This is a genomic window from Pseudomonas sp. C321, from assembly GCF_055407105.1.
The window spans coordinates 346,030-402,549 of the sequence record NZ_JBUZRB010000006.1 but is presented as its reverse complement, the minus strand read 5'-3'; the positions used below and the strand labels follow the sequence as shown (position 1 = coordinate 402,549).

Sequence of the window (56,520 nt, the reverse complement as noted above, 5' to 3'; positions counted from 1 at the left end):
CCGCAAGAGGTACCCGCACCAATCTTCAACGCCTTGATCTGCGGCACCAGCTTGGCGATCAACGCATCAGCCACCTGATCGCCCACGCAGACAGCCACCGAGATTGCCATGCAGCGCTCACCACAGGAACCATAAGCCGCGCCCATCAGAGCACTGACCGCATTGTCCAAGTCCGCATCCGGCATTAGCACTGCATGGTTCTTCGCCCCGCCCAAAGCCTGTACACGCTTGCCGCGCTTGGTGGCTTCGGAATAGATGTACTCGGCAATCGGCGTCGAACCGACAAAACTCAGCGCTTTAACTTCCGGCGCCTCGATCAATGCATCCACCGCGCCCTTGTCACCATGCACCACGCTCATCACGCCTTTAGGCAAGCCGGCTTCCTGCAGCAGTTGAGCAATCAGCAATGTTGAGCTTGGATCACGCTCCGAAGGCTTAAGAATGAAGCAGTTACCGCAAACGATCGCCAATGGATACATCCACAGCGGCACCATCGCCGGGAAGTTGAACGGCGTAATACCGGCGACCACACCCAGCGGCTGGAAATCGGACCACGCATCAATGTTCGGACCAACGTTACGACTGTATTCACCCTTGAGGATTTCCGGCGCCGAGCACGCGTATTCGACGTTCTCGATACCGCGCTTCAACTCACCTGCCGCATCTTCCAGAGTCTTGCCATGCTCTTCGCTGATCAATTGCGAGATACGCGCTTCGTTCTGTTCCAGCAATTGCTTGAAACGAAACATCACCTGGGCACGCTTGGCCGGCGGTGTGTTGCGCCATGCCGGGAATGCCGCCTTTGCCGAGTCGATAGCGCTTTGGATGGTTTCCCGGCTGGCCAGTGGTACTTGATGAATCACTTTGCCGGTGGACGGGTTGTAAACATCAGCACTGCGACCGTTCTCGGTCACCAGTTCGCCGTTGATCAAATGCTGGATAAGGCTCATGCAGGGCTCCTGAAAATTTGTCCACAGGCGCGACTCTCGCCGCACCTGGTAGTTGTTCTATATAGAAGGAGAAATCAGTCGATCTTGTTCAGCACTTCGCCGACCGCATCGAACAAGCGATCCAAGTCCTGCGCCTTGCTGTTGAAGGTTGGCCCGAATTGCAGAGTGTCGCCGCCGAAGCGCACGTAGAAGCCCGCTTTCCACAACGCCATACCTGCTTCGAATGGCCGCACGATGGCATCACCATCACGCGGGGCGATCTGAATCGCACCGGCCAGCCCGTAGTTACGAATGTCGATGACATTCTTGCTGCCCTTCAGACCGTGCAGCGCATTTTCAAAGTGCGGGGCGATTTCGGCCACGCTCTGCACCAGGTTTTCCTTTTGCAGCAGGTCCAGTGCCGCCAGGCCCGCAGCGCAAGCCACCGGGTGCGCCGAGTAGGTGTAACCGTGGGGAAATTCCACCGCGTACTCAGGCGTCGCCTGGTTCATGAAGGTCTGGTAGATCTCCGTGCTGGCAATCACTGCGCCCATCGGGATCGCGCCGTTGGTGACTTGCTTGGCGATGCACATCAGGTCCGGTGTCACGCCAAAGCTGTCGGCGCCGAACATAGAGCCGGTACGGCCGAAGCCAGTGATCACTTCATCGAACACCAACAGAATGTTGTGCTGATCACAGATCTCACGCAGACGCTTGAGGTAACCCTGTGGCGGTACCAACACGCCGGCGGAACCGGCCATCGGTTCAACAAACACGGCAGCGATGTTGGATGCGTCGTGCAACTCGATCAGCTTGAGCAGTTCGTCGGCCAAAGCGATACCACCCAGCTCTGGCATACCACGGGAGAAGGCATTGCTCGCCAGCAATGTGTGAGGCAAGTGATCAACATCCATCATCGCCTGACCAAACATTTTACGGTTGCCGTTAACACCACCCAGGCTGGTACCGGCAATGTTCACACCGTGATAACCACGGGCACGGCCGATCATCTTGGTCTTGGTCGCCTGGCCTTTCAGGCGCCAGTAAGCACGAACCATCTTCACGGCGGTATCGGCACACTCGGAACCGGAGTCGGTGAAGAACACATGGTTCAGGTTGCCCGGTGTCAGATCGGTGATCTTTTCTGCCAACTGAAAAGACAAGGGATGACCGTATTGAAAGCCTGGCGAGTAGTCCAAAGTGCCGAGCTGCTTGGCGACGGCTTCCTGGATTTCCTTGCGGGTATGCCCGGCACCACAGGTCCACAGGCCAGACAACGAGTCATAGACCTTGCGCCCCTTGTCATCGATCAACCAACTGCCTTCGGCAGCCACAATCAGGCGCGGGTCGCGGTGAAAGTTGCGGTTGGCGGTGTACGGCATCCAGTGAGCGTCCAGCTTCAATTGGCTGGCCAGGGACGACGGAGCGTTTTCGGGCATGTTCATCTGCAAAATCCTCGCAAGGCTATAGGCGGCGTAGGGATCGAAAAGCGTAGTTGCACCTAAATTGCCACGGGGATAAAGTCGGTGAAATCCAACTCTTCTAACCTTCAGTCAGGCCTTCACTAAACTATGAGTAGCCGTCGACCCGATCCCCTGGCCCAAGTCAGCGACTTCGATATTCGCTTGCTGCGCATCTTTCGCAGCGTGGTGGAGTGCGGTGGCTTCTCGGCGGCAGAAACCGTGCTGGGGATTGGCCGTTCAGCTATCAGTCAGCAGATGAGTGATCTCGAACAACGCTTGGGCCTGCGTCTGTGTCAGCGTGGTCGCGCCGGATTTTCCCTGACGGAAGAAGGACGCGAGGTTTATCAATCGGCACTGCAACTGCTCAGCGCCCTGGAAAGTTTCCGCACCGAGGTCAACGGCCTGCACCAACACTTGCGCGGCGAACTGACCATCGGCCTGACCGACAACCTGGTCACCCTGCCCCACATGCGTATCACCCACGCCTTGGCGCAATTGAAAGAACGCGGCCCAGACGTACAGATCCAAATCCGTATGATCGCCCCCAACGAAGTGGAGCAAGGGGTGCTCGACGGGCGCTTGCATGTCGGCGTCGTGCCCCAGGCCAGCGCGCTGTCGGGCCTCGAATATCAGCCGCTTTACAGTGAACGCTCGCTGCTCTACTGCGCGGTCGGTCATCCGCTGTTTTATGCAGACGACAAGCAACTCAACGACGAACGCATCAACTCACAGGACGCCATTGCGCCAACCTTCCGCTTGCCCGCCGAAATCCAGGCTCACTATCAAGTCCTCAACTGCACCGCCAGTGCTTCGGACCGTGAAGGCATGGCATTCCTGATCCTCACCGGCCGCTACATCGGCTACCTGCCGGATCACTACGCCAGCCTCTGGGTGCAACAAGGCCGCTTGCGCGCCCTGAAACCCGCCTCACGCTTTTATGATTTGAGCCTCGCTTCGGTCACGCGCAAGGGTCGTCGCCCTCATTTGGTGCTGGAAAGCTTCCTCGAAAGCCTGGCTGCTACCCGCTAACACGGCGCCCACATAAAACCTGAGCAACTGGACAGCTTTTTGCAAGGCATGAGGACCTTGAATCGTCAGCCTTGAGTTCCAACGCCATGCCACCAGAATCTTCCAGCTCCAGCGACCTGATCTACGGCCTCAACGACCGCCCGAAACCATTGCCCGCCTTACTTGCCGCACTGCAACACGTACTCGCCAGCTTCGTCGGTATCATCACCCCGCCGCTGATCATTGGTTCCACCTTGGGCCTGACCGCCCACCTGCCCTACCTGATCAGCATGGCGTTGATGGTCTCGGGTGTCGGTACTTTCATTCAGGCTCGTAGGCCGTTTGGCATTGGCGCCGGGATGATCTGCCTGCAAGGCACCAGCTTCGCCTTTCTCGGCGCGGTGTTATCAGCAGGGTTTCTGGTCAAGCAACGGGGCGGCAGCCCGGAAGACATCCTCGCGATGATTTTCGGGGTGTGTTTTTTCGGCGCGGCGGTGCAAGTAGTGTTGAGCCGTTTTATCGGCCAACTACGGCGGGTAATCACGCCACTGGTGACAGGCATTGTCATCACCTTGATCGGCATCAGCCTGATCAAGGTCGGCATCACTGATCTGGGTGGCGGTTTCAACGCCCCCGATTTCGGCGCACCCACCAACCTGGCGCTAGGCCTGTTCGTGGTGTTGACTATCATCCTGCTCAACCGCTCGAACACGCCGTGGGTGCGCCTCTCGGCCATCATCATCGGCCTGGCCCTGGGCAGTCTCGCCGCCTGGTTCAGTGGCACTCTGGTACCGCACACCTTGCCGAACTTGCCATTGGTAAGCTTGCCGACCCCGTTCCGCTTTGGTTTCAATTTCGACTGGACAGCGTTCATACCCATTGCGCTGATTTATCTGATCAGCACCATCGAAACCGTCGGCGACCTCACCGCCAATTGCATGATTGCCCGCCAACCTATCAGCGGCCCTTCTTATATAAGCAGGCTCAAGGGCGGCGTTCTGGGTGATGGCATCAGCTGCATGATCGCCGCCACCTTCAGTGCTTTCCCCAACACCACCTTCGCCCAGAACAATGGCGTCATCCAGTTGACCGGCGTCGCCAGCCGCTATGTCGGCCTGTACATCGGCGTGGTGCTGTTTTGTCTCGGGCTGTTCCCACTGATTGGCGCCGTGTTGCAGCAGATCCCCAAGCCGGTGCTGGGCGGCGCGACCCTGGTGATGTTCGGCAGTGTGGCCGCCGCCGGCGTGCGCATCCTTGCACAAGCGCCACTGGATCGGCGCAGCATGCTGATCATCGCCACCTCGTTCGGTGTCGGCCTGGGCATCGCAGCCCAACCGAATTTGTTGCATCTGATGCCAACGCTAGTACAAAACCTGTTCGACTCGGCCATCACCAGCGGCGGCCTGACGGCAATTGTATTGTGCCTGCTATTACCGGAAGCCAAGGCAACGACACCTGCCGCAAACCAGGCCCTGGAAAGCGACACCCTGGAACCGCTTTGACGCTTTTATCGTATCGGGACTTGTCTGAGGCTTGAGGGTGGGTTATCTGTGCACACGTCGCATTTATCGATCTGCACGGAAACCTCCATGAGCCTCGAAGTTCCTGCCCACAGCAACCACGCCGGAAAACCTGCAAGCCGCATTCGGCAAAAGAATGAACAAGCAATCATCCAGGCCGCCGAAGACGAGTTCGCTCGCCATGGTTACAAAGGCACCAGCATGAACACCATCGCGTCGAGCGCCGGGCTGCCAAAGGCCAACCTGCATTACTACTTCACCAACAAGCTGGGGCTGTACATCGCCGTGCTCAGCAACATCCTCGAACTGTGGGACAGCACCTTCAATACGCTGACCGCCGAAGATGATCCAGCCGAAGCGCTGACTCGCTATATCCGCACCAAGATGGAGTTTTCCCGCCGCCAGCCCCAAGCCTCGCGGATCTTCGCCATGGAGATCATCAGCGGTGGCGAATGCCTGAGCGAATATTTCGGCCAGGACTACAGAGCCTGGTTCAGCGGCCGCGCGGCGGTGTTCCAGGCCTGGATCGACGCTGGCAAAATGGACCCGGTCGACCCGGTACACCTGATCTTCCTGCTGTGGGGCAGTACCCAGCACTACGCCGACTTCGCCACGCAGATCTGCCGTGTCACCGGTCGCACCAAGCTGACCAAACAAGACATGGAAGACGCTGGCACCAACCTTATCCACATCATTCTCAAAGGCTGCGGCATCAAGCCAGCCCTCTAAACGAAGCGACTCATGCCTTTCACCCTTACTGGCCTTTGCGAATTTCGCGAAGAAATACGCAAAAGCCGCTTCATTACCCTCGCCACCCCTATCGCCAGCCCCCAGGACGCCCAGGCCTTCATCGACCAACACAGCGACCTGAACGCCACGCACAACTGCTGGGCCTGGAAGCTGGGCGATCAATACCGCAGCAACGATGATGGCGAACCCGGCGGTACTGCCGGGCGACCGATCCTGGCAGCGATCGAAGCACAAGACTGCGACCACGTCGTGGTGCTGGTGATCCGCTGGTACGGCGGCATCCAGTTGGGCACTGGCGGTTTGGCCCGCGCCTATGGCGGCGGTGCCAATAAATGCCTGCAAGGCGCCGAGCGCGTTGAACTGATCAAACGCGTGCCACTGAGCTGTGCCTGTGGTTTTGCCGAGCTGACACTGGTGAAACTTCGTGTCGCCGATCTGGGCGGACTGGTGGTGGAGGAAACCTTCACCGCCAATGGCGTCGAACTGCAGCTTATGCTGGAAGAAGCGCACATCGACACGTTACAGAATCAGCTCGCCGACCTGAGTCGTGGGCGCATCCGCCTGCAACGCTGAAATTGCCCACATCTACTGTGCACCTGCCTGTGGATAACCTGAGCACACTCCCCTGTAACCCTTCTGTCACAAGGGTTTGAGGCCGTTGTTCAGTTTTTGCTCAAGCAACCACACTAAACTATTAATCCAGCTAAAAAACAGTCAGTTAGAATGGTTATCGCCTTTAGAACAAAGGGGTGCAGCGCTTATACCCACCGATGACGCTTGCGCACAATTACTGTGGAACAACCTGTGGATAACCCGTGCAAGAGTGTCCGGGCAGCATAGGCAGCAACGCCCCGATGAAATTGAACGTTTTTTGATCAGTCTGCTACCTGGCGCACCGGAATTAACTGCGCCACCAACCAGAGCACTTCAAACACCAGGACGATCAACAACGCCGAACTGGCTCCGTGAACCAGCGCATAAATCTGCCAAGTGGCAAACAGCATCCGGCCCACCGCGTCATAGCGTCCAAAAATCACCTGGGGATCGCGGATCCGCAACACCGCCCACACACAGACAATCGACCCCATCAGGTTGGCCATCAGCACATGAATAGGCGCAAAGGGCGGCAGTTCGCCTGGCAGGTTCAAGGCCAGCAAAGCGTTGTGAAGCAAAAGAAAAGTCCAAGGCGTGACAAACGCAGCGGTGACGATCAGGTCGTACCAGCCGCTGGCACGCACCAGTTGGCGGTATTGGTGTGCAGTCCACATATCAGCAAGCTCCTTCGATTCAAGAAGCAAGCAGGCTAAAGCCTGGAGTATGCTCCAGGGTCAAGCCCTATCGAGCACACCTTATGCGCATCGGCGAATTGGCCCTGGCCAGCAGCGTGAGCCGCGACACCCTGCGTTTCTACGAGCAGCGTGGATTGATTGCCGCCCAACGCAGCGCCAACGGTTACCGCGACTATCCGGCGGAAATGGTGCAACTGGTCCTGTATATCAAGACCGCTCAGCGCCTGGGATTCAGCCTCGGCGAAATCGGCAGTAGCGTCGCGGCGCTATGGAAAGCGGCCGACCCCGACAGCGCCGTGACCCAACTGTTGCAAGACAAGCTCAACCTGATCGAAACCCGCATCGTCGAACTCGGCCACCTGCGCCAGGAGTTGCAGCAAAGACTCGGCCAGCGTTGTCCATTGAACCCATGAACTTGCACCGCAAAGGAAGCTACTCATGTCTACGCCAAAAACCGCACTGATCATCGGCGCCTCCCGAGGCCTGGGCCTTGGCCTGGTCAACCAACTGCTGGCCGACGGCTGGCAAGTCACCGCCACCGTGCGTGACCCGCAAAAGGCCGACGCCCTGAAAGCCCTCGGCCAAGTGCAAATAGAACAGCTGGACATGGACGACCAGTCAGCCATAAACGCCCTGAGCCAACGCCTCAAGGGGAAAACCTTCGACCTGCTGTTCGTCAACGCCGGCATCAAAGGTCCCGTCAATCAGACGCCCGGCCACGCCACCCAGGCCGAAGTGGGCCAGCTGTTTTTCACCAACGCTGTGGCACCGATCAACCTGGCACAACGGTTTGCCGGGCAGATCCGTGCAGACAGCGGGGTGCTGGCCTTCATGAGTTCGGTGCTGGGCAGCGTGACCATCCCCGACGGCGCGGACTTGGCGCTGTACAAAGCAAGCAAGGCCGCGCTCAACTCCATGACCAACAGCTTTGTCACGCAGCTGGGTGATCAGAAACTGACCGTCCTATCGCTCCATCCGGGCTGGGTCAAAACCGCTATGGGCGGAGAAGACGCACAGATTGATGTCCAGACCAGCGTTCGCGGCTTGATCGACCAAGTCAATGCCTACACCGGCAAGGGCGGCCACCACTTTGTAAACTACAAGGGCCAGACCATCCCCTGGTAAACGTCATACAGGTCTATCGCCGATTGCCGGCGATAGACCCGGCTGTGGACTACACGTAAACTGCCCACCTCGCCCTCCCCGGCGACCCTGGATCAGCAGACAGGGCAACACTGAGCTGGCAAACCTGAACCCATCATTCAGAGGAGCCGGCCAATGCCTGCGACCCGTATCTGGTTAAAAAACCCTCTCGCGATCTTCACCGCCAATGCCCTCGACGCCCGTGGCGGCCTGGTGCTGCAAGACGGTGTGATCGTCGAAGTCCTCGGCCTCGGACAACAACCCGCCACAGCCTGTGGACAAGTCTTCGATGCCCGCGAGCATGTGATCCTTCCCGGCCTGATCAACACCCATCATCACTTCTATCAAACCCTGACCCGCGCCTGGGCGCCGGTGGTCAACCAGCCGTTGTTCCCGTGGCTGAAAACCCTGTATCCGGTATGGGCTCGCCTGACCCCGGAGAAACTGGCACTGGCTACCAAAGTGGCCCTCGCTGAACTGTTGCTCTCTGGCTGCACCACGGCGGCGGACCATCACTACCTGTTTCCCGACGGCCTGGAACATGCCATCGACGTGCAAGTCGAGAGCGTGCGTGAACTGGGCATGCGCGCCATGCTGACCCGTGGTTCCATGAGCCTGGGCGAAGCTGATGGCGGCCTGCCACCGCAACAGACCGTACAACAAGGCGAAGTGATCCTCGAAGACAGCCAGCGACTGATCGGCAACTATCACGAGCGTGGCGACGGCGCCCAAATCCAGATCGCCCTCGCGCCCTGCTCACCGTTCTCCGTCACGCCGCAAATCATGTCCGCCAGCGCCGAACTGGCTAACAGCCTTGACGTGCGCCTGCACACCCACCTGGCGGAAACCCTCGACGAAGAAGACTTCTGCCTGCAACGTTTCGGCCTGCGCACCGTGGATTACCTGGACAGCGTCGGCTGGCTCGGCCCACGCACCTGGCTGGCCCACGGCATTCACTTCAACCCCGAGGAAATCGCCCGCCTGGGCGCGGCCGGCACCGGCGTCTGCCATTGCCCAAGTTCCAACATGCGCCTGGCCTCCGGCATCTGCCCCACCCTGGACCTGATTGCCGCTGGCGCGCCGCTGGGCCTGGGCGTGGACGGCTCGGCCTCCAACGACGCCTCGAACATGATCCTCGAAACCCGCCAGGCCCTGTACATCCAGCGCCTACGTTACGGGGCGGAAAAAATCACCCCTGAGTTGGTCCTGGGTTGGGCTACCAAAGGCTCCGCACAATTGCTCGGGCGCAGTGACATCGGTGAGCTGGCAGTGGGCAAGCAAGCTGACCTGGCGCTGTTCAAGCTCGATGAGCTGCGCTTCTCCGGCAGCCATGATCCGATTTCGGCGCTGCTGCTGTGCGGCGCCGACCGGGCGGATCGGGTGATGGTGGGCGGCAAGTGGCGCGTGATCGATGGGCAGGTCGAAGGCCTCGACCTGAAAGGCCTGATTGCCGATCACAGTCAGGCGGCACGGCAGCTGATCAGCGGCTGACGCTACACCCCCAACAACGACAACAGGATAAAGGTCGCAAACAACACAAAATGGGTCATCCCTTCGATGGCGTTGGTTTCGCCATCGTTGAGGTTGATCGCGCTGACAATCAGCGTGATAAAGACCATCACTGTTTGCACCGGGGTCATCGCCATCTGAAACGGCTGGCCGGTGTAAAGCGCCATGGCCTCCATTACCGGCACCGTCAAAATCACCGTCGACAATGACGCACCAAGCGCAATGTTGACCACCGACTGCATGCGATTGGCCAGAGCGGCGCGCAACGCAGTCAAAATTTCCGGCGCGGCGGAAATTGCCGCCACCACGATTGCCGTGATCACAGGCGGAGCACCTGTCCCTTCCAACCCAAGGTCCAATGTCTTGGACATCACCTCGGCCAGCGCGCCAATCACCACCACACCGAACACCAGAGTGCCGATTGAGAACGCCAGATTGATCGACGGCGCCTCATCTTCCGGCTGTTTCTTGCCGCGTTTTTCCGGGTAGCTGTAGCTGAAGAAATAACTGTGGGGCCCGACCTGCATTCGCAGGAACAGGGTGTACAGCACCACCATCGCACCGATGGTGAAGGCCGAGTAAATTTTCCAGTCAGACTCGGGGATAAATTCCGGCACCACCATCGACACGCCCATGGCGGTGAGGATCATCACGCTGTAGGTCCGCGCCGAATCATCGTTGTAGGACTGTTCACCATGCTTGATGCCGCCCATCAGCGCGGCCAGGCCGAGAATGCCGTTGATATCGAGCATCACCGCCGAGTAGATGGTGTCGCGCACCAGGGTTGGCGATGGTTCGTTACTCATCATGATTGCCAGGATCACCACTTCCACCAGCACGGCGGCCAGGGTCAGGATCATCGTGCCGTACGGATCGCCGACCTTTTCCGCCAACTGCTCGGCGTGATGAGCCACGCGCATTGAAGCAATCACGATAAAGCCGATCAACGCCGCACCACCAAGCAGCGCAACCCTCTGCCCGCTGTGCAGCAACCAGTGCTCCAGAGGGTAGGCGGCAATGGCGGCAATCAGCGCCAGCAGCATAAATTTTTCTTGCTTGAGGGATGTGAGCATCACGGGCCTTTCCGAGCAGTAAATCAGTCACTGATGGGGTACAGACTGCGCCACGTCGCTAACGTTTCGTTACACCTTAGTTCACTCACTGCTTGCACGAGGCATAAACCCTGCAAACCGAATACTCATCGTCTGGTCAGGTTTTGCCGATTATTTCGCATTGCACCTGTAGAATGCCGCCATTGCACCTGATGAGATTTTATAAATGTACGATTGGCTCAACGCCCTGCCCAAGGCTGAATTGCACCTGCACCTGGAAGGCTCGCTGGAGCCTGAGCTGCTGTTCGCACTGGCCGAACGCAACAAGATCGCGCTGCCGTGGAACGACGTCGAAACCCTGCGCAAGGCCTACGCCTTCAACAACCTGCAAGAGTTTCTCGACCTTTATTACAAGGGCGCCGATGTGTTGCGCACCTCCCAAGACTTCTACGACCTGACCTGGGCCTACCTGCTGCGCTGCAAGGCGCAGAACGTGATCCACACCGAACCCTTTTTCGACCCTCAGACCCACACCGACCGTGGCGTGCCCTTCGAAGTTGTGCTCAACGGCATTGCCGCAGCACTCAAAGATGGCGAGCAACAGCTGGGCATCACCAGCGGTTTGATCCTCAGCTTCCTGCGCCACCTGAGCGAAGACGAAGCCGAGAAAACCCTCGACCAGGCACTGCCATTCCGTGATGCATTTGTCGCCGTTGGCCTGGACAGTTCGGAAATGGGTCACCCGCCGAGCAAGTTTGTGCGGGTGTTCGATCGCGCCCGCCATGAAGGTTTCCTGACCGTCGCCCATGCTGGCGAAGAAGGTCCGCCGGAATACATCTGGGAAGCCCTCGACCTGTTGAAGATTGAGCGCATCGACCATGGTGTGCGCGCCATCGAAGACGAGCGCTTGATGCAGCGGATCATCGACGAGCAGATCCCACTGACGGTGTGCCCGCTGTCCAACACCAAGCTTCGCGTATTCGACGATATGTCCCAGCACAACATCCTCGACATGCTGGAGCGTGGCGTAAAGGTCACAGTCAACTCGGACGATCCGGCGTACTTCGGCGGTTATGTCACCGAGAACTTCCATGCACTGCACACGTCTCTGGGCATGACCCAGGACCAGGCCAAACGCCTGGCGCAGAACAGCCTGGACGCACGGTTGGTGAAGCCTTAACTCCGAACTGCCGTAGGCGCAAAGCCCGAACCCCGGGCCTGCGCCGACGTCGGATACAGCTCAGGCTGTATAGGTGCAACGCTACATTGCCCCGGCATTCCCGGGGTTATGGTGTAGAGATCAATCGCTCCGGAAACTGCGCGGTCAATTTCGCACAACGGGACACGAGCATTTCACGCAGAAGGTTGATCGGCTTACTCAGCTGCGCGCGATGGGCGCACAGCAGATTGAGCGGAGCGCGTTCACAACGCAGCTCCGGCAGGATCAACCGCAAGCGCCCGGCCAAAACATCAGCGCTGACGTCCAGCCAGGATTTATAGGCAATGCCGACACCGGCCAATGCCCACCGACGAACCACATCGGCGTCGTCACTGAAGCGGTCGCCTGTCACCGTCAGGCTGACCTCACGCTTGCCGTCGTGAAAACTCCAATGGTCATGGACGCGACTGCCAAGCATATAAAGCAGGCAGTTGTGCTGGGCCAACTGCTCCAGATGACGCGGTTCACCATGGCGCACGAGGTAGTCGGGGGCAGCACACAGCACCCGAAAATTCTGCGGCGCGATGGGCAAGGCAATCAGGCTGGAGTCTTCCGGTTCGCCGTAGCGCAAGGCGATGTCCACGGGCTGGCGGAACAGGTCGGCGATCCGGTCGCCCAACAGCAAGCGCACAGTCAGCTTCGGGTGCTCACGCTGGAACTCGTCGAGCCAGGGCAGCAGCAGGTTGCGGCCAAAGTCCGAAGGCGCCGAGAGTTGCAGCACACCGCTAACCTGATCCTGACCGCTGGCCAGCAATCGGCGACCTTCATCCAGATTGCTCAAGGCGGCGCGGGCGTACTCCAGGAACCCCTCGCCCTCGGCGGTCAAGCGCAGGCTACGTGTCGAGCGGGCCAGCAGACGCGCGCCCAGTTGCTGCTCGATGCGCTTGAGCGCGGCACTGGCCACGGCTGCCGACATATCCATCACACGGGCAGCCGCCGAGAGGCTGCCCAAGTCTGCTGCACGGACAAACAACTGCAAGTCATCAAAACGCAGCATGGCGATCGTCCCGGCTGATTATCAATAAAATATTGAAAGAGACTGCTCTTTTAGCGGGTTTTATCTTGCAGAGAAATAGCCAATGATCTGTTCATACCGCTCATCCCCTATCAGGAGTCGAATATGCCCAGCGCGTTTAATGTCATTGCCACGCTGATCGCCAAACCCGGTCAACAAGACACCCTAGAGCAATTGCTGCGCGCACTGCTGGAACCCACCCGCGCCGAAGCAGGCTGCCAGCAGTACGACCTGCACCAGGACCTGCAACACCCCGAGACCTTCTACATGCTCGAACGCTGGAATGACGACGCGGCGCTGGCCGACCACGATCAGAGCGCTCATATCCAGAATTTTCGCGCCAAGGCTGCTGACGTGCTTGAACATTTCGACCTCAAGCGCCTGAAGTTCCTGGCCTGAAGCGTTTCGCTTGAATAGCCCTGACAACCTTTTGGAGTTCTCCATGAAAGCCATCGCTTACTACGCGTCACTGCCCATCAACGATCCAAAATCCCTGCAGGACATCGAGTTGCCCGAACCCGTCGCCGGCCCACGAGACCTGCTGGTGGAAGTCAAAGCCATCTCGGTCAACCCGGTAGACACCAAGGTGCGCCAGAGCGTCGCCCCGGAAAACGGCGCGGCCAAAGTGCTGGGCTGGGATGTGGCCGGCGTGGTCAAAGCGGTGGGCAGTGAAGTGACCCTGTTCAAGGCCGGCGACAAGGTGTTCTACGCCGGTTCCCTGGTGCGCCCCGGCGGCAACAGTGAACTGCACACTGTGGATGAGCGAATTGTCGGCCATATGCCCAAAAGCCTGGGCTTTGCCGAAGCCGCCGCGCTGCCGCTAACCGCCATCACCGCGTGGGAGTTGCTGTTCGAGCGCCTGCAAGTCAGTGAAAGCAAGGTCGATGAAGGCCAGAGCCTACTGATTGTCGGCGCTTCCGGTGGCGTCGGGTCGATCCTCACCCAACTGGCCAGCCAGCTCACTGCACTGAACGTCATCGGCACCGCTTCACGTCCCGAAACCCAAGCCTGGGCCAAGGAGCTGGGCGCCGACCTGGTGATCGACCATAGCCAGCCACTGAGCGAAGAGCTCAAACGCGCAGGCGTACCACAAGTGACCCACGTCGCCAGCCTGACCCAGACCGACCAGCACCTCGATCAACTGGTGGAAGCCCTCGCCCCCCAAGGTAAGCTGGCGCTGATCGACGATCCCAAGGCGCTGGATATCAGCAAGCTCAAGCGCAAGAGCCTGTCACTGCACTGGGAGTTCATGTACACCCGTTCGATGTTCGAGACCGCCGACATGATTGAGCAACACAACTTGCTCAACCGCGTGGCCGAGCTGATCGACGCCGGCACCCTGAAAACCACGTTGGGCGAGCACTTCGGCGTGATCAACGCGGCCAACCTGCGTCGTGCCCACGAACTGCTGGAAAGCGGCAAGGCCAAGGGCAAAATCGTGTTGGAAGGGTTCTAGGTAAAATATCTGTCAGTGTCTTCCGTTATCCATACAGGTAACAGAAGACACCACTAGTCAGAGATTTGATCCTTGTCATATTTGTGAGCGTGTTCGGGTTTATATTGTCCGCCTTTGCCACGCAATCTTTTACGTGAGGAAATCAGCAATGAAGATCCTGATAAACGCGTTAGCAAAATCCCAAGACCACAAATGGCAGGTTCGCTTGGGCCAGAACACCTTCACCTTCCGCAGTGAGGCCGAAGCCCGCGCCTTTGCCAACACCCTACAAAACCGAATTCAGGCCCCGCACCGCTTTCCCGAGCAACAACACCGCTCAGCCGGCTGAACTCCGTAGCAACTGCCGAGGCTGTGTTCGGCTGCACTGCAGCCCTGCGCGGGCTACGCCCTCGATCGCAGCCCCGCAGGCTCAGCAGCGCCTACAAAGCGCCGAGTCGTCATGGCCACGGTCACCGCCAAGACACCGCACACGCTGATGACGATCGCCATCGGCATGGCGCTGCCATCGTGCAGCAACCCCACCAACGACGCCGCACCGGCGGCCACACCGAACTGGATGCAACCGAGCAACGCCGAAGCGCTGCCGGCCCGTGCGCCCTGCCCGTTCATGGCGCAGGCGGAGGTGTTGGGCAGGATGCAGCCCAGGCTGGCAATACAGATAAACAGCGGCACCAATAACGGCCACAAGGCTTCAGTGTGTAAAGCGCTGACCGCCAACAATGCCAGCGCTGCCGCCAGGTAAACCCACACGGCGCGGGTCAACAAAAACGCCGGGCCACGCTTGGACAGCAAGCGCGCATTGACCTGCGCCACCAGGATAAAGCCCGCGGCGTTGGTGCCGAACAGCCAACCGTAATGCTCGGCCGGTACGCCGTAGAGCTTGATAAAGACGAAAGGTGAACCAGCGATGTAGGCAAACATCCCGGCAATCGCAATGCCCCCGGTCAGGGCATAACCGAGGAACACCCGGTCCGCCAGCAAGCGACCGTACTGGTGCAACGCCCCGGACAACGGTTGACGGGGTTGATTGGCCGGCAAGCTTTCCGGCAAGCCGAGCGCCACTGCAATGGCGGCCATGACACTGAACACCGTAAGCGCCAGGAATATCGACTGCCAGCCATACAGACTGACCATCACCCCACCCAACATTGGCGCAAGGATCGGCGCCAAGCCGACCACCAGCATCAGCTGCGAGAAGACCTTGGCCGAGCCCACTGCATCGCATTTGTCACTGACCACCGCGCGGGAAATCACCATCCCCGCACAACCGCCCAGGGCCTGGACGAAGCGCGCACCGATCAACCATTCCAGGGACGGCGCATAGGCACAGGCCAGTGACGCCACGGTAAACAGGCCGACACCGGTCAACAACGGGATCCGCCGGCCGAAACGGTCTGCCACCGGGCCATAGGCAAGTTGACCGATTGCCAGGCCGATGAAGTACACGGCCAACGTCAGCTGGATATGTTTTTCGTCGGTGCCGAACGCTGCGGCCATGGCCGGGAAGCCCGGCAGGTAAAAATCGATCGCCAGCGGCGCAAAGGCGCTCAAAGACGCAAGAATCAGGATTATGCGAAGGTTCATCAGGCACCCAGGTGAGTCGGCAGCTCGACAGTCTAGCCGCGCTTGGGTGCCTTGGGCATTATGTTAGCTCACTAACTATTAAATAATCAGACGAGCTTGGTGCTGTAGCCTTCTTCGCTGATCAGGCTGATGACTTCATCGGCTGTCAGACTACTTTCAACCCCGACCTCCTTGGCTGCCAGATCGACCCGCACGCTGGCCGCCGGGTCCTTTCTCTGTACCGCCTGGGTCACCGCCCGGACGCAATGACCACAGGTCATTCCTTCAACGCTGAATACTTGCATGACATGACTCCTTTAATGAGGATGACGGCAGTTTTGACCTTGCCACGATGGCAAGGTCAAGCGCTGAAAACATCAGCCGGGCTGGTATTCATCGGCGCCCTCGGCCAAGCTGCATCTATTGATGATTTGAAATTCGGAGAATTCGCCATGCGCTTGTCGTTCTTTGGCCTTGTCAGCCTGATGAGCTTGTTCGCCGCTGCGCCAATGGCCAGTGCCGCCGAAGACTATGCCGTGCTGATTATTTCCCGGGAACGCCTGGAAGTGCCGACCAACTGCGAAATTGGCTTGTACATCAATGACCAGTTGGCAGGAAGGCTGTTTCAGGAACAAGCTACCTCGTTCAACTTGCCGGAAGGCAAGGTGTCGCTGCGCCTCAAGTTACTGCCGGGCCAAGCCGCCGGGTGCTTGCCGGGGCTCCTGGCGCCCAAGGCACAGGAGGTCAACTTGAAAGCCGGAGACGTGCGCAAGTGGCGCATTGCTCAAGGCCAGGACGGTATGTACCTCAAGCCGGCGACGCTGGGTTACTGAAACATTGATCTGAAGCCTTGACCTTCCCCTCAGGTCAAGGCTGATCCTGTGGGCAACTTCTCCTGGAGTACTGCCCGTGAACGGATCTACCACCTTCGACCTGGCGACTGCCAGTATGACCGACAGAATCTGTCCTGGCCTCTGTGTATAACCTGATCGGCATTCCCCTTGCAGCGTTCGGCCTGCTCAATCCAGTGCTGGCAGGCGCGGCAATGCCAATGTCCAGTGTGAGTGCGGTGAGTAAAACCCTGCTGTTGAAAACCTGGAAACCCAAGGATCTGGAGGACCATTCATGAATATCGGCCAAGCAGCGCGTCACAGTGGCCTGAGCGCCAAGATGATCCGCTACTACGAGTCCATCAGCCTGCTCAAACCCGCCCAGCGCACCGACAGCGGTTATCGTGTGTATGGCGCCGATGACCTGCACACCCTGGCGTTTATCAAGCGATCGCGTGACCTGGGGTTTTCGTTGGAGGAAGTCGGCAAGTTGCTGACGCTGTGGCAGGACCGCCAGCGTGCCAGTGCGGACGTCAAGGCGCTGGCACGCCAGCATATCGAGGAGCTGAACCAGAAGATTCTTGAATTGGGGCAGTTGCGCGATACGTTGCAGGACTTGGTGGAGCACTGCCAGGGCGATCACCGACCGGACTGTCCGATTCTCAAGGAGTTGGCATCGGGTCGGTGTTGCGAGAAAAAAATCGCCTGACGATCACCAGGTAAAAAAAATCCGGCATGTGCCGGATTTTTTGTCAGGGGTTTATTGCATCCACGGCGGCGGAGGCTCTTCCGCCGTTTTGCCCACAGGTGCGTCGTCTGCCGCACGTATTGCCTGGCGACGCTCGTCATCCAACCGCGCCGCCTCGATCTCACGAATGACACCGCCAACGTCCGCCAACTCTTCCGGCTCATCAAACTCGCCGGTCAAGACGCTGGCCGGGTGCAGGGTGCCGGCTTCGTACAGCGCCCACATTTCCTTGGCGTACTTGGTCGTCTTCAACTCCGGGGCAAAACGCCCGAAGTAAGAGGCCATGTTGCCCACGTCCCGTTCCAGCATGCTGAACGCATGGTTGTTACCCGCCGCATCCACTGCCTGGGGCAAGTCGATGATCACTGGGCCCGTTGGCGTCAGCAGCACGTTGAACTCGGAAAGGTCTCCGTGCACCAGACCGGTACACAACATCAGCACGATCTGGGAAATCAGGAAGGCGTGATATTCACGGGCCTGATCCGGCTCCAGCGTCACGTCGTTAAGTCGTGGCGCCGCGTCGCCGTATTCATCGGCCACCAGTTCCATCAACAGCACGCCTTCAAGGAAGTCGTAGGGTTTGGGAACTCGAACGCCAGCGCCCGCCAGACGAAACAGCGCAGCCACTTCGGCGTTCTGCCAAGCGTCTTCGGTTTCTTTCTTGCCGAACTTGGAGCCCTTGGCCATGGCCCGGGCCTGGCGGCTATTACGGACCTTGCGGCCTTCCTGGTATTCGGCCGCCTGACGAAAACTTCGTTTATTCGCCTCCTTGTAGACCTTGGCGCAACGTAACTCGTTGCCACAGCGCACCACATAAACAGCTGCTTCTTTACCACTCATGAGTGGGCGCAGCACTTCGTCGACCAGACCGTCCTCGATCAGGGGTTCAATGCGTTTAGGAGTCTTCATCAGCTTTTATTGTGGGTCCTTTATTACCAAATACGCGTATGCCACTCGTTATACGGCAATCCTCTCCCTGCGGGGAGAGGATACCGACCTTTGACCACTTAAGAATGCATCCAATATGCCAGATTAATCTGACAAGGCCGACTTTGTCCCCAGGCTTGCGGATGATAGCTGAGATCAGCGTTCAATAATCGCCGTCACACCCTGGCCGCCGGCAGCACAGATCGAGATCAGCCCGCGGCCCCGGCCCGCCGCGTCCAGCAGCTTGGCCAGGTTGGCAACGATGCGCCCGCCGGTGGCGGCAAACGGGTGCCCGGCCGCCAACGAACTGCCCTTGACGTTCAAGCGGCTGCGGTCGATAGAGCCCAGCGGTGCGTCCAGCCCCAGGCGGGTCTTGCAGTAATCCGCATCCTCCCAGGCTTTAAGGGTGCACAACACTTGGGCGGCGAAGGCTTCGTGGATTTCGTAGTAATCGAAGTCCTGCAGCGTCAGACCATTCCTTGCCAGCAAGCGTGGGACGGCATAAGCCGGCGCCATCAACAGCCCTTCGGCCCCGTTGACGAAATCCACCGCCGCCGCTTCGCCATCTCGCAGGTAAGCCAGGATCGGTAAGCCACGTTCCTTGGCCCAGGCTTCGCTGCCCAGCAATACTAGGGAGGCACCATCGGTCAGCGGTGTGGAGTTACCGGCAGTCAGGGTGCCCTTTTCGCTGCGCTCAAAGGCGGGCTTGAGGCTGGCGAGTTTTTCCAGGGTCAGGTCGGGGCGCAGGTTGTTGTCGCGGGTCAGGCCGAGAAACGGCGTGAGCAAATCGTTGTGCCAACCTTCGGCGTAGGACGCAGCCATTTTTTGATGGCTTTCCAGGGCCAGTTGGTCCTGCTCGGCCCGGGGAATGTTCCAGCTCTGCGCCATCAATTCACAGTGCTGCCCCATGGACAAACCGGTACGCGGTTCGCCGTTGCGCGGCAGTTCCGGCTTGAGGTGACGGGGGCGAAGCTGTAACAAGACTTTTAACTTATCGGCCATGCTTTTGCTGCGGTTGGCTTGCAGCAGGATTTTTCTCAACCCTTCATTGACGCCGATGGGTGCGTCGGACGTGGTGTCGACACCACCAGCAATGCCGCATTCGATCTGCCCCAGGGCGATCTTGTTGGCCACCAGCAACGCCGCTTCCAGGCCGGTGCCGCAGGCCTGTTGAATGTCATAGGCGGGTGTTTGCGGCGACAACCGCGAGCCCAGCACGCATTCGCGGGTCAGGTTGAAGTCACGGGAATGCTTGAGCACCGCGCCGGCGGCCACCTCGCCCATGCGCAGGCCGTGCAGGTTGTAGCGTTCAATCAGGCCTTCCAGGGCCGCGGTCAGCATCGCCTGGTTACTCGCCGTGGCATAAGGGCCATTGGAACGGGCGAAGGGAATGCGGTTACCGCCAATGATCGCTACACGGCGCAATTGAGTCATGGAAAGCTCCCTGTTGGTTGTGGGCTCAATCTTTGAGCCTAGCCTAGGCTCAATCGAACGACTGCCCCCCGTGGGCGGTCCACCGTTTGAACCCCAGCAATCGGAGAGCGTTCCATGTCTGATCGTTATATCGACTTCGCCAACTCAAGCCTCGGCCATCGTCTGGTCGCGGCCATTGGCCTGCCGTCGCCGGTACGTCTGGAGCGCTGGCAGGCCGGACGCCTGCGCCCGGTAGACGGCGCCCTGCTGATCGGCGGCGGGCCGCTGGCGGCGAAGGTCTTGGCGTTTGCCAACAAACTCACTGAAGCGATTTTCAGCTACGGCCCCGAACCTTTGGTGGCGCCGGCCTGGATTCCTGGCCATGGCCCCAAGCTCAAGGCGGTGGTGTTCGACGCCAGCGCCTTGGCGCACACTGATCAGTTGAAACAGTTGCGGGAATTTTTCCAGCCGCTGCTGAAAAACCTCGATCACAGCGCGCACCTGGTGATCCTCGGTCGAGCGCCGCAAAGCCTTAGTGATCCTTTCGCCGCCAGTGCCCAGCGCGCCCTTGAAGGCTTCAGTCGGTCACTGGCCAAGGAACTGCGCAACGGCGGCACCCTGCAACTGCTGTATGTGGGTGACGGAGCTGAAGATCAGTTGGAAGGCGCGTTGCGCTTTTTCCTCTCGCCCAAAAGCGCCTACATCTCGGGCCAGGTGATTCGCCTGGAGACCTGCACCACGCAAGTCCAGGACTGGACTCGCCCCCTGGCCGGGCACAAGGCCCTGGTGACCGGCGCCGCGCGCGGTATCGGCGCCTCAATCGCCGAAACCCTGGCCCGTGACGGTGCCGAGGTCATCCTGCTGGACGTGCCACAGGCCAAGGCGGATCTGGATGCTCTCGCCGCACGCCTGGGCGCACGTAGCATCGCCCTGGATATCTGCGCCGAAGACGCCACCACGCAACTGATAGAACAGTTGCCGGACGGCATCGACATCGTCGTCCATAACGCCGGCATCACCCGCGACAAGACCCTGGCCAACATGACCCCGGAATATTGGGACGCGGTGCTGGCGGTCAACCTCAACGCGCCACAAGTGCTGACCAAGGCCCTGCTCGACAGTGGCACCTTGCATGACAACGGCCGCGTCGTGTTGCTGGCGTCCATCAGCGGCATCGCCGGCAATCGCGGGCAGACCAACTATGCCGCGAGCAAGGCCGGGCTGATTGGCCTGGCCCAAGCCTGGGCACCGTTGTTGGGTGAACGTGGGATCAGCATCAACGCCGTGGCCCCTGGTTTTATCGAGACCCAGATGACTGCACATATTCCCTTCGCCCTGCGTGAAGCCGGACGACGCATGAGCTCCCTCGGCCAGGGCGGCATCCCCCAGGATGTCGCCGAAGCCGTGGCGTGGCTCGGCCAGCCGGGTTCGGGGGCGGTCAGCGGTCAGGCGCTGCGGGTCTGTGGGCAAAGTCTCTTGGGAGCATAAGCATGGATTGGCACACGTTGGACAGCACTCCCTCACTGCCGCCGCTGTATTGGCGGGCGGCCCTCAAGCGCAAGATCAGCGGCACGACACTGCCAGAACAGGGGCTGCGCTGCCAGGTGACGGTGAACCCCAGGGAGGTGGCGGCCTATCGCAAGGTCTGCGGGTTTGCCGAAAGCCCGGTGTTGCCGGCCACCTATCCGCACATCCTGGCGTTCGGCCTGCAAATGCAATTGCTGACTGCCAAGGACTTTCCGTTCCCGCTGCTGGGCCTGGTTCATCTACGCAACCGCATCCGTATCCTGCGCCCCCTTGGCGGGGTCAACGATGTGCAGCTCAGCGTCCGCACGCAAAACCTGCAACCTCATGCCAAGGGCGCCACCTTTGACCTGATCACCACCGCCGAAGACTCCCTGGGCTTGTTGTGGGAAGCCGAAAGCCGAATGCTTTGTCGCGCAGTGAAGCTTACCGGCGACGTGACGGATCAATCCATACCGCTACCTTCCAATGTCAGCGAGTTGACCCACTGGAAGGCGCCCGTCGATATCGGCCGCCGTTATGCCAGGGTATCCGGCGATTACAATCCGATTCACTTGAGCGCGTTGACTGCCAAGTTATTCGGCTTCCCTCAGGCCATCGCCCATGGTCTGTGGAACAAGGCCCGTACGCTGGCGGCGCTGAGCGAGCACTTGCCCCCTGCCAATATCGAGATAGACGTTGAGTTCAAGAAGCCCGTCCGGCTGCCCAGTGAGATTGTCTTGTTGGTCAGTGCGGCGGGGCCCAGCGGTGAATTGCAATTGAAGGGCTCGGGGGACATCGAGCACATGATCGGCCAATGGCGACCAATTGCCTGAGGCAACAAACTTTCGCTGATTAATTGTATATATACACCTTAAGTTATAGCAGACTATAGATAGTCTGCTAACTTATTCAAGCCACTGTTTTTAATAGATAAAAATATCCATGCATTATTGACTTACACCCTTGGCATTAGTCGCTAAGTAACAGTCGAGCTCGTGTATATAAATTATTAATACCAAGTTGAGCGTTGCGTGAAAGAGCCTCAGAGTTTGTTATAGCCTTAACGGACGAAAGTATCGCCACCTCTAGAAGTGACGAACTTTCGAAAACAATAAAGGCTGTACCAGGTGCAAGGAACTCAATCATGAAAACTCAAATCGTATTATGGAAAGCAAGTACCGCGCTGGCCCTGATTCTGGCAATGAGCCTCGCAGGCTGCAGCAGCGGTGGTGGCGGTCATAAAAGCAGCGTAGCGGCGTCCTCCCCGGACGCTGGTGCGGGCACTGGCGGTGGCACGGGTGGCGGTACTGGTGGCGGAACCGGCGGTGGCACAGGCGGCGGCACTGGTGGCGGAACCGGCGGTGGCACGGGCGGCGGCACTGGTGGCGGAACCGGCGGTGGCACGGGTGGCGGCACGGGTGGCGGAACCGGCGGTGGCACAGGTGGCGGGACCGGCTCTACCACCAGCCCGCTGACCACCGGTCAGATTGCAGCCAACCTGGGCGACACCCTTAGCGGCGTCGGCACTGCCATCGGCGGCATCGGCACAACCGTTGGTGGCGTACCGGTAGTGGGCGTAACGGCAGGCGGGCTGGTCATTGGCGCTGGCAACGCAGTCACCAGCATCGGCGATGGCGTGAGCGATGGTCTGGGTACCCTAGGCACTAACAGCAACGCCCTCGGCATAACCGTGGCCGGTGTGGCCAACGGCGTCGGCGACCTGGGCACCGGCCTTTCGGCCACCGGCAAATCCCTGACCACCAACACACAATTGGGGCAAATCCCAATCGTCGGCACCGTCGTCGGCGCAGCAGGTAACCTCGTCGATGGCGTCGGCCAGAAAGTCACCATGCTCGGTGACACCTTGAGCACCGCCAGCACCACCGGCCCACTGGGTTCGGTGACCAACACCCTCGGCAGCAAAGTGCTGGTGCCTGTGGTGTCTTTGGTCGAAGGCGTGACTGGCAAAGTCGGCAGCACCACTGGCCTGGGAAGTCCGGTCAATGGCTTGCTGGATAAAGTAGGCTCCACGGTCACTGGCCTGGGCGGCAAAGTCGCCAGCACCGGCGGTACCGGCAACCCTGTGACAGGCGCACTGGGTGGCCTGCTGACGGGTGTCGGAACCGTGGCCAATACCTCGGGCGGTTATGTCGCTCCAGCACCGGGCACCGGTGGTGGCGCAGCAGGATCGGGCCTGCTGGAAACCGTCGGCGGCATCGTAGCCGGTGCCGGCACAGGTCTGAATGCCGGCAATACCAATGGTACGGTCAGCGCAGCCGGTGTAACCGGTGGCGCCTTGGGCAACACCGTCGCCTCCCTCGGCACGCTCACCGGCGGTAATGGTGTCGCCAATACCGCAGCGGGCGCCCCGGTCGCCGCATTGACCGCCAACGTCGGCGCAGCGCTGAACCCTGTGACATCGGGGATCACCAGCCTGACCCAAAACGTCGGCACCGCCACCGGCATCGGCGCACCCGTCAACGGCCTGGTGACACAAGTAGGCGCAGCGGTCGGCGGCCTCGGCGCGAACATCACCGCCGCGAATGCCAACCCCATCACCAATACCCTTGGCCAGACAGTCACCGCAGCAGGAGGTCTCGTGTCCTCGGTCGGCGGTTTGGTTACCGGCGGCACCAGTGGTGGTGGTCTGCTCGGTGGCTTGAATGTGGGCACCAGTACTTCAGGTACAACCAGCGGGAGCGTGGGAGTAGGAGGCCTGCTCAACGGCCTGACCGGCAAATAATAGAATTGCACCTGGCCGAATAGACGGCCTCCCCTCCAGCGCCTACGCTTGGTTGAGACGAGAGATTCAGATGAGTCTCTCGTCTTTTTATATCTAGCCCCCAGCCGCCTTCAAGAGTCCGGCGAAGACAAGCGAAACACCGCTGCAGTTTTGACCACGGAGTGTCCTATGCGCGTTTTGACTCCCCTGCTTTTGCTGTCCATCAGTGTTTGTATCCAGGCCGAAACCCTGCCCAGCTTTCTCAACAGCAACGACACCATCCGCAACCTGCCCGTACCCAACCTGCCTGCTGACGCCTATCGCCCGGTCACGCCACAAACGCAATTGCCCGACACGCCGAGCGCCCAGGCCCAACCGCTGTTGATGGACACCAAAGTCACCATCCGCAAACTGCAAATCGAAGGCGGGACGATCTACCCCCTCGCAGAAGTGGCCAAGGTGTTCGAACCGCTGATTGGCCAGGAAACCAACCTCGCCCAACTGATCGAAGCCACCCGCAGAATCACCCGCCGCTATCAACAGGACGGCTATCTGTTGTCTTACGCCTTCCTGCCCGAACAACGCTTCGACCAGGGTCTGGTACGCGTGGTGTTGGTGGAAGGCTATATCCGCGATTACCAGGTGCAAGGCGATATCGGCGCGGTCTCGGCCTATGTCGATAAACTGGCGGAAAAACTCAAGGCCGAACGCCCGCTCACTCGCAAGACGTTTGAGCGCTACACCACCCTGATGGGCCGCATTCCCGGCGTCACCTTGCAGGCGCAAGTGCCACCACCCGGCACCACAGACGGCGGCGCACACATGCAGATCCAGGCCAGCCGCAAACCCTTCACCAGCAGCATGAGCATGACCGACGACAGCCGTGGTGGCTTGCAGGCCCTGATCGCCGGCACCAGCAACTCCCAGACATCAATGGGCGAGCAACTGAGCCTCAGTGGCCTGTTCCCACCCGGCAACGACAAAGAACATTACTACCGACTGGACTACAGCCAATTCCTCAATGCCGAAGGCACACAACTTAGCCTGTATGGCGCCCACTATCGCAGCGACCCGAGCACCCATATCCAACTGGACGGCGGCCTGGAACTCAAGCCGCATCGGGAAAACGACCGCTTCTCCATTGGGCTGAACCACCCGCTGATCGCCTCTCCTGCCGAGTCCCTGACCGTCGGCTCGCGCTTGTATGGCGTGAACGACAAGACACTCTACCAACTGGTGGGTTTCCCCCAGCGCTTTGACGTGGAAACCGACATGCGTGCCCTGGCCTTCGAAGGTGACTGGAGCAAGGCCGACAACCGCCAACTACGCATCCTCAGCGCCGGGCTCTACCAGGGCATCGACGGCCTGGGCGCCAAGACCCGCAGTGACCTGGGAGGGATAAAAGCCGACCTGGATTTTTTCCGCCTGCGCCTGTCCGGCGTGCAGAGCGACAAGTTCGCAGGCAACTGGCAGGGCGTGCTTTCAGCGGCGCTGTACTGGAGTAACGACACCTTGCCCGACAGCGAACGCGCCGTGTTCGGCGGGCAGAATTTCGGCCGTGGCTACCCCGATGACCAAGGCTCGGGCGACAAGGGTTGGGGCATGGCCTATGAGGTCAACTACAGCTTCAACCGCAGCGGCAACTGGGTAAAAGTCCTGCAGCCTTATGTGGTGCTCGATCGCGCCAAAGCCTGGTTCAACGACCTGCCGGTCAAGGGCAGCGACATGTCATCCGCCGCCATGGGGCTGCGCTTTGGTGATGCCAAGTACTACAACATCGCCCTGGAAGCGGCCAAGCCAATGTCCGACATGGCCCTGGACAGCTTCAATCGGCGGCCGCGGTACACGTTGAGTTTCAGTTATCAGCTGTAAGATCTGGCGACTACCCTGTGGCGAGCGGGCTTGCCCCCTCGCCACGGAAACAGACTCTCTACTACCGAGTATTCCTACTAAGCATGTAGAAGTTTCCAGCCTCAAGGGTTGACCAATTTCACCTTCGGCAACGGGAACAGGTTGTTCAAGGTATCCAGCAAGCGCACCAGGTAGATGGGCTTGCGGAACAGGTCCAGGACCTGCAGGCGCAGCAGGTCGCTGACGTCATCCATATCGGCATGACCGGACATGACAATCACGGGCAGGTGTTGGCGGGCGGTATGTTCGCGCAAGCGCTTGATCAAGGAAATACCACTTTCCTCAGGCATGCGCAGGTCGGTGATGACCAGGGCGATATCGGGGTGCAGGGTCAGCTCTTGTAAGGCGAACGTGACCGTGGTGGCGGTAAAGCAAACAAAACCTTCGTTCTCCAGCGACTCCGCCAGTTCGACAAGAGCGTCCTCTTCGTCATCCACCAGAAGTATTTGTTGGCGTGGGGACGAAGAGGGAGTCATGGGTAATACCTGAAAGTTAATTAATCGCCAAGAGTGATCCGCATTAGCTTGAGCTTGATGGTATCAAGTAGTAATTCCGTTTTGTATTTTCAGGAATATGGCGCTGATTTTATCGCCGATCCCGGTTCCAAACCCAACAATGACCACAGCAACTAGCGAAACAATAATCACGTACTCAATCGCGGACGCCCCGTCCTTGCGCCGAAAAAACAACTGGGTCTGAATATAAACCTTCAACATCAGGTCAAGGAACATATGACTTCTCCTTTTTGCGCGATTCGGCCCGGGTATCGCTGGGCTACGCGATGATTGCTGTATGCCACTAAAGCATTGTCAACAAACCCCTCCCCCACAACTGTAATAACTGATTAATCACAAAGTATTAGTCGTAAGTTTGGCGCCATAAAAACGTGCTTTAACAGCCCACTTACAGCATTTGGATAAATTTTCAGGCGGGTAATGGCATTTTGTCCTAGCTGGGCTACCTTCAAATAGCGAAATAGTTAGATGTTCATAGCTACCTGGTTGCGAAATTAACTCGTTGGGATAGACGAGCACGTAGTGCAACAGGAAAGGGAGAGCCTTCATGAACAGCCGTGTAAGCATGATAGTGGCCGGGTTACTTTTGGTTGGAGCCTTGTTTGCAGGCTATTGGGGATTGGTCCTGAGCCGTGCGCCAGAACCGGTTATCGAGCCAGTTCCCCAATCGGCCACTGTGGAAAAAACCGTAGCCGCCGTCGAAGACCAGACCCGCCAAACGGTGGTCGTCCTGGCCCATGCTGTTCCTCCTTTTGTCACCCTAACGGCCGCTGACCTGACCCTGGAAAAACTGCGCACGGCACCCGCTGGCAGCTTCACCAGCCTTGACCAGGCTATCGGTCGCACCCCATGGCGAGCGCTGCCCGCCGGTACCTGGCTGGACGACACCAGTTTCACGTCCGGCGGCCCGCTGGCGCGGATGATTCGCCCAGACGAACGCGCACTGGCTCTGGCCGTTGACGAGGTTGTCGGCGCCGGTGGCCAACTGAGCCCTGGAGACTATGTCGATGTGCTGCTGTTCCTGCGCCAGGACGCCGGCAATGAGGAACAGTCGGCACAAATCATCATTCCCGCCATGCGCGTGCTCGGCATCGGCGATCAACTAGGCCTGGCCAACGACGGCAAGCCCGCCGTCCCGCCGCCCGCAACCGCCGAAGAAAAAGCCCAGCAGGCACAACGCCGGGCAGCAGCACGCACCGTGATACTGGCTGTACCGGAGCAATTGCTGAGCCGACTGATGCTGGCAACCAGCACCGGCACCTTGCGCCTGGCAGTACGCAGCGCCGACGAACAACTGCTGAGCCAGTACTGGGCCGGTGAAAACGATGCCCAGGCCAAACTGCAAAGCGCCAACCGCGAACTGTACCAATTCACTCAACTGGCCCTGGGGGGTGCTCCGAAAAAGATAAGCCAAGGCGGATACGCAGGTGCGCCTCATCGCTCCGGCATCGAGGTGATACGCGGTAATCAATCGACCCAACAAACCCCCTGATTGAGCAAGGACGTCTTGCATGAGCCATCGCTACGCACCAGTGTTCACTCAAATGGCCTGGGCCCTGATGCTGTCGAGCCTGCCTGTCGGCCTGGCTTTCGCAGCCTCGGACAGCTGCACCAACCTGGGCCAATTGCCTGCTGCCATCTCGGTGGGCGAAGGCTTGCAACAAGAGCTGCAATCCCCGGTGGCCATTACCCGCCTGGCCATTGGCGACCCGAAAGTTGCCGATGTTCACCTCAACGGTAATCGGGGCTTCCTGCTCACGGGCATCACCTCCGGCACCACCAGCCTGATGGTCTGGACCCGCTGCTCCACAGCTCCCAGGCAGAGCATGGTGTTCGTCAAGGGCAAGGCCACTTCAGCGTTGACCAGCCTGGCGCTGTCGCCCTCCGATGACCCCACACTGCCCAGCCAGGTACAGACCGATATCCGCTTTGTCGAGGTCAGCCGTACCAAGCTAAAGGAGGCCAGCACTTCGATCTTTGGCGGCACCCGCAACTTTCTGTTCGGTAGTCCCGGTACCAGCGCGTCTGCATTACTGCCGCTGGACAACGGCAGCTTCAATATCGGCTTTGGCGGTGGGCGGTTTTCGGCGCTGATCAACGCCCTCGAACGCAGCGGATTTGCCTACACCCTGGCCCGTCCCAGCCTGGTGGCCATGAGCGGGCAGAGCGCAACTTTCCTGGCGGGCGGCGAGGTCCCGGTTCCGGTCCCCAGCAGTGGCAGCGACAGCATTTCCATCGAGTACAAGGAGTTCGGGATTCGCCTGACCCTCACTCCGACCGTCATCGACCGCAACCGCATCACCCTCAAGGTGGCGCCGGAAGTCAGCGAGCTGGACTACAGCAATGCCGTGCAGATCGAAGGCATCCAGGTGCCGGCCCTGACCGTGCGCCGTACCGACACCAGCGTGTCACTGGCCGATGGCGAAAGCTTCGTGATCAGCGGCCTGATCAGCACTAACAATCGCTCGACCATCAGCAAGTTTCCAGGCCTTGGGGACATCCCGATCCTCGGCGCGTTTTTCCGCGACTCCAACATCAGCCGCGAGGAAAAAGAGCTGCTGATGATTGTTACCCCGCACCTGGTCCAACCCTTGGCCGCCAACGCGCAATTGCCATCCTTGCCCGGTGAAAAACTGCGCAACTATGACCCGAACTGGTACCGCCTGTACTTCCTGGAAAACGGTAATTTCGACAAGCGCACGGGACTCTCCCAATGAGCGATAGCCTGAGCCAGACCTTCCTGGCAATCACCCGCAACACCACCGACCTGGAATGGCTCCAGGGCGCTCTGGCGCCACTTGGCCAGGTGGTCAGCGCCGGTGGTGGCAGCCTGGACGAATTGCTCGCGCTGGTGGACGTAACCTTCGCCAGCCTGGTGTTCGTGGGCCTGGACCGCGAACACGTAGTGGCCCAAAGCGCGCTGATCGAAAGTGCCCTGGAAGCCAAACCGATGCTGGCCATCGTTGCCCTCGGGGACGGCATGGACAATCAACTGGTGCTGAACGCCATGCGTGCCGGTGCCAGGGATTTTGTCGCCTATGGTTCACGCTCCAGCGAAGTGGCCGGGCTGGTACGGCGCCTGGGCAAGCGCTTGCCGCCGGTGACTCCAAGTGCTCACCTGGGCGGCCTCACGGTGCTGTATGGCACTCAAGGCAACGCCGACGGTGCGCTGCTGGCCAGTCACTTGGCGTTGGTGGTGCAAAAGAGCGGGCAACAAACGCTGCTGCTGGACCTGGGCCTGCCCCGTGGCGACAGCCTGGCGCTGCTGGGGCTGGAAAGTTCGTTCAACTTTGGCGATGCCCTGCGTCACTTGCGGCGCCTGGACACCACACTGATCAATAGTGCGTTCACTTCGGCCGAAGCCGGTTTACGAATCCTCGCCTATGCCGCCAGCGACGAGCCTTTGGAGCTGACCAGCGCCGCCGAGCTGTACATGTTGCTCAGCGCGTTGCGCCAACACTTCCAACACATCGTGGTAAACCTCACCGGGCAACCGGACAGCGAAGCCCTTCGCACCTTTGTCAGCCACTGCGACAAGCTCTTGTGGTGCACCGACCAGAGCGTACTGGACTGCCGTCGCAACCTGGCGGTACTGAACCTGTGGCGGGAAAAAGGCATGAGGCTCGAACACGCACGGCTACTGATCGACCGCTACCTCAAAGGCGCCGCACCGGACGTCGGCGCGCTGGAAAAAAGCTTTGGCCTGGAAGCCATCGCAGTGCTGCCATTGAGTCCCGAAGTACGCCTGAATGCAAAAAACCAGGGCCAAACCCTGTTCACCCTGGCGCCCAGGGAAAGCCTGACCCAAGGCCTGCGGACCCTCGGCGAGCATCTGGCAAAACGTTCCGAGGGCCTGGAAAAACCCTCCACCCGCTGGTTTGAGCGGCTGCGGGGGTCAAACAAATGAGCGGCGAAAAACTCTTCGGCGCCCCCGCCCGTGGTACCGGCGGCAATACTGATCACGACGGCCTGAAACTGGTGCTGCATCGCTACATCATCGATGCCATTGAGGAGACCGGGGGAAACCTGCTGGAAGGCACTCGCCAATCCCTGGCGCAATTTGTCATCGACAAGGTCGCCGAGTACATCACCCGCATGCACCTGGCGATTTCCCGTTATGAAATGGAGCGTCTGGCCGAAGAAATCGTCGACGAGCTGACCGGCTTCGGCCCGCTGGAAGTGCTCCTGCGCGACCCATCGGTCACCGAAATTCTGGTCAACGGCCCGCACAAGGTATTCGTCGAACGGGACGGCCTGCTGCACCAAAGCGACCTGCGTTTTATCGATGCCCACCACGTGGAGCGAGTCATGCAACGCATCCTTGCGCCACTGGGCCGGCGCCTGGACGAATCGTCACCGATGGTCGATGCCCGACTGCCCGATGGCAGCCGGGTCAACGCCATCATTCCACCGATTGCCCTGGATGGCCCGTGCCTGTCGATTCGAAAGTTTCGCAAGGACATGCTCAAGAGCAGCGACCTGGTGGCCATGCAGAGTATCGACCAGGGAGTTTTCGAGTTTTTCCAGGAGGCGGTGGGCAAGCGCTGCAACATACTCATCAGCGGCGGCACCGGCACCGGCAAGACCACGATGCTGAATATTCTCAGCCAACTGATCAACCCTCATGAACGCCTGGTCACCATCGAAGACGTGGCCGAGTTGCAACTGGGCCATCCCCACGTGGTGCGCCTGGAAACCCGCCCACCCAATGCCGAGGGCCATGGTGAGGTCAAGGCCAGCGACCTGATTCGTAACGCCCTGCGGATGCGCCCGGACCGCATCATCCTTGGTGAGATTCGCGGTGTGGAAGTGCTCGACGTGATGACAGCAATGAACACCGGCCACGATGGTTCCATGAGCACCGTGCACGCTAACAATGCCCAGGACGCCCTGCTGCGCCTGGAAACCCTGGTGGGCCTGACCGGGCGGGTGGTGGCTGAAAAAACCCTGCGGCAAATGATCTGCGCCGCGCTGGATGTGGTGATCCAGCTGACCCGCTTGCCCGATGGCCGCCGCTGCGTCAGTGAAGTAGTGGAAATAGTGGGCGTGCGCGACGACGTCTACGTCACCAACACGCTGTTCCGGCTTGACCGGCGTACCGGCTTCGGTTTCCTGCGCGAGGCGGTCAACCCTGCCGGTGACAAACTGCGCCGTGAGTCGGCGCTGCCTTTATAGGAGCGCAATCATGACAGGCCCCATTCTGATGTTCATGTGCGTGATCCTGATCGGCCTGTCGATAGGGCTGTTTCAGAACGGACTGCGTCGTGCAAAAACTGACCGGGTACTGGAGAGACTCGCACAAGGGCAACCGCTGCTGGCAGAAGAACATGGTCATTGGACGGGCCTTGAACGCATGTTCCTGCGCGCAGGCCTGGGCAAACCCACTGACAGCCTGGGGCTGTGGCTGACGTCCTGGGCCCTGGGCATGCTGATAGGTTTTATTGCCGCCAGTTGGCTCGGTTTGCTGGTGATGATTGTCGTACCGCCGCTGTGCCTGCACCTGTACATCGCCTGGCGCTATCAGCGACGCCTGCACCGGATGACCGAGCAACTACCGCAGTTGCTGGACCACACCGTACGCAGCCTAAAATCCGGCCGCACCCTGGCGGACGCCGTGCTGGGCGGTATCGAGGCTGCCGAGGATCCGCTCAAACAAGCCATGAGCCGCATTCAGCGCAATGTGCAAATGGGTGTCAGCCTTCCGGAATCCGCCCATGACTTCGCCGAATTCTATGAACAGGACGAATTCCGTCTGTTCGCCCTCGGCCTGAAGGTCAACCTTCGGTATGGCGGCAACGCCAGTGAGCTGCTGGAAAACCTGATCAAGATGATCCGCGAACGGGAACAGGGTGCCCGCCAACTGAAAGCCATGACCGGTGAAACCCGTATGACGGCCTATGTACTGGCGGGTCTGCCGATTGCCATGGTGGGTTATTTCATGATGGTCAACCCGGGGTATTTGATGACCATGTGGAACGATGGCACGGGGCGCTACCTGCTGTTCATTGCCCTCGCCATGGAGCTGGCGGGCAGCCTGGTCATGTGGCGCATGTTGCGGAGTATTTGAGATGGCCCTACTGATCAGTGCCTTGCTGTTTCTCGCCGCACTTGTGCTGGTCCTCGGCAACCTGATGGAGCAGCGTCGACGCCAGCGCCTGGTTACCCAGCGTCTGCAAGGGCAAATGGCCCGTGAAGACAAGCTCGGCACGTTCATGCGCCAACTGGGTAGCAGCCCGATTGCCCAACGTTCGGTCAGCCTGGACAACGAAACGCAAATACTGCTCAACCGGGTCGGCTGGAGAAAGGCCAGCCAACGCTCAATGTTTGCCGCCTTTCAGATCGGGACGCCCGTGGTACTACTGGGCATTACCGCAATGGGGCAGCAGTTGTTCTTCCGTGAGGTCGAGTTCCCGTGGATCCCGCCCCTGCTGGCCCTGGGGCTAGGCTATCTGTTGCCCAAGCGTATTCTGGCCGCTGCCGCAAAACACCGGCAGCAACGCATCGCCCGCGAAATATCGACGTTCATTCCGCTGCTGCGGATCCTGTTCGAGTCCGGCATGGCGGTGGAGCAATCACTGCGAGTCTTGAGTACTGAAGCGCAACGCTTGCTGCCCGCCCTGACCCATGAACTGCGCCTGGTCCTGTCGCGGGTCGATTCCGGCCTGGAGCTGGGTGAAGAATTGGGCAAGGCCGCCAAGGTGCTGGCAGTGGATGAATTCACTGACACCTGCGTCATCCTTCAGCAATTGATCCAACAGGGCGGCGGCGCGATGAAGTCGTTGCTGGCGCTTAAGCAACTGCTCGATGACCGCCGCCTGACCCGCTTGCAGGAATACATCTCGAAAATGTCGGCCAAGATGTCGGTGGTGATGATGGTCTTCCTGTTTCCTGCCTTGCTGATCGTCCTCGGGGGCCCAGCGTTTATCGCCATCGCCCGAGCCCTGAATAACTTTTGAGGAGCGCTTGATGAAAGCATTGATTGCCGCACTGGGCTTGCTGATGCTCGGTGGTTGCGCCAGCAACGGCCAGGCGCCCTGGGCAGCCCTGATGTCGCCAGGCAGCTGCGCCAAACCCGGCTCCGAACAGGAACTGTCGCTGAACCTGGCCGACGACATGGCCAACGAGGGCAAGCTGCACGCCAGCCTGGCCAACCTGCAAAACTTGCCCGACACCCTGCCCCAGGTACGCCAGCGCAAAGCCAAGGTTTACCGTTTATTGGGCCGCAGTGAAGCCGAACCGTTGTACCGCAGCCTGCTGGGCAGCTGCATGGCCGCCGACGGTGAGCACGGCCTCGGGCAATTAGCCGCGGCCAAGGGAGATAACGGCCAGGCCATGGCCCACATGCAACGTGCGGCGCGATTGGCACCCACCGACGAAAAAATCCGCAATGACCTGGGCGTGGTGTACCTCAACCAACTGCGCATGGAAGACGCCCGCTTCGAATTCCTCACTGCCATGGAGTTAAAGCAGAGTGATCAACTGGCCGCCGTCAATCTGGTGACCTTGCTCATCTACCAGGACAACTGGGGGCAAGCGGCGCAGCTGGTCAGCCAGATGAACCTGAGCCCGGAGCAAGTCACCGAGGCCCAGGCCAGGGCCGAGAGGCTCAAGGGGGCAAGCGTAACAGCGGCCAAGGATCAGGTAGCGGCGGTCAGCGATGCGCCGCCGCCAACAATCAAGTAAGTGGTTCAAGGAGTTGATGATGAAATTCCATTACCTCGCCAGCCTGACACTGCTGGCCCTGCCCTTGTCGGCTCTGGCCATTGAGCCAGGGCCGTCCTCCCCACAGCAGGAAGAAACCGAAAACTGGATGACGTTGCAACGCAGTGGGCAAGTCGCATCATCGGTACCGCAGAAAGCCACCACTGTCGAACGCGAGCAGGCCTTGCAGCGTTGGCTGGACAGTAACAAGCATGCGATACCGGAGTTTTTTGACCAGAAAGCCGGAGGGGATTCGCCTGGAGGTAAGTGAAGAGCGCGACCGGTACAACAATGAGAACCCAATGTGGCTTACCTATGCCCATCGCAGGCAAGCACACACTGGGTCGCGTTTATTACTTCAGTGTGCGGTCACCCGCTGGCGCATCGCCGAGTTGTTGGGCGAGAGCGCCAGGGCCAACTGCGTGCGGTTGTGCATATGGGTCAGGCGCAACACCTGGGATACATAGAGTTTGACCGTGTTTTCTGTGATGCCCAACTCACAGGCGATCTGGTAGTTGGTCTGGCCCTTGCCCACCAGCCGGGCGACATCCAGTTGGCGCGGTGACAACGGGTTGAAGATCGCCGGTATTTCCAACCGTTCGGCATCTTCGGCAGACACTTCGCCCTCGCTCTGCGACGCGGGGCTGCGACGGACCTTGTCCAGGTCCTGGTACAGATCATTAATGGACTCGGAAAGCGTTTGCAGCTTCTGATTCAGATGGCCCAGGTGCACGCTCTTTTGCCGCTCTTGCAGCGCGGCCTCCTGGCGCTGCAGCCCTTCAAGCAGTTCATCAAGGTTGATCGGCTTCTGATAATAATCAGCGATCCCGGCGCGTAGGGCCTTGATCACGTCCTGCTTGTCAGCGCGACCGGTCAACATGATGGCTTCGAATGCCCGCTGCGTGCCGGCCACCCGCTGCAGGGCCTGGACCAGCTCAATGCCATCCATCTCCGGCATATGCAGGTCACACAGCACCAGGCCAATCTCTGCGTCTTCGGTGAAGCGCTGCAACGCCTGCGGGCTAGACAGGCAAGGGACGCAGCGATAACCGCTGCTTTCAAGAAATTCACAAAGCTCTTCCACGATCAGTGGTTGATCGTCGACCACGAGCACTTTTACCGCAGAGGTAAGCTTGTTCACGCGCTACTCCATGCCTGGCAAGCCAAAGATGACCTATCCGTTCCGAGGATCTTTCCTACACACCTACCTCAATAAATCTAGACGTACTTTCCGACTATGTACATAGCGATACCCGGAGGCGATGACTAATGAATACACAACCAGGTGAAGGAAAACCCCACCAGCAGAAATGGCGCAAAAGGCAGTCTTTTTGACGGATCAGGTGCCAGGTATCCAAGTCGCCCTCTAAGCCCTTGACTTATATGTGGCCAGAGCCGGGGCGCAAGTATCAGCCACAGGACATTGGCCACGCCTGCGCCGATCAGCGACCACAGCAAATAGGTCGAATTCGACCCCAGGCCCAGGGCAGCCAGCAACTTCACATCGCCCGCCCCCAGACGCCCCAACGCATAACCCGGTAACGTCAATAAAAGCGCCAGGGCAAATGCCCATAAGCCTTGAGTACCGGACGCACCCAGCCACGTCGTGCCACTCCACAATAAATAGACCAGCGCCAATAGCGCCGCGCCCAGAGTCAGCCAATTGGCGATCTGACGCCGACGAATATCCTGCACCGCACACACCACCAACCAGAAGAACACCACGATGCTTTGGATCACGTAAAAAACATCCCTTTTTGCTGAATGATTCTATGCTGATATCAGGTAGTAGCAGTCAGGGTAGACGCAGTGATGAAAACAGGCCTCCCTAGAAAGCAAAAAGGCGCGGTGGCGATCGAGTTCGCCCTGGTCTTTGTGGTTTTTTTTGCCGTGTTCTACGGAATGATCAGCTACAGCCTGCCGTTGCTGCTGATGCAGTCGTTCAACCAGGCCACGGCTGAGGCGGTCCGGCGCAGTGTGGCGATAGACCCGAACTCACCGGGCTACACCGCAAGCGTCGGGCCGGCAGCAGCAGAGTTCGCGCGCAAGCAGTTGGATTGGATTCCCTCCGCCTTTCAATTTCTGCCCGGACACGTCACCGGGACATTCACCGGTGGCGTGCTCAAGGTCGAGATCAATTACCCCTCGACCAATCTCAAGGGCGTGCTGCCGTTTATCGTCCTGCCGGGTATTGGTGACGTGCCCAAACTGCCCACCATGCTCCATGCCCAATCGAGCCTGCAATTTTGACCTCGGGGGACAAACTCTTCGGGCGCTTGCTCGGCCGCAGCAGCCCCCTGCCCCTCGACACGCCTACTCGCCAGCCCACCACGGGCTTGCAAGTGCAATTGGACCATCAAGGCCACGTGCTGCACATCAACGGCACCTTGCGCCAACAACTTGCCCAACACCTGACGAGCGACCCCCAGCCGCTGTTGCGTGATCTGCTGTGTACCAGCAGCGAACTGAGTGTCGAAGGAACCCCTGCCGACTGGCAGCACCACAGCCTGGACCTGGACTTCCACGGTGCCGCCGGGCAAACCCTGCAGACCAGAGGCTGGATCGAGCCGGACGGCGATGGCTGGATCCTGCGACTGCTGGATATCGGCGACTTGCTGGCCGGGCGGCAGCTGGCGCAACACCGCGAGCAAAACCATCAACTGGCCTGCAAGATGAGCGAGCAATTGCGGGTCTGCAGCCTGGCGCGACTGCCGGAAGTGTTCAACGAACACCTGCGCAGCCTGGCCCAACGCTGGAAAATCCCCTGTGTGGCCCTCGCCTTGCTGGATGAACAGGATCAGGGCTGGCTGGTCTACAGCCAATACGTGGCTCATGACGCCCCGGCGCTATGGCAAACCGGGCAACGCCTGGGCACCAGCCTGGACAGCGTCAACGGTAATACGCCACTGAGCCTCGCGGTCGGCCAGGGCCGCAGTGAACACCCGCGCCTGCACAGTGTGTTTGGCAATGCCGACGGTTTCCTGGTGCCGTACCGCGATGGCCAAGGCGTTGCGGCGTGGTTGTTGTGCGGGTTTTACAGCGGCCAGGCGGATATCGGTGACCGTGACTGGCTGAACCTCACCGCCGCCCTCGCCGCCCCCCTGCTCAGCCGCCTGCGCGAGCAACGTCACCATCAGCAACTGGAGCGCCTGGAAGCCTTGCAAGGCCTGCTCGGTACCGGTTGGTGGGAGCTGCAGCCAGCAAGCCAGGAGATCCAGCTCGCACCACAGCTCATGCGCAGCCTGAGCCTTGAGGACGGCCCCACGCGACTGGACCTGGCCAACTGGCTGGACTTGATCCATCCGGCCGACCGCCAGGAATTGAACAGCCGCCTGCAGGATTTGCAACAGTTGAGCAAACCCTTGTTGACCAGCGTGCGCCTGCACCGTACCGACGCCGAACATAACCCCATCTGGTACCGCGTCCAGGGCCAGGTGCTGGGCGTTGGCGACAACCGGCGCTGGATCGGCTTCATGCTCGACATCAGCGATATCAAGAACCAGCAACTGCAAGCCGCCGCCGCCCACGCCCGCCTGGATAACCTGATCGCCAGTTCACCAGCGGTGATCTACGTCCAGCGCTATGCCAGCGGCGCCTTGCACCCAGCGTTTTTCAGCGACAGCCTGTTGCCGCTTTTGGGCTGGACCCTGGCCGAATGCACCCACGACACGCTGGCTTCGTTAATCCACCCCGAAGACCGCGACCTCTACTTTGAACGCACCCGCCACCTGCTGCGCGAAGGCAACGTGCGCAGCCGCTATCGGGTGCGGGACAAACAAGGTGATTACCACTGGCTGCTGGACGAAGCCAAGCTGCTGCGCGACGACCTCGGCCTGCCAGTGGAGGCCGTCGGCCTGTGGCTGGATATTACCGAGGCGACCCTGGCCGCAGAGCGGGTCAAGCAGAGCGAGGAGCGCTACCGGATTCTGGTGGAGGACTCGCCGGCGATGATCTGCCGCTACCGTCCAGACCTGACCCTGACCTTCGGCAACACGCCGCTGGCCAACTACATGGAGTGTTCGCCGGCACAACTGCCGGGGCTGAATCTGAGCCAGTGGCTATCGGAAGAACAACGCATCGCGTTTATCCAGCGCATCACTCAATTGACCCCGGAGTTTCCCGTCAGCACTGCCGAGATCAGCCTGCAACTGCCCGGACGCGAACATGCCTGGTGGGTCTGGTCCGACCGTGGCGTGTTCGACGAACAGGGCCAGTTGCAAGAAGTCCAGGCCGTCGGACGCGACAACACCGAAGTGCGCCGTTCACAACAACAACTGACCCAAAGCGCAAAAATGGCCACCCTTGGCGAGATGGCCACCGGCCTTGCCCATGAAATCAACCAGCCGCTGAACGTCATGCGCATGGCCATCGTCAACATGCTCAAACGCCTGGGCAACGGCGATGCGCAGATCGATTACCTGACGGAAAAACTCCAGCGCATCGACTCCCAGGTCCAGCGAGCAGCCAGGGTGGTGGACCACATGCGGGTGTTCGGGCGCCGCTCGGAAATTGAGCAGCAACCCTTCGACCCGGCCCAAGCGGTGGACGGCACGCTGTCCCTACTCAGCGAAGGCCTGCGCGGCAAAGGCCTGGACCTGCGTGTCACCCCGGTCGATTTCACGGTGCAGGTCAAAGGCTACGTCGACCAGTTGGAACAGGTGCTGATCAACCTGATGGTCAATGCCCGCGACGCCCTGCTGAGCAAGCACGAGCAGGACCGCGACTTCAAACCCTGGATCTCGTTGCACTGCGAACACGACAGCCGCCATGTGCGGATCTGGGTGGAAGACAACGGCGGCGGGATTGACCCACGGTTGCTCGAGCGGATTTTCGAGCCGTTTTTTACCACCAAGCCGATTGGCGTGGGCACCGGATTGGGATTGTCAGTGAGCTACGGAATTGTAGAAAACATGGGCGGACGGCTGAGCGTTGCCAACAGTGAGAATGGGGCGAGGTTTTGTGTGGAGTTACCGGTGGTGGAGGGTTAGATCACTAGGTAGGCCTGTCCCATATGACAACTTAGGTTGGCGCCAATTTCGGCATTTCCCAGGCTGATACCCAGAGCGCTCAGCAGGGTATTGACGATTGGATCCAGTAGCGGTGCCAGAAGACCCTGAATCGCTCCCACAAGAATATTGGTAATCGTCGTGAGCAACCCCGCGACTGAAGCAAGCGCGCCACTTGATACGGTGCCTGTAGGAGGTGCATAGGTCACTTGAAGGCCACTCAACGTCGCGCCAAGGCTATTGATGATGTTGACGCTGGAAATACTTTTATAGGTCGGTGGCAAGTTCATTTCAGCTACCGGAGAGTAGAACAAGCTTTCAGTTCGCTGCCCCACGGTGGATTGCGATTTCAATAGAAAACCACCACCCACATTTGGTGTGCGTGTAGCACTACACACCACTATCGCCACACAATGCCTCGTACCAATATCGATCAGCCGTATCGGCTGGACGTCTACCGGCACTAACGAGGAGAAAGCTTTAGTAGGATCAATATTACCGATGGCCAGCGTGGCAAGAGAACTGCTGGCTAGGACCGTTAAAGACTTTGTCGCTGGATTCGCACAACTGAAATCAGTGACATGGCTTTCTCCGCTGGCAGCTTCTATGTAGATGTCCAGCTTGGAGGCGATATCGACATCGGTATATTCACAGGAAATCAGACATAGAACAGCATTCAGCACCCCTGCCAGATTCAGGTTCAACAGACTGTTTACCACTCCGGTCACCGGCGTGGTCAAGCCGACAACCGCCGACGCGATCGAAGAAACGCCCTTTAGTACGGGAATTTCGAGAGATATCAAGGTCCTGACTTGTGCAGTACGCACGAAAATCTGATTAGTCCCCGTCAGCAGGCCTGCCTTTGCCAAGGCTGGGTTTCCGATAGCTGCTAGCTGCGGCGGCTCGATGACTTTCGTTGTTATCGAAGCATTGCCCACCAATGGAATATTCAATTGAAACGCAGCACTCACAGCACTCTTGCTACTCGAGAGCTGGGCTACACCCTGGATCAATTCGAACAACTTCACGTTGGTGTTCAGGGCAGTGGCCGGTGTTCCGGTCGCGACCTTCAATAAGTCCCCAACTTTCAACAGTTGTGTATTCGGGGCAATTGCCTCAATCGAAATTGCATTGTTAATGATGGCCGCTGCCACCGTACCGTTTGTTTGCAAGACCTTGACCGCAGCATTGATCAATTGAGTCGGGGATACGGCAGCGTTCAACAACGCCTGATAGTCCCCTGCTGTTACATTTAATTGAATGGCCAACTGATCCAGATAACTGAGCAGATTGACATCAGTATTGGCCAACCCCTCCCAGCCAACAGCCGTGAGAGCAAGGCTACCGCCAAGTAAGCTGCCGAGTGTCTTATTCAAGATTTCTGACTTGGCGGAGTTGATCGTACCCAATGAGCTTCGAATGGTCAGTTGCGCCACTGGTGGCGCCAGTGCCGCCACCGCCGTCGCCGACAACGTCGTAGTGGTTTGAGGCGTGCCGCTGAAGAGGTTCCACACGCCATTGGCGATGCTGTTGGTCACCGTGTACGACGCCACCACACGAATTGCATCGTTTTTACTGGCGTCGGCGTTGAAGACGCGGATATTGCTGGCGTTGGTCACCAAGGTGCCACAGGTCACGGCAAGCCCACGGCTGTTGTCGTTGGCAATTACGGTGAAGCCGTTGCGCGTGGCGTTTTGCTTGGCGTAATCGGTGGCCGTGGTACTGGGCGCGCATTGTCCGCCGCGACCGGCTGCTTCCAGGGCGGCGGTATCGGCAATCGACTGTAACTTGCGCTTTTCCAGGTACAAGCGTCCGCTATCGACCACAAGCAACGTGCACACCAAGGCCAACGCCATTACGCAAACGGCAATCAGGCCAATCGCACCACGTTGCCCGGAATAACCGGCCAGGCGGCCAGAACGAAGTCGGGGAGACATCGAGCACTCCTTTGCCGGCGAACTGCCGAGCGCTTACTCTCCTGTGTTGAACAGCAGTGTAGACAAGGGTTGGGAAGTGCGCTGGCATGTCGCCACTTTTGCCGACTCCTGGAGTGGCGCGAACTAAAATTTGCGTAGGCACTATCGAGCCCCAGCGAGGCTGCGATGGGATCGCTGCGGTGTTTTCAGGACCGCTTCAGGCAATCAGCGCGGTGGATAGTTGGAAAGAACCTTGGCCACCGTCGCCCGAACAGCCGCACTACGGTCCTGTGGGTTAGGCGTGCCGCTCATCATTTGCTCATCGCTGCCGCGCCACACTAGCTTGCCGTCCTTGCCGTCCAGCAGGTCGATCTGGATGGTCGCGACTTTGTAGGTGATGTTGCGGGTTTCGTTGTACATCGGCGCGCCCCAGTATCCGTTCCACGGCCCGCCCCAGGCGCCACCGTAGTTAGTGGTGACTTGTTGCTGGCGATCCTCGACGATCAGGTAAGTCTGCACGTTCAGGTCAGCCTTGGTGCCCGCAGCGGCAGGACGCAAGCCACGCTGTTCCAGTTGCTCGCCTACCGCCTGGCGGATGCGCTGTTCGGTGAGGTCGCTCTTGATCCGCGGATCATCGGGACGGTACTGCAACGCGGGGTCTTTCCAGCTCCAGCTGCGGTAGGCACCAAAATCGCGGCTGGCATCAAAGTCGTGGTTGACCTGACTCGTCTGGCAGCCGCCCAGCAGCACGGCAAAAGCAAGCAAAGCGATACGACGCAACATGATTGTTCTCCAAGAGGCTATTTGAGGCGCTATCTGAGTCTGAGATGAGAATAGTTGTTAACTTGGAGGATACGCCGTCATTGCCTTTTGCACAGCCTGGCGCAAGGCATCACCGCGTTCACTCAGACTTCCCTGGCTGCTGGTTTCAGCGCTGGCGCTCCAGACTGGCTGGCCGCTGCGGGCATCAAACAAATTGACCCGCACCACCACGACCTGCACTTCATAGGTGCGCACCATAGGCACCGAGTTGTACATGCCGTAACCGTTGCCATAGCGGTTGTAGCCGCCGTAGCCATAGTTGTCCTGGACCTGACGCAGGCGTTTTTCCTGGTGCACATCAGCGCTGACCAACAGGTCGGGCGCGCGGTTGTCATGCATCGGGCGCAAGCCGCGTTGATCCAGGGCGCCACTGACCGCTTCGGCAATCTGCGCCGAGTCGGCCCAAGCCGAGCCCGCCGGCAACTGGCCGTTGCGCCAGGCCCAATTGCGGTAGGCGCCATAGTCGCGCACCGGCGCCGGGTAGGCGCTGGCATCAAAGGTATTGGCTGCCTGGGCAGGCGCCGCAGGAATGGGGCTGGAGGCAGCTACATAAGGGTTGTTGCTCTGGCAGGCACCAAGCCCCAGGCAGAGCAGGATAAATCCGACACGGCGCTTCATTTCAACCTCCGCAGACTGGGCCGTTTAAACCGGACGGCAGATCCAGTGCAAATAACGCCCAAGTCCGGCAAAGCTTGGGTGTCGACGGTGAGCGAGCTCCATCTCGACTAAATCCTGCAAATTGACGCGGGCCTGGAACTCCACCGGCATATAGTCGTGGAACACCCGCACGCCACTCTGGCTTTCGACCTGCCACAGGCCATCTAGTTGCGCCGCCAACTCCCGGGGATCAAGGGGTTGCTGCGGCGTCAGGCTCTGCTTTTCGCCGGCCATGTCGTTCTTGCGCATTTTGCGGAAGTGGCCTTTGAGCAGGTTGCGGTAAATCAGCGCATCGCGGTTGTAAAAGGCCAGGGACAACCAGCCACCGGGCGCCGTCAGTTGGTGCAGCACCGGCAGGATCCCATGGGGCTCGGCCAGCCACTCCAGCACGGCGTGGCACAACACCAGGTCGTAAGGTTCGGTGAGTTGGCCCAGCAGGTCCTGCCAGGGCGCCTGGATAAAGGTGGCGCTCTGACCGGCTTCGGCAAAGCGCTGGCGGGCGCCGTCAAGCATCGGCGCGGCGGGCTCGGCCAAAGTCACCTGATGACCGCGCTCGGCCAGCCACAGCGACATATGACCAAGGCCCGCGCCGATATCCAGCACCCGCAGCGGGCGGTCCGGCAGGGTTTCGATCAAGTCGGCCTGCAACACCGCCAGGCGAATGGCACCCTTGGCGCCACCGTAGATTTTTTCGGCAAACCGGGTGGCAAGCTGGTCGAAATGGCGATCACTCATGGGCAAACCGCCGCTCGCTGTCGGCCAGCTTGGCGCGTACCACTTGATCCATGTCCAGCCCCAGCTCACTGCACAGCAGCAGTAGATACAGCACGATGTCACCGACTTCCTGGCCGGCATGGGCGAGTTTGTCTGCGGGTAGCTGGCGCGATTGGTCTTCGCTCAGCCACTGGAAAATCTCCACCAGTTCGGACATTTCCACGCTGGCGGCCATGGCCAGGTTTTTCGGACTGTGGAATGGCTTCCAGTCGTTGTTATCGCGGATGCGATGCAGGCGTTCGGTGAGGTGTTCGAGGTTCATGGGGGGCTCCTGAAGGTGTATAGCTTCGGGCGGATAACCGGCGAAGGCAAGTGAATGGTGGCGGCTCTAATCCACCACGCTGAACTCAACCCTGGCCGTCTGCCCTGCCTCATCGAGCACACTCAATTGATAGCGGCCCAGGCGTTCGAAGCTGGCGTTGATGCTGTCCTGGTTGGCGCTGTCTCCCAGCGGTGCGCCGTTGAGAAACCACCAGCGCCGGCCGCTGCCGCCCAGGGCGGAGATTTTCAGGCTTAGGCGTTGCAGGCTGGCGGACGGAAGACGCAGTTGATCGCCCTCGCGTACACCAACGATGGACAACGGCGACGACGCCGCTAGCGCGGGTGGCGGGCAATCGGGATCAGCTGCGGGAATTCGCGCTTCCCGGCGCTCGACCCTGGGCAGCCACGGCTCCAGCGGTGCCGGCCACAGCGCAACGTCCCGAGATACCGCGCCGGGACAATTAGCGGCTACCCGCAGGCCCTTGGCATTGACCCAGATTGTCTCCATCAACCCGACACCCAACGGCTGATCCAATGCCTGCAAGGTCGGCGGCGTGGTCTTGTCCAGAGTCCAGGCGAAGCGTTGGCGGCGGCAGTTGGGATCGCTACGGCTCATCGGTTGACCCAACGGCCAGCAGATCGCCGCGACGCCGACGTTCATCGGCACCGGTTTAACGGGCGCACTGATACCACGCTGGCTGTCGCGATTGGTCAGCACATCATGCACTTGCAGCATCAAGGGCGCCGCCGAGGCCAGGCCGAACTGGCCCGGCACCGGCGTGCCATCCGGGCGGCCGATCCACACACCGATCAAGTAACGCGGCCCAACGCCAATGGCCCAGGCATCGCGAAAGCCATAACTGGTCCCGGTTTTCCAGGCCAACACCGGCCGCTGCACCAGCTCGGCCCGAGGGTCACGGTCCGGTCGCGCCTGGCCGCTGAGGATGCGCCGCACAATCCAGGCGGACCCTGGCGACAGTAATGGCCGCTCTCTTAGTGCATCGTCCGGCTGCAAACGAATGTTGGCGCTCTTGCCGTCCCGGGCGAAGGCGCTGTAGCCACTGACCAGATCTTCCAGACGGCTGCCGGCGCCGCCAAGGATCAGCGCCAGATTCGGTTCGGCCAGGGCCGGCAGCGCCAGGGGCATGCCGCCGATGCGCATTTGTGCGGCAAAGCGCTTCGGTCCATAGGCTTCCAGCAATTGCACCGCCGGCAGGTTCAAGGAGCTGGACAACGCCGTACTGGCCGGTACCGCACCGCTGAATCCCATGGAAAAGTTGCCCGGCCGGTAATCACCGTAACGCCGTGGCACGTCCTGCAACAAGGACTCGGAATGAATCAACCCGGCGTCCAGCGCCATGCCATAAAGGAAGGGTTTGAGCGTCGACCCCGGCGAGCGCATGGCGCTGATCATGTCGACATGGCCAAAGCGCCGGGTGTCGTTGATGTCCACTGAGCCCAGATAGGCGCGCACCGCCATGGTTTCCTCTTCTACCACCAGAATCGCCGCCGACGTGTGCTCTGGCAGACGCGCACGCCAGCCCAGCAGCAGGTCTTCGAGGCGACGTTGCAGGGTGGCATCCAGGGTGGTGCGAATCAGCGGTGGGCTATCGGGACGGTTTAGCCGGCGGGCCAGCAACGGCGCGAGGCTCGGCTCCAGGCGTGGCGCCAGCAACAACGGTTCTTCAAGAGCTTCGTCGACGGCAGATTGCGGCCACACCTGAAACTCAGCCAGCCGGCGTAACACCTTGTCCCGCGCTTGCTGGGCACGCAACGGATGACGATCCGGGCGTAAACGGCTCGGCGCCTGGGGCAACACCGCGAGCAAGGCGGCTTCGGCGTGGGTCAGTTGCTGTGGCGACTTGCCCAGATAAGCCCAACTGGCAGCAGCCACACCCTGCAAGGTGCCGCCGAAGGGCGCGCGATTGAGGTAGAGGTTGAGGATCTGCTCCTTGGACAGGTGCCATTCCAGCTGGGCCGTGCGCCACAGTTGCCGCAGCTTGCCGTGGAAAGTCCGCGAGTGGGGATCGAGCAAGCGCGCAACTTGCATCGACAAGGTGCTGCCGCCGGACACCACCCGCGCACCGGTGAGGTTCTGCCAGGTGGCGCGTACCAACGCGAGCGGGTTTACGCCAGGATGCTGATAAAACCAGCGGTCTTCGTAGGTCAGCAGGGCGTCAAGGTAGTACGGCGAGACTTCGCTGTTTTCCACCGGGTAGCGCCATACGCCATTGGCGTCGGCAAAGCGCCACAGCGGCGTACCGTCTTCAGCCAGCACCACGCGGGCCAGGTCGTCCTTGGGCAGCGGCAACGGCCAGAGACGGTCGGCGAGCCATAACAAGGCAATCACCAGCACCACACTGCCCAGCGTCCAACGCGCAACTAATCGCAAACTCAAACCTGCAAACCTCTATGCTTCAAGGGAACTAGCCCGTGGGATTAACGACCAAAGGCTCAGGTCCGGCAGATACGCCCACCTTTTTATCAGGACACACACATGCAGGTAGAAAGCTTTTTCGAATGGCTGGGCCAGGCGCTCGGTTCCGTCATCCGGTTTATCGTCGATGGGCTCAGTGGGTTGTTCAACGCGTTGACTCATGCTGGCGGCAACTTTATCGAAGGCCTGTCCCGCACCCTGGGCATGGATACCTCGATCATCAGCATCATCACCCTGATCATCGGCCTGATGCTGTTGTACTCGGCGGTTCGCGCCTTTATGCGGGCCTCGATCATCATGGGCATTATCTGGCTGATGCTCGGGTTGTGGCTGTTGAGTTGGGTGGTTCACTAACGACCCAACCACCTGTAGGAGCGAGCTTGCTCGCGCCTACAGGAGGTGTATATCAGCGCCCCTTGATCACCATGTCCGCCGGGGTTTCCCCCACTGCCTGCCAGTTCGGTCGATACATCGACTCCACTTGCGGCGGCGGCACACGATAGGTGCCGGGCGTCACCGCACGGGCCAGGTACAGCAGGTGTGTGGTGCCGTAGCCGTCCAGATTCAGCGCCGCCACGTAGCGGTCATCGCGGAACTCCTGATGCTTGAGGGACGCGTTCTGCATCGACTCGCGCCATTCCTTGACCTGGCTGCTGGCGTTTTCCAGGCTGGCGGCACTTTGTGCCAGGTTCTGGTTTTCCAGCTCCAGGCCGGCTGGCAACAGGTCCACCACCAGGGCATCCGGCACTCGCTGCTTATTGGCACTGACTGCCAGGTGCACCAGCACCAGATCACCACTGTTGAGATTGCGCAGGTTCAGCGGCTGGCCATTCATCCCCAGGTATTCACGACGAATACTCAGGTTCTCACCACCAGCGGCCGGTGGCTGCAGTGGGTAACCGGAAATGCTCAGTTGCTGGTAGACCGGCTCGCTGCCCTCGTTACGCAAGGTCAGCGGCGAGGTCAGCAACGCGCCTTCCAACTTCAAGCCCGATTGCCCGTTGTTCAGCTCGCGGGTTTCGCCGCCGCTGGTGAACTGGGCGGTCCAGTTGGATTCCGGCTTGCCCAGCAGGCCACGACCAGCGAGGAACAGCGAATTACGCTCCTGGGTCGACAGCCACTGATTGGCGGCCATCTGGTCCGACAGGTCGAACAGCCGCTCCTCGCGCTTGCCCTTGGCCAAGTCGTTCTCTTCCAGCAACGCCAGAATCATCGCCTGGTCCCGCAGCGGGCTGCCGTAGTCGGCCAGCCACTCATTACCTTTACGGGTAGCTGCCAGCCCAGCCACCAAGGCTTGATCGGCACGGGGCTGATCGCCCATTTTTTGCAGGGCGATGGACAGTTGCACCAACGGCAAACCAGAACGGGCATCGGTACGCCGTTCGAACAAGCTGCGCAACGCCCCCAGCGGCGCCTGCTGACTGCGGGACAGGACCATGCCTGCGTAGGCCTGCACGGCAAAGCGGGTGTGGTCGGCGTTGTCGCTGTAGTCGACTTCGATCAGGTTGCGTTCCTGTACATAACGCAGCAGTCGCTCGCTGGCCTTTTTGAGTGCTTCAGGCGGCACGGCAAAACCTTGCTCGCGAGCCCGCAGCAGGAAGTCGGTGACATAAGCCGTCAGCCAGTACTCTTCCTCACCATCGGCGCCCCATAGACCGAAGCTGCCGTTGTAGCGCTGCATGCCCAGCAGGCGCTCGATGCCTATCTCGATCTTGCGCTTGCGCTCGGCATCCGGCTCACCCTTGAGGCCCAGGCGCGTGAGCACCGCCGCATCGGCATACAACGACGGGTACAGGCCGCTGGCAGTTTGCTCCAGGCAACCATAGGGGTAAGCCTTGAGCGCTCGAATCTGTTCACCGAGGTTCAACGGCGGACGGCTCGACAGGCTCAGTAACGCTTCGCGCCCGGCCGGTTCGAACAGCGCCAGTTCGGCGTCTGGCAAGCTCCAGGTTTCATCCTTGAGCACCGCGCGGTATTGCTTGAGCAGCGCCGGATAAGCCGGACGTACGCCCAGGGTCCATTCGCGGGTAAACGGCGGCAGGTTCTCACCCGGCAAGTCGAGGCCATTGACGGTGACCTTGACCTTGCCCTGGCCAAACCCACCCAACGCCCGCACGGGAATCTGCAAGGTGGTGCGCTGGCCTTGAGTCAGTTGCACGCTGTGGGATGGCTCGCCGAGCAGGGTCAACTGCCCTTCGGCAGTCAATTGCACATCCAGCTTCTGCGCCTTGCCCGACAGGTTAGACAAGTCCAGGGCCAGACGTGTCTGGTCACCGCCAGCCAGGAAGCGCGGCGCCGATAGCTCGGCAATCAGTGGCGCGGCAATCACCGTCTTGCCTTCGGCCATACCGTAGCGATCGTCACTCCAGGCTTGGGCCATCAGGCGTAGTTCACCGTTGAAGTCGGGGATATTGACGCTGACTTCGCCCTCGCCTTTCTCGTTCAACGTGACCGGCGCGCTCTGCAGCGCGACGATGGTCACGCTGGTGTCCGGGCGCTTGCCGCCTTTGGCCAGCGCCGCATCGCCACCGAACGCCAGGCTGGCCAGACGGCCCTGCCCGGCTTCGATCAGTTGGCCATAAATGTCGAACTGGTCCACGCCGTAAGCCTTGCGGCCAAACAGGCTGGAGTACGGGTCCGGCGTCGGGTATTCAGTGATATTGAGAATGCCCACGTCCACCGCCGCCAGCAGCACATGGACTTGTTTCGGCACGCTGCCGTCGGCATTTTTTGCCGTAATCTTCACCGTCAGTGGCTGCTTGGGACGCATTTTTTCCGGTGCTGTAAGCGTCAGGCCAAGCTTGCGCTGGGTGCGATCAAGTGGCAGATGGAGCAAGCCCACCGCACGTTTTGGCGTGATATTGGCCTTGCGCTCGCCGGGGCGAATCACCAGGGCGCTGACGTACAGATCATGACGTGACCATTTCGGATCGAGCTTCACCGCAAAGCTTTTGCCTTCGGCCGGCACGTCGATTTCCTGCCACCACAACGGCCCTTCGCTGGATTCCACCAGCAAGTAACCTTTGCCCGCAGCCGGTGGCGTGACCGTAACGTTGGCGGTGTCGCCGTCGCCATAGGCCGGTTTATCCAGCGCCAGCTTGACCTGATCCGGACGCACGGCGCCGCCTTCGGTGTTGTCCTGGGCCTGGTAGCCAGCCCAGAAACGCACGCTGCTGATCAGCCCGGTCTGCGGGTCTTCGACCTCGACACGGTACGGGCCCCATTCCACCTGGAAGCTGACCTTGGCGGTATCGCCGGCCTTGATGTTGACGGTCTGTTCGTCGAGGTTGAGGAATTTCTCGTTGTAGTGATAGCTCCAGCCGTCGTTGTCCGAGTAGTTCCAGTAATAGTCGCGACGCTCGCGCACCAGTCGCACCTTGAGGTTCTCGGCGGCGAGTTTCTGGCCTTCCTGATTGGCCACCAGTACTTCGAATTCCGCCGGGCCATCGCCATTGGTCTCAGTGCCGTCGAACAAGCCGCGCAAGCCCGGCAGTTGCTCGGCTGGCCATATCGGTTGCACCAACCGGCGAGTGATCGGGCGACCGCCTGACTCTTGCAGGCTGGCCTGGACGATTAGTTGCAGCGGCGACTTGGCATCGCTCCATTTGCTTTCCAGGGTCAGCAGCTCTTCGCCCTTGGCGTCGAGTACGCTTTCATCCAGTTCAAAATCCTGGCTCAGTTCTTCTTCGGTCACCGAACCAAACTGATAACCCGGCAGCGACTTGACCGCCTCGCGCAGCGGTCGCACATAGACTTGCCCACTGACCCGATTGCCGGACGCCGGCGCGCCATACAGGTAGCGGCCATTGACGTGAATGGTGGCGTTGTCAGCAGGGCTCAGCGGTGTGTCGCTACCCTTGAGCTCCAGGGCCAGGCGTTCGGGCAGGAAGTCTTCGACGAGGAATTCATAGAGTTGCGGCTTGCCATCACCCAGGTCGAACACCAACTGCCAGCGCCCGGTCGGCGCTTCACCGGCCAGTTGCAGTTGGTATTGATACAGACCGGAAGCGTCAGCGTCCCAGACAAACTTGCGGCTGACCTGCTCATCGGGGCGACGTACTTCCACGCTCACCGGCTGAGGCTTGACGGCCTGACCGTCCTTGTCCCGAAGCAAGGCATTGAGCAGCACGGTTTCGCCGGGGCGATACAGGTCACGGGGGCCAAATACAAAGAATTGCAGCGGGTGTGCCGGCTGGCCGCCGATGTCGAACTCCGCCAGGTCCAGAGCCGCACTGTCCAGACGCAGCAGGCTGGTTTGCTCGCCCTGCTTGGCCAGCAGCACCTGGGCCTTTTTCGGCAACGGCAACTGGGCATGGCCGCCCTTCTCGGTTTTACCCTGGCCGAGCACGCGGCCTTCGGCGTCGAGGATTTCCAGCTCGACACCGTCCAGGGCCTTGCCGCCCTCCAGGGCCTGGGTGAAAACGTCCAGGCGATTCTGGTAGCGGTGCACCGACAGGCCGATGTCACTCAAGGTGAACAGCGTGGCCGGTTGCGAATAGTTGTAGGTGCCCGAGGCGCGCATGACCGCGAGGTAGACGCCGGGCTCTTGCAACTGCTTGAGGCCGGCAATCGGCAGCAACAGGGTTTCACGGGTATTGCGCGCTGGATTGAGGTCAAAGCGGCCGCCATACACCAGGTCGGCCATGGGCAGCAGTTCGCGGGACTCATAGCTTTGCAGGCTGGTGTTGCGGCCCCACTGGGCGAGGAACGCCGGCAGGGACTCGGGCTTGATGCGGAAGAATTCGACGTCGATCTTGTCGACGTTCAGCGCAATCACCGGCAGGCCTTCGGCCAAGCGAGTCGGCAACAAGGTGCCACGACTGGCGAAACCGACGGTGGCTTGCAGGTCACGGGTTTCCAGGCGGCTGACGTACTCGGCGGCGAGCTTGGCGTCGTTGACCCCACGCAGGCCGGCGTCCACGGTCAGCACCAGTTTGCGCTGGGGCTCAAGGTGGCGCAGGCGCAGTTCCATGAGGTTGTCCGACAGCTCCCAGGCCCCATCGACCTTGCCATCCTTGCTGTCCACCAAATGCAGTTTGCCTTCGAACTTCTGCTCGGGGTCCAGCGGGATCGAGAAACTCACCGACAAGGTGCTCGCGCCGTCCAGTTGGACTTCGGACACGTCCACCACACTTAATTCACGACCGGCGTAGCGCTGCTTGAGCGCCGCCACGTCTACCGCTGGCTTGACCTGTTTCGGTGCTGTCGCCGCCGCAGGTACGGGAGGAGCAACCGGTTTATCAGATGAATCGCAGGCGCTCAGCAGGGCCAGCGTGCAAGCCAGGAACAGTCCTTTGTTAAGCATGGGGCACTCGTTGTCAGGGGTGTCTGAGGGGTGAACTATATATCAGTGGCACCGAACCGGCTGTGGCGCTGCTCACATTGACCGACGGAGGGCACTTATCGTTCCCATGCTCCGCGTGGGAATGATCAAGTCGCGTATGCCACAGGCCCAGTTACAATGCCGCTCCCCAAAGGAGCCTGCATGTCCACCCTACTTACCGACTGGCGCCACCGCCCCACCCATCGCCGCGTCTGGGCCCTGGCGGCGCCAATGATTCTGTCGAATATCTCGGTGCCGCTGGTGGCGCTGGTGGACAGCATGGTCATCGGCCATCTACCCCATGCTCATCAACTCGGTGCCGTAGCCGTCGGCGCCAGCCTGTATACCTTCCTGGCCTGGGCCATGGGGTTTCTGCGCATGGGTTCCACCGGGTTTGCCGCCCAGGCTGCCGGGCGCGGGGATGGTGCGGCGTTGCGGCAGATTCTGTTGCAGGGTTTGCTGCTGGCGCTGGGATTGGCGATGGTGCTGGGGACCATTGGGGTTCCACTGAGCGGCCTGGTACTGGACTGGATGCAACCTTCGCCTGAGCTGAGTCAGCTGACCCGCGATTTTTTCCACACCCGCCTGTTCGGCCTGCCTGCCGCCCTGGCCAGTTATGCCTTGGTTGGCTGGTTCCTCGGCACCCAGAACGCCCGCGCACCGCTGGCAATCCTGTTGACCACCAATCTGGTGAACATCGCCCTGAACCTGTGGTTCGTCATGGGCCTGGATTGGGGCGTGGTGGGTTCGGCTCGCGCCTCGGTAATCGCCGAATGGACCGGCGCCCTGCTGGGCCTGGCGCTGACGCAAAAAGCCCTGCGCGCTTACCCCGGCCATATCGCCTGGGCGGCCTTGACGATTTGGGCAAGCTGGCGCCCTTTGCTGGCGGTCAACCGCGACATCTTTATCCGCAGCCTGGCCCTGCAATCGGTGTTTTTCATGATCACCGTGCAAGGTGCTCGTTTGGGCGATGCCACCGTGGCAGCTAATGCGTTACTACTCAACGGCCTGTTGCTCACCGCCCACGCACTGGACGGACTGGCCCACGCCGTCGAAGCGCTGTGCGGCCATGCCATCGGCGCCCACGACCGTCAGGCCTTGCGCCGCACGCTGGTGGTCGCCTGCGGCTGGTCACTGCTGGCCAGCGCCGCCTTCGCCCTGCTCTTCGCCGTTGCCGGCCACTTGTTTATTGCCATGCAGACCGACATTCCCAGCGTGCGCGAAACGGCGTTCATCTACTTACCGTACCTGGCGGTACTGCCGCTGGTTGCGGTGTGGAGTTATCTGCTGGATGGGCTGTTCATCGGTGCCACCCGCGCGCGCGAAATGCGCAACGGCATGCTGCTGAGTGTCGCCCTTTTGCTACCGTTTGCCTGGGCGCTGCAAGGTTTTGGCAATCACGGACTGTGGCTGACCTTCCTGTTGTTCATGGTCCTGCGCAGCGTGATCCTGGCCGCCTTCGCCTGGCACTTGAGCCACCAGGATCGATGGTTCTCCCAAGGTTGAATCCGCCGAGCGAACATAAAAAAACCCACCAGCAACGGTGGGTTTTGTTTAGCCGCTAACGACTCAAGACGACAGGTACGAAGAGCGCGTCAGCCCCAGACGTAATGCATCGAGGAACTGGGTCCGCTCCGCCGCCGTGATCTTGGCGCTGGCGCACTTGTCACGGTAGTGAGTCATCAACTCTTCCGGCGACAAGTGCACATAGCGCAGCATGTCTTCGATGGTGTCGTGGGTTTCGATCCCAGCGCTGTACACCGAACCGTCCTCCTTCTGGTAGAGGTTCACCGAGTCGGTGTCACCGAACAGGTTGTGCATGTCACCGAGAATTTCCTGGTAGGCGCCCACCAGGAAAATCCCCAGCAGGTAATCCTCTCCTTCGTTCAAGGCATGGACCGGCAGGCTGGTTTCAATGCTCTGCTCGTCGACGTATTGCTTGATCTTGCCGTCGGAGTCGCAGGTCAGGTCTTGCAGCACGGCGCGGCGCATCGGCTCTTCGTCGAGACGGTGCAACGGCAGGATCGGCAGCACCTGGCCGATGGCCCAGGTGTCCGGCAGGCTCTGGAACACCGAGAAGTTGCAGATGTACTTGTCGGCGAGCTTGTCGTTGAGTTCGTCCAACACTTGGCGATGGGAGCGCTGACGAGCCTTCAACGAGTTGTGCAGACGGCGGCACACCGCGAAGTAGCACTGCTCGGCCAGGGCTTTTTCTGCCAGGGTCAGTTTGCCGTCGGCGTACTGGGAGGCCACGTCGCTCATGTAGTGGGTGGCGCGCCAGTAGGTTTCGGTGACCATTTCAATGTCGGTCGGACCCAGCAGGTCCACCAGCCATTGCACGGTCTCCGGCAGATTTTCCTTGTTCTCGATCGCCGGCACGTCGTCGTTGTGTTTTTCGACGTCGGTGACTTGCACCACCAGTATGGCGTGGTGGGCGGTCAGGGAACGGCCGCTCTCGGAGAAGATGTTCGGGTGCGGCAGGTTCTGGGCGTCGCAGAATTCCTTGAGCATGCCGACCACGACACCGGCGTAATCGTCCATGTCGTAGTTGATCGAACTGGCGTTGCGCGAATGAGTACCGTCGTAGTCGACACCCAGGCCGCCGCCGACGTCGATGTGGTCCACCGGCAGGCCGAGGTTGCGCAGTTCGCCGTAGTAACGAATGGCTTCCTTGAACCCGTGCTGGTAGTCCGCCAGGTTGGCGATCTGCGAGCCCATATGGAAGTGCAACAGGCGAATGCCCTGGTCCAGGCTGGCGGCGCGGAAACGCTCAACCACCGACAACAACTGCGCGGCCGACAAGCCGAACTTGGATTTCTCGCCACCGGTGTCCGCCCACTTGCTCGACGCCAGCGACGACAGACGCACTCGCAGCCCGATCTGAGGCTTGACCTTGAGGTTGGCGGCTTCTTCGATCACCAGGCTGACTTCGGACTCTTTCTCGATCACGATAAAGACGTTGTGGCCCAGCTTCTGGCCCATCAGCGCCAGGCGGATGAACTCGCGGTCCTTGTAGCCGTTGCAGACGATGGTGCCGCCCTTCGGCGCCAGGGCCAGGACTGCCAGCAGTTCCGGCTTGGAGCCGGCTTCCAGGCCAATGGACACGTCCTGGGTAGCGATGATGTTTTCAATCACCGCTTCCTGCTGGTTGACCTTGATCGGGTACAGCGCGGTGTATTTGCTCTGGTATTCCAGGCGCTCGATATTGGCGTCGAAGGCACCGGTCAACTGACGCACGCGGTCTTGCAGAATGTCCGGAAAGCGCACCAACAGAGGCAAGGACAGGCCGCTTTTGCGCAACTGCTCCACTTGCTCGTACAAATCGATGGGTGAACTGCTGGGGCCGTTCGGACGAACCTCGACGCGACCGGCGTCATTGATCGCGAAATACCCGGCCCCCCAATGGCGAATTCCGTAAACACTACGGCTGTCCGCAACTGTCCATTGGCTACCATCGTCTTTGCGTGTGCGTCGTACGGACATCGAAGTCCCCTATATAAAGTCGAAGAGCGCCACCCAATTCAGAGGCTGGCGCAGTCTAAAGAATGAAAATGACGATTTGCCTGTGAGAGGGGTAGACCCCGCTTACAGGACAGAGTTTAGACACCAGTCAGAAACAGGCTCTGTGAAAACCATGAGAGCGACGGCCTGGCCTTGAACTGCAAGGCATCGGGCTCATCGGGGAGGTGGTTTTCACAGAGGCTGCTAGCCGCCGGACTTCTTCGCCTTGTAACCGAGCTTGATCAGCTCGGCCAACAGCAATTCGACGTGATCGCCCTGGATTTCGATGACCCCGTCTTTCAGGGCGCCACCGGTGCCACAACGCTTCTTCAGCGTGGTGGCCAACTCCTTGAGCGCATCCTCGGCCAACGGTACGCCGGTGATGGTCGTCACCGTCTTGCCGCCGCGGCCCTTGCTCTCGCGACGTACGCGGGCAATGCCATCGCCTTCAGGGATCAGGGTTTGTTTGCAGGTACAGGCGTCCACGGGCTGGCGACAGTCCGGGCAATGTCGACCTGCGTCGGTGGAAAATACCAGGCCACCAAGGGCGGCGAAGGATGCGGCTTTTTTGGCCACCGGCAATCCTCTTGGGAGGACAAAGACTGATCAGCGCCCGCAAAAGGGTCACCGACCGCGAAGCCCCACTCAGGCAGGGGCAGCGCTACTGAACCGCAAACACTTCAAAAACCTGTAGGAGCGAGCTTGCTCGCGAAAAACCTGAGGACGGTGCGTGCTGTCTGGCAGCCCGCGTTATCGTTGACGTCCTTCGCGAGCAAGCTCGCTCCTACATGATGAAGCAAAGGCGGTTCAGCTTGAAAAGTCGCGCAGTGTAACGACAAAAAGCCCACTTGCTAAGAGTCAAATAGCGCAATTTTATGCAACCTTAGCGATGTGAGGCCAGATAACGATGCAGCGCGGCCAGGGAGTCCGGGCAGTAGGGCTTTTCTTCGATATCTTTGAGCACCGCTTCGACAGGCATGAAGCGCGCTTCCAGCACTTCTTCGGGCTGCAGATGCAAAGGCCCATCCCACACCGCCGAGAACGCCGAACACCACAGCCGGTTGCCGGTGTCTTCAAAGAAGAAGTGGTCATGGGCGGTCAGTTCAACACCGCTGACGCCCAACTCCTCTTCCAGCTCACGGGCAGCCGAATCGGCGTAGGTCTCTCCGGCAGCAACCATGCCGCCCGCGGCCACATCCCAGTAACCGGGGTAAATAGCCTTGCTCAGAGTGCGCCGATGCACGCACAGCTCACCGGCAGAATTGAACAGCATGATGTAGGTGCCTCGCCCGATCAGGCCACGCTCGCGTAAATCGGAGCGCACCAGAGCGCCGAGCAGGTTGTCCTGCTCGTCGACCCAGGCAATCTGTTCGGCATCCGAGGCCGCACGGTGGGCGGCCTCTTGGGTACTATCGACCATGACTCAACCCTGGTTAAGCAGTTGACGCAAATCGATCACCGCTGCGTTGGCCCGGGAAATGTAGTTGGCCATCACCAGCGAATGGTTAGCCAACACGCCGAAGCCGCTGCCATTGAGGATCATTGGGCTCCACACCGGCTCTTGCGAGGCTTCCAGTTCACGAATGATCTGACGCACGCTGACCGTGGCGTTCTTCTTGGCCAGTACGTCGGCG

At 60.1% G+C, this 56,520-nt stretch carries 53 protein-coding genes and 1 pseudogene (2 of these 54 cut by a window edge); 30 read left to right on the top strand and 24 right to left on the bottom strand.

Features of this window, described 5'->3' with window-relative positions; translation table 11 throughout:
• A protein-coding gene (locus tag ACZRJ6_RS20010; RefSeq protein ID WP_149414834.1) for a CoA-acylating methylmalonate-semialdehyde dehydrogenase crosses the window boundary here: on the bottom strand, positions 1-950 show its 5' portion. 544 nt of this gene lie to the left of the window's left edge; 950 of the gene's 1,494 nt are visible here — the first part of the coding sequence; its start codon is at positions 948-950; its stop codon lies beyond the left edge, outside the window.
• Positions 951-1,024: 74 nt separating this feature from the next.
• Entirely contained in the window at positions 1,025-2,374 is a 1,350-nt protein-coding gene (gene aptA, locus ACZRJ6_RS20005; RefSeq protein WP_149414833.1) for an omega-aminotransferase AptA, read from the bottom strand.
• Between the two features lie 126 nt (positions 2,375-2,500).
• Between aptA and ACZRJ6_RS20000 the strand changes: the two genes are divergently transcribed.
• From ACZRJ6_RS20000 to ACZRJ6_RS19985, 4 genes are all read left to right on the top strand, one after another.
• Positions 2,501-3,421 carry a LysR family transcriptional regulator gene (locus ACZRJ6_RS20000; protein ID WP_463969221.1) on the top strand — a complete coding sequence of 307 codons (921 nt, stop codon included), beginning with the start codon at positions 2,501-2,503 and terminating at the stop codon, positions 3,419-3,421.
• Positions 3,422-3,507: 86 nt separating this feature from the next.
• On the top strand, positions 3,508-4,902 hold the full coding sequence (locus ACZRJ6_RS19995; protein ID WP_463969220.1) for a uracil-xanthine permease family protein: 1,395 nt from the start codon (positions 3,508-3,510) through the stop codon (positions 4,900-4,902).
• Between the two features lie 87 nt (positions 4,903-4,989).
• Positions 4,990-5,649 carry a TetR/AcrR family transcriptional regulator gene (locus ACZRJ6_RS19990; protein ID WP_463969219.1) on the top strand — a complete coding sequence of 220 codons (660 nt, stop codon included), beginning with the start codon at positions 4,990-4,992 and terminating at the stop codon, positions 5,647-5,649.
• A 12-nt stretch (positions 5,650-5,661) separates the two neighbouring features.
• Positions 5,662-6,243 carry an IMPACT family protein gene (locus tag ACZRJ6_RS19985; protein WP_463969218.1) on the top strand — a complete coding sequence of 194 codons (582 nt, stop codon included), beginning with the start codon at positions 5,662-5,664 and terminating at the stop codon, positions 6,241-6,243.
• Between the two features lie 302 nt (positions 6,244-6,545).
• On the opposite strand, the gene ACZRJ6_RS19980 is transcribed toward ACZRJ6_RS19985, so the two are convergent.
• Positions 6,546-6,938: a hypothetical protein gene (locus ACZRJ6_RS19980; RefSeq protein WP_463969217.1), complete on the bottom strand. Its 393-nt coding sequence runs from the start codon at positions 6,936-6,938 to the stop codon at positions 6,546-6,548.
• 83 nt (positions 6,939-7,021) lie between these two features.
• Here ACZRJ6_RS19980 and ACZRJ6_RS19975 point away from each other — a divergent pair, with 83 nt between their 5' ends.
• From ACZRJ6_RS19975 to ACZRJ6_RS19965, 3 genes are all read left to right on the top strand, one after another.
• Positions 7,022-7,372, top strand: coding sequence for a MerR family transcriptional regulator (locus tag ACZRJ6_RS19975; protein WP_149414827.1), 351 nt, complete (start codon positions 7,022-7,024; stop codon positions 7,370-7,372).
• A gap of 25 nt (positions 7,373-7,397) precedes the next feature.
• The gene (locus ACZRJ6_RS19970; protein ID WP_463969216.1) at positions 7,398-8,084 is read left to right on the top strand and encodes an SDR family oxidoreductase; all 687 of its coding nucleotides are present in this window, start codon (positions 7,398-7,400) and stop codon (positions 8,082-8,084) included.
• A gap of 153 nt (positions 8,085-8,237) precedes the next feature.
• Positions 8,238-9,593, top strand: coding sequence for an 8-oxoguanine deaminase (locus tag ACZRJ6_RS19965; protein WP_463969215.1), 1,356 nt, complete (start codon positions 8,238-8,240; stop codon positions 9,591-9,593).
• 2 nt (positions 9,594-9,595) lie between these two features.
• On the opposite strand, the gene ACZRJ6_RS19960 is transcribed toward ACZRJ6_RS19965, so the two are convergent.
• Positions 9,596-10,684: a calcium:cation antiporter gene (locus tag ACZRJ6_RS19960; RefSeq protein WP_463969233.1), complete on the bottom strand. Its 1,089-nt coding sequence runs from the start codon at positions 10,682-10,684 to the stop codon at positions 9,596-9,598.
• Between the two features lie 205 nt (positions 10,685-10,889).
• Here ACZRJ6_RS19960 and ACZRJ6_RS19955 point away from each other — a divergent pair, with 205 nt between their 5' ends.
• Positions 10,890-11,843 carry an adenosine deaminase gene (locus tag ACZRJ6_RS19955; RefSeq protein WP_463969214.1) on the top strand — a complete coding sequence of 318 codons (954 nt, stop codon included), beginning with the start codon at positions 10,890-10,892 and terminating at the stop codon, positions 11,841-11,843.
• Positions 11,844-11,949: 106 nt separating this feature from the next.
• Here the strand turns inward: ACZRJ6_RS19955 and ACZRJ6_RS19950 are convergent, their stop codons facing one another.
• Positions 11,950-12,879, bottom strand: a complete 930-nt coding sequence (locus tag ACZRJ6_RS19950; RefSeq protein WP_463969213.1) for a LysR family transcriptional regulator — start codon at positions 12,877-12,879, stop codon at positions 11,950-11,952.
• 123 nt (positions 12,880-13,002) lie between these two features.
• On the opposite strand from ACZRJ6_RS19950, the gene ACZRJ6_RS19945 reads away from it, so the two are divergent.
• From ACZRJ6_RS19945 to ACZRJ6_RS19935, 3 genes are all read left to right on the top strand, one after another.
• Positions 13,003-13,296 (top strand): putative quinol monooxygenase, encoded by a 294-nt coding sequence (locus tag ACZRJ6_RS19945; protein WP_149414822.1) that lies wholly within the window; start codon positions 13,003-13,005, stop codon positions 13,294-13,296.
• A gap of 43 nt (positions 13,297-13,339) precedes the next feature.
• A complete protein-coding gene (locus ACZRJ6_RS19940) occupies positions 13,340-14,353 on the top strand; it encodes a zinc-binding alcohol dehydrogenase family protein (protein ID WP_463969212.1) in 1,014 nt (337 codons plus the stop codon).
• 148 nt (positions 14,354-14,501) lie between these two features.
• Positions 14,502-14,681, top strand: coding sequence for a hypothetical protein (locus tag ACZRJ6_RS19935; RefSeq protein WP_463969211.1), 180 nt, complete (start codon positions 14,502-14,504; stop codon positions 14,679-14,681).
• A gap of 53 nt (positions 14,682-14,734) precedes the next feature.
• Here ACZRJ6_RS19935 and ACZRJ6_RS19930 read toward each other — a convergent pair whose 3' ends face one another.
• On the bottom strand, positions 14,735-15,937 hold the full coding sequence (locus ACZRJ6_RS19930) for a multidrug effflux MFS transporter (protein WP_463969210.1): 1,203 nt from the start codon (positions 15,935-15,937) through the stop codon (positions 14,735-14,737).
• A gap of 86 nt (positions 15,938-16,023) precedes the next feature.
• Complete coding sequence (locus ACZRJ6_RS19925; RefSeq protein WP_463969209.1) at positions 16,024-16,221, bottom strand: heavy-metal-associated domain-containing protein; 198 nt, start codon at positions 16,219-16,221, stop codon at positions 16,024-16,026.
• 147 nt (positions 16,222-16,368) lie between these two features.
• Here ACZRJ6_RS19925 and ACZRJ6_RS19920 point away from each other — a divergent pair, with 147 nt between their 5' ends.
• The 3 genes and pseudogenes from ACZRJ6_RS19920 (at position 16,369) to cueR (ending at position 17,455) form a co-directional block, all read left to right on the top strand.
• Positions 16,369-16,749 carry a hypothetical protein gene (locus tag ACZRJ6_RS19920; RefSeq protein ID WP_463969232.1) on the top strand — a complete coding sequence of 127 codons (381 nt, stop codon included), beginning with the start codon at positions 16,369-16,371 and terminating at the stop codon, positions 16,747-16,749.
• A 120-nt stretch (positions 16,750-16,869) separates the two neighbouring features.
• Positions 16,870-17,045 (top strand): annotated as a pseudogene (locus ACZRJ6_RS19915) (hypothetical protein); the annotation flags it as partial.
• Positions 17,042-17,455 carry a Cu(I)-responsive transcriptional regulator gene (gene cueR, locus ACZRJ6_RS19910; RefSeq protein ID WP_463969208.1) on the top strand — a complete coding sequence of 138 codons (414 nt, stop codon included), beginning with the start codon at positions 17,042-17,044 and terminating at the stop codon, positions 17,453-17,455. The pseudogene ACZRJ6_RS19915 and the gene cueR, both read left to right, overlap by 4 nt.
• A gap of 51 nt (positions 17,456-17,506) precedes the next feature.
• Here cueR and ACZRJ6_RS19905 read toward each other — a convergent pair whose 3' ends face one another.
• Positions 17,507-18,403: a PA4780 family RIO1-like protein kinase gene (locus tag ACZRJ6_RS19905; protein ID WP_463969207.1), complete on the bottom strand. Its 897-nt coding sequence runs from the start codon at positions 18,401-18,403 to the stop codon at positions 17,507-17,509.
• 174 nt (positions 18,404-18,577) lie between these two features.
• Complete coding sequence (locus ACZRJ6_RS19900; protein WP_463969206.1) at positions 18,578-19,855, bottom strand: acetyl-CoA C-acetyltransferase; 1,278 nt, start codon at positions 19,853-19,855, stop codon at positions 18,578-18,580.
• Positions 19,856-19,969: 114 nt separating this feature from the next.
• Here ACZRJ6_RS19900 and ACZRJ6_RS19895 point away from each other — a divergent pair, with 114 nt between their 5' ends.
• The 4 genes from ACZRJ6_RS19895 to ACZRJ6_RS19880 all read left to right on the top strand — a co-directional run bounded on the left by ACZRJ6_RS19895 (position 19,970) and on the right by ACZRJ6_RS19880 (position 25,934).
• Entirely contained in the window at positions 19,970-21,322 is a 1,353-nt protein-coding gene (locus tag ACZRJ6_RS19895) for a 3-oxoacyl-ACP reductase (protein ID WP_463969205.1), read from the top strand.
• A gap of 2 nt (positions 21,323-21,324) precedes the next feature.
• Positions 21,325-22,173, top strand: a complete 849-nt coding sequence (locus tag ACZRJ6_RS19890) for a MaoC family dehydratase (protein WP_463969204.1) — start codon at positions 21,325-21,327, stop codon at positions 22,171-22,173.
• Between the two features lie 311 nt (positions 22,174-22,484).
• Positions 22,485-24,083 carry a collagen-like triple helix repeat-containing protein gene (locus tag ACZRJ6_RS19885; RefSeq protein ID WP_463969203.1) on the top strand — a complete coding sequence of 533 codons (1,599 nt, stop codon included), beginning with the start codon at positions 22,485-22,487 and terminating at the stop codon, positions 24,081-24,083.
• A gap of 168 nt (positions 24,084-24,251) precedes the next feature.
• Positions 24,252-25,934, top strand: coding sequence for a ShlB/FhaC/HecB family hemolysin secretion/activation protein (locus tag ACZRJ6_RS19880; protein WP_463969202.1), 1,683 nt, complete (start codon positions 24,252-24,254; stop codon positions 25,932-25,934).
• A 101-nt stretch (positions 25,935-26,035) separates the two neighbouring features.
• Here ACZRJ6_RS19880 and ACZRJ6_RS19875 read toward each other — a convergent pair whose 3' ends face one another.
• Together ACZRJ6_RS19875 and ACZRJ6_RS19870 are read right to left on the bottom strand one after the other, a co-directional pair.
• Positions 26,036-26,449 (bottom strand): response regulator, encoded by a 414-nt coding sequence (locus tag ACZRJ6_RS19875; RefSeq protein WP_463969201.1) that lies wholly within the window; start codon positions 26,447-26,449, stop codon positions 26,036-26,038.
• Between the two features lie 63 nt (positions 26,450-26,512).
• Complete coding sequence (locus tag ACZRJ6_RS19870) at positions 26,513-26,704, bottom strand: Flp family type IVb pilin (RefSeq protein WP_463969200.1); 192 nt, start codon at positions 26,702-26,704, stop codon at positions 26,513-26,515.
• Positions 26,705-27,035: 331 nt separating this feature from the next.
• On the opposite strand from ACZRJ6_RS19870, the gene cpaB reads away from it, so the two are divergent.
• From cpaB to ACZRJ6_RS19830, 8 genes are read left to right on the top strand one after another with little or no spacing between them, the layout of a single operon-like run.
• On the top strand, positions 27,036-27,980 hold the full coding sequence (gene cpaB / locus ACZRJ6_RS19865) for a Flp pilus assembly protein CpaB (RefSeq protein ID WP_463969199.1): 945 nt from the start codon (positions 27,036-27,038) through the stop codon (positions 27,978-27,980).
• Positions 27,981-27,999: 19 nt separating this feature from the next.
• Positions 28,000-29,205, top strand: coding sequence for a type II and III secretion system protein family protein (locus tag ACZRJ6_RS19860; RefSeq protein ID WP_463969198.1), 1,206 nt, complete (start codon positions 28,000-28,002; stop codon positions 29,203-29,205).
• Positions 29,202-30,395, top strand: a complete 1,194-nt coding sequence (locus tag ACZRJ6_RS19855; RefSeq protein ID WP_463969197.1) for an AAA family ATPase — start codon at positions 29,202-29,204, stop codon at positions 30,393-30,395. Before ACZRJ6_RS19860 ends, ACZRJ6_RS19855 begins: the two co-directional genes overlap by 4 nt.
• Complete coding sequence (locus ACZRJ6_RS19850) at positions 30,392-31,663, top strand: CpaF family protein (protein ID WP_463969196.1); 1,272 nt, start codon at positions 30,392-30,394, stop codon at positions 31,661-31,663. The genes ACZRJ6_RS19855 and ACZRJ6_RS19850 overlap by 4 nt, the downstream gene beginning before the upstream one ends.
• Positions 31,664-31,673: 10 nt before the next feature.
• The gene (locus ACZRJ6_RS19845) at positions 31,674-32,555 is read left to right on the top strand and encodes a type II secretion system F family protein (protein ID WP_463969195.1); all 882 of its coding nucleotides are present in this window, start codon (positions 31,674-31,676) and stop codon (positions 32,553-32,555) included.
• A 1-nt stretch (position 32,556) separates the two neighbouring features.
• The gene (locus ACZRJ6_RS19840; RefSeq protein ID WP_463969194.1) at positions 32,557-33,444 is read left to right on the top strand and encodes a type II secretion system F family protein; all 888 of its coding nucleotides are present in this window, start codon (positions 32,557-32,559) and stop codon (positions 33,442-33,444) included.
• A 10-nt stretch (positions 33,445-33,454) separates the two neighbouring features.
• Complete coding sequence (locus ACZRJ6_RS19835; protein WP_463969193.1) at positions 33,455-34,171, top strand: hypothetical protein; 717 nt, start codon at positions 33,455-33,457, stop codon at positions 34,169-34,171.
• Between the two features lie 19 nt (positions 34,172-34,190).
• A complete protein-coding gene (locus ACZRJ6_RS19830; protein ID WP_463969192.1) occupies positions 34,191-34,460 on the top strand; it encodes a DUF3613 domain-containing protein in 270 nt (89 codons plus the stop codon).
• An 87-nt stretch (positions 34,461-34,547) separates the two neighbouring features.
• Here ACZRJ6_RS19830 and ACZRJ6_RS19825 read toward each other — a convergent pair whose 3' ends face one another.
• Together ACZRJ6_RS19825 and ACZRJ6_RS19820 are read right to left on the bottom strand one after the other, a co-directional pair.
• Positions 34,548-35,330: a response regulator transcription factor gene (locus ACZRJ6_RS19825; RefSeq protein WP_463969191.1), complete on the bottom strand. Its 783-nt coding sequence runs from the start codon at positions 35,328-35,330 to the stop codon at positions 34,548-34,550.
• Between the two features lie 125 nt (positions 35,331-35,455).
• Entirely contained in the window at positions 35,456-35,926 is a 471-nt protein-coding gene (locus ACZRJ6_RS19820) for a prepilin peptidase (RefSeq protein ID WP_463969231.1), read from the bottom strand.
• Positions 35,927-36,001: 75 nt separating this feature from the next.
• Between ACZRJ6_RS19820 and ACZRJ6_RS19815 the strand changes: the two genes are divergently transcribed.
• Together ACZRJ6_RS19815 and ACZRJ6_RS19810 are read left to right on the top strand one after the other, a co-directional pair.
• Positions 36,002-36,439, top strand: a complete 438-nt coding sequence (locus ACZRJ6_RS19815) for a TadE/TadG family type IV pilus assembly protein (protein WP_133101526.1) — start codon at positions 36,002-36,004, stop codon at positions 36,437-36,439.
• Positions 36,436-39,177 carry a PAS domain-containing sensor histidine kinase gene (locus ACZRJ6_RS19810; protein WP_463969190.1) on the top strand — a complete coding sequence of 914 codons (2,742 nt, stop codon included), beginning with the start codon at positions 36,436-36,438 and terminating at the stop codon, positions 39,175-39,177. Before ACZRJ6_RS19815 ends, ACZRJ6_RS19810 begins: the two co-directional genes overlap by 4 nt.
• Here ACZRJ6_RS19810 and ACZRJ6_RS19805 read toward each other — a convergent pair.
• The 6 genes from ACZRJ6_RS19805 to pbpC all read right to left on the bottom strand — a co-directional run bounded on the left by ACZRJ6_RS19805 (position 39,174) and on the right by pbpC (position 46,023).
• Positions 39,174-41,132, bottom strand: a complete 1,959-nt coding sequence (locus ACZRJ6_RS19805) for a pilus assembly protein TadG-related protein (protein WP_463969189.1) — start codon at positions 41,130-41,132, stop codon at positions 39,174-39,176. The genes ACZRJ6_RS19810 and ACZRJ6_RS19805 overlap by 4 nt on opposite strands.
• A gap of 204 nt (positions 41,133-41,336) precedes the next feature.
• Entirely contained in the window at positions 41,337-41,894 is a 558-nt protein-coding gene (locus tag ACZRJ6_RS19800; RefSeq protein WP_463969188.1) for a DUF4136 domain-containing protein, read from the bottom strand.
• A gap of 57 nt (positions 41,895-41,951) precedes the next feature.
• The gene (locus ACZRJ6_RS19795; protein ID WP_463969187.1) at positions 41,952-42,551 is read right to left on the bottom strand and encodes a DUF4136 domain-containing protein; all 600 of its coding nucleotides are present in this window, start codon (positions 42,549-42,551) and stop codon (positions 41,952-41,954) included.
• Positions 42,552-42,575: 24 nt separating this feature from the next.
• Positions 42,576-43,325, bottom strand: coding sequence for a methyltransferase (locus tag ACZRJ6_RS19790; protein ID WP_463969186.1), 750 nt, complete (start codon positions 43,323-43,325; stop codon positions 42,576-42,578).
• Positions 43,318-43,626 carry a MazG-like family protein gene (locus ACZRJ6_RS19785; RefSeq protein ID WP_149411070.1) on the bottom strand — a complete coding sequence of 103 codons (309 nt, stop codon included), beginning with the start codon at positions 43,624-43,626 and terminating at the stop codon, positions 43,318-43,320. Before ACZRJ6_RS19785 ends, ACZRJ6_RS19790 begins: the two co-directional genes overlap by 8 nt.
• A gap of 66 nt (positions 43,627-43,692) precedes the next feature.
• Positions 43,693-46,023 (bottom strand): peptidoglycan glycosyltransferase PbpC, encoded by a 2,331-nt coding sequence (gene pbpC, locus ACZRJ6_RS19780; protein ID WP_463969185.1) that lies wholly within the window; start codon positions 46,021-46,023, stop codon positions 43,693-43,695.
• 99 nt (positions 46,024-46,122) lie between these two features.
• On the opposite strand from pbpC, the gene ACZRJ6_RS19775 reads away from it, so the two are divergent.
• Positions 46,123-46,416: a hypothetical protein gene (locus ACZRJ6_RS19775; protein WP_133101518.1), complete on the top strand. Its 294-nt coding sequence runs from the start codon at positions 46,123-46,125 to the stop codon at positions 46,414-46,416.
• A gap of 52 nt (positions 46,417-46,468) precedes the next feature.
• Here the strand turns inward: ACZRJ6_RS19775 and ACZRJ6_RS19770 are convergent, their stop codons facing one another.
• Entirely contained in the window at positions 46,469-51,367 is a 4,899-nt protein-coding gene (locus tag ACZRJ6_RS19770; RefSeq protein ID WP_463969184.1) for an alpha-2-macroglobulin family protein, read from the bottom strand.
• A gap of 180 nt (positions 51,368-51,547) precedes the next feature.
• On the opposite strand from ACZRJ6_RS19770, the gene ACZRJ6_RS19765 reads away from it, so the two are divergent.
• On the top strand, positions 51,548-52,891 hold the full coding sequence (locus ACZRJ6_RS19765) for an MATE family efflux transporter (protein WP_463969183.1): 1,344 nt from the start codon (positions 51,548-51,550) through the stop codon (positions 52,889-52,891).
• A 63-nt stretch (positions 52,892-52,954) separates the two neighbouring features.
• Here ACZRJ6_RS19765 and speA read toward each other — a convergent pair whose 3' ends face one another.
• From speA to ACZRJ6_RS19745, 4 genes are all read right to left on the bottom strand, one after another.
• Complete coding sequence (gene speA, locus ACZRJ6_RS19760) at positions 52,955-54,868, bottom strand: arginine decarboxylase (RefSeq protein ID WP_463969182.1); 1,914 nt, start codon at positions 54,866-54,868, stop codon at positions 52,955-52,957.
• Between the two features lie 222 nt (positions 54,869-55,090).
• On the bottom strand, positions 55,091-55,462 hold the full coding sequence (locus ACZRJ6_RS19755; protein WP_017849660.1) for a translation initiation factor Sui1: 372 nt from the start codon (positions 55,460-55,462) through the stop codon (positions 55,091-55,093).
• 307 nt (positions 55,463-55,769) lie between these two features.
• On the bottom strand, positions 55,770-56,306 hold the full coding sequence (locus tag ACZRJ6_RS19750; protein ID WP_463969181.1) for an NUDIX hydrolase: 537 nt from the start codon (positions 56,304-56,306) through the stop codon (positions 55,770-55,772).
• A gap of 3 nt (positions 56,307-56,309) precedes the next feature.
• A protein-coding gene (locus tag ACZRJ6_RS19745) for a DUF2333 family protein (protein ID WP_463969180.1) crosses the window boundary here: on the bottom strand, positions 56,310-56,520 show its 3' portion. The gene runs 857 nt beyond the window's last position; only the last 211 of its 1,068 coding nucleotides appear in the window; its start codon lies off the right edge, out of view; the stop codon is at positions 56,310-56,312.

Coding starts and splice junctions, on each gene's coding strand:
- cpaB (WP_463969199.1), top strand. CDS start 27,036: ATGAACAGCCGTGTAAGCATGATAGTGGCCGGGTTACTTTTGGTTGGA.
- ACZRJ6_RS19935 (WP_463969211.1), top strand. CDS start 14,502: ATGAAGATCCTGATAAACGCGTTAGCAAAATCCCAAGACCACAAATGG.
- ACZRJ6_RS19990 (WP_463969219.1), top strand. CDS start 4,990: ATGAGCCTCGAAGTTCCTGCCCACAGCAACCACGCCGGAAAACCTGCA.
- ACZRJ6_RS19940 (WP_463969212.1), top strand. CDS start 13,340: ATGAAAGCCATCGCTTACTACGCGTCACTGCCCATCAACGATCCAAAA.
- ACZRJ6_RS19955 (WP_463969214.1), top strand. CDS start 10,890: ATGTACGATTGGCTCAACGCCCTGCCCAAGGCTGAATTGCACCTGCAC.
- aptA (WP_149414833.1), bottom strand. CDS start 2,374: ATGAACATGCCCGAAAACGCTCCGTCGTCCCTGGCCAGCCAATTGAAG.
- ACZRJ6_RS19775 (WP_133101518.1), top strand. CDS start 46,123: ATGCAGGTAGAAAGCTTTTTCGAATGGCTGGGCCAGGCGCTCGGTTCC.
- ACZRJ6_RS19945 (WP_149414822.1), top strand. CDS start 13,003: ATGCCCAGCGCGTTTAATGTCATTGCCACGCTGATCGCCAAACCCGGT.
- ACZRJ6_RS19905 (WP_463969207.1), bottom strand. CDS start 18,403: ATGAAGACTCCTAAACGCATTGAACCCCTGATCGAGGACGGTCTGGTC.
- ACZRJ6_RS19970 (WP_463969216.1), top strand. CDS start 7,398: ATGTCTACGCCAAAAACCGCACTGATCATCGGCGCCTCCCGAGGCCTG.
- ACZRJ6_RS19800 (WP_463969188.1), bottom strand. CDS start 41,894: ATGTTGCGTCGTATCGCTTTGCTTGCTTTTGCCGTGCTGCTGGGCGGC.
- ACZRJ6_RS19980 (WP_463969217.1), bottom strand. CDS start 6,938: ATGTGGACTGCACACCAATACCGCCAACTGGTGCGTGCCAGCGGCTGG.
- cueR (WP_463969208.1), top strand. CDS start 17,042: ATGAATATCGGCCAAGCAGCGCGTCACAGTGGCCTGAGCGCCAAGATG.
- ACZRJ6_RS19795 (WP_463969187.1), bottom strand. CDS start 42,551: ATGAAGCGCCGTGTCGGATTTATCCTGCTCTGCCTGGGGCTTGGTGCC.
- ACZRJ6_RS19900 (WP_463969206.1), bottom strand. CDS start 19,855: ATGACTCAATTGCGCCGTGTAGCGATCATTGGCGGTAACCGCATTCCC.
- ACZRJ6_RS19785 (WP_149411070.1), bottom strand. CDS start 43,626: ATGAACCTCGAACACCTCACCGAACGCCTGCATCGCATCCGCGATAAC.
- ACZRJ6_RS19830 (WP_463969192.1), top strand. CDS start 34,191: ATGAAATTCCATTACCTCGCCAGCCTGACACTGCTGGCCCTGCCCTTG.
- ACZRJ6_RS19845 (WP_463969195.1), top strand. CDS start 31,674: ATGACAGGCCCCATTCTGATGTTCATGTGCGTGATCCTGATCGGCCTG.
- ACZRJ6_RS19960 (WP_463969233.1), bottom strand. CDS start 10,684: ATGCTCACATCCCTCAAGCAAGAAAAATTTATGCTGCTGGCGCTGATT.
- ACZRJ6_RS19805 (WP_463969189.1), bottom strand. CDS start 41,132: ATGTCTCCCCGACTTCGTTCTGGCCGCCTGGCCGGTTATTCCGGGCAA.
- ACZRJ6_RS20000 (WP_463969221.1), top strand. CDS start 2,501: ATGAGTAGCCGTCGACCCGATCCCCTGGCCCAAGTCAGCGACTTCGAT.
- ACZRJ6_RS19870 (WP_463969200.1), bottom strand. CDS start 26,704: ATGTTCCTTGACCTGATGTTGAAGGTTTATATTCAGACCCAGTTGTTT.
- ACZRJ6_RS19890 (WP_463969204.1), top strand. CDS start 21,325: ATGGATTGGCACACGTTGGACAGCACTCCCTCACTGCCGCCGCTGTAT.
- ACZRJ6_RS19885 (WP_463969203.1), top strand. CDS start 22,485: ATGAAAACTCAAATCGTATTATGGAAAGCAAGTACCGCGCTGGCCCTG.
- ACZRJ6_RS19770 (WP_463969184.1), bottom strand. CDS start 51,367: ATGCTTAACAAAGGACTGTTCCTGGCTTGCACGCTGGCCCTGCTGAGC.
- ACZRJ6_RS19790 (WP_463969186.1), bottom strand. CDS start 43,325: ATGAGTGATCGCCATTTCGACCAGCTTGCCACCCGGTTTGCCGAAAAA.
- ACZRJ6_RS19995 (WP_463969220.1), top strand. CDS start 3,508: ATGCCACCAGAATCTTCCAGCTCCAGCGACCTGATCTACGGCCTCAAC.
- ACZRJ6_RS19985 (WP_463969218.1), top strand. CDS start 5,662: ATGCCTTTCACCCTTACTGGCCTTTGCGAATTTCGCGAAGAAATACGC.
- ACZRJ6_RS19965 (WP_463969215.1), top strand. CDS start 8,238: ATGCCTGCGACCCGTATCTGGTTAAAAAACCCTCTCGCGATCTTCACC.
- ACZRJ6_RS19930 (WP_463969210.1), bottom strand. CDS start 15,937: ATGAACCTTCGCATAATCCTGATTCTTGCGTCTTTGAGCGCCTTTGCG.
- ACZRJ6_RS19875 (WP_463969201.1), bottom strand. CDS start 26,449: ATGACTCCCTCTTCGTCCCCACGCCAACAAATACTTCTGGTGGATGAC.
- ACZRJ6_RS19860 (WP_463969198.1), top strand. CDS start 28,000: ATGAGCCATCGCTACGCACCAGTGTTCACTCAAATGGCCTGGGCCCTG.
- ACZRJ6_RS19750 (WP_463969181.1), bottom strand. CDS start 56,306: ATGGTCGATAGTACCCAAGAGGCCGCCCACCGTGCGGCCTCGGATGCC.
- ACZRJ6_RS19975 (WP_149414827.1), top strand. CDS start 7,022: ATGCGCATCGGCGAATTGGCCCTGGCCAGCAGCGTGAGCCGCGACACC.
- ACZRJ6_RS19925 (WP_463969209.1), bottom strand. CDS start 16,221: ATGCAAGTATTCAGCGTTGAAGGAATGACCTGTGGTCATTGCGTCCGG.
- ACZRJ6_RS19765 (WP_463969183.1), top strand. CDS start 51,548: ATGTCCACCCTACTTACCGACTGGCGCCACCGCCCCACCCATCGCCGC.
- ACZRJ6_RS19850 (WP_463969196.1), top strand. CDS start 30,392: ATGAGCGGCGAAAAACTCTTCGGCGCCCCCGCCCGTGGTACCGGCGGC.
- ACZRJ6_RS19855 (WP_463969197.1), top strand. CDS start 29,202: ATGAGCGATAGCCTGAGCCAGACCTTCCTGGCAATCACCCGCAACACC.
- ACZRJ6_RS19895 (WP_463969205.1), top strand. CDS start 19,970: ATGTCTGATCGTTATATCGACTTCGCCAACTCAAGCCTCGGCCATCGT.
- speA (WP_463969182.1), bottom strand. CDS start 54,868: ATGTCCGTACGACGCACACGCAAAGACGATGGTAGCCAATGGACAGTT.
- ACZRJ6_RS19880 (WP_463969202.1), top strand. CDS start 24,252: ATGCGCGTTTTGACTCCCCTGCTTTTGCTGTCCATCAGTGTTTGTATC.
- ACZRJ6_RS19950 (WP_463969213.1), bottom strand. CDS start 12,879: ATGCTGCGTTTTGATGACTTGCAGTTGTTTGTCCGTGCAGCAGACTTG.
- ACZRJ6_RS19835 (WP_463969193.1), top strand. CDS start 33,455: ATGAAAGCATTGATTGCCGCACTGGGCTTGCTGATGCTCGGTGGTTGC.
- ACZRJ6_RS19840 (WP_463969194.1), top strand. CDS start 32,557: ATGGCCCTACTGATCAGTGCCTTGCTGTTTCTCGCCGCACTTGTGCTG.
- ACZRJ6_RS19815 (WP_133101526.1), top strand. CDS start 36,002: ATGAAAACAGGCCTCCCTAGAAAGCAAAAAGGCGCGGTGGCGATCGAG.
- ACZRJ6_RS19920 (WP_463969232.1), top strand. CDS start 16,369: ATGCGCTTGTCGTTCTTTGGCCTTGTCAGCCTGATGAGCTTGTTCGCC.